General features: G+C 70.7%; 51 protein-coding genes (1 of these 51 only partly in view). 30 read left to right on the top strand and 21 right to left on the bottom strand.

Annotation, left to right across the window (positions count from 1 at the left end; genetic code table 11):
* Positions 1-274, bottom strand: partial view of a RidA family protein gene (locus WJM95_RS07395; RefSeq protein ID WP_339128737.1) — the 5' portion only. It extends 131 nt beyond the left edge of the window; the window shows 274 of its 405 coding nt (coding positions 1-274); its start codon is at positions 272-274; its stop codon lies off the left edge, out of view.
* A gap of 184 nt (positions 275-458) precedes the next feature.
* On the opposite strand from WJM95_RS07395, the gene WJM95_RS07390 reads away from it, so the two are divergent.
* The 3 genes from WJM95_RS07390 (at position 459) to WJM95_RS07380 (ending at position 3927) form a co-directional block, all read left to right on the top strand.
* The gene (locus WJM95_RS07390) at positions 459-1196 is read left to right on the top strand and encodes a hypothetical protein (protein ID WP_339128735.1); all 738 of its coding nucleotides are present in this window, start codon (positions 459-461) and stop codon (positions 1194-1196) included.
* Between the two features lie 572 nt (positions 1197-1768).
* Entirely contained in the window at positions 1769-3643 is a 1875-nt protein-coding gene (locus WJM95_RS07385) for an FUSC family protein (protein ID WP_339128734.1), read from the top strand.
* Positions 3644-3753: 110 nt separating this feature from the next.
* The gene (locus tag WJM95_RS07380) at positions 3754-3927 is read left to right on the top strand and encodes a hypothetical protein (RefSeq protein ID WP_339128732.1); all 174 of its coding nucleotides are present in this window, start codon (positions 3754-3756) and stop codon (positions 3925-3927) included.
* Between the two features lie 40 nt (positions 3928-3967).
* On the opposite strand, the gene WJM95_RS07375 is transcribed toward WJM95_RS07380, so the two are convergent.
* Positions 3968-4414, bottom strand: a complete 447-nt coding sequence (locus WJM95_RS07375; RefSeq protein ID WP_339128731.1) for a hypothetical protein — start codon at positions 4412-4414, stop codon at positions 3968-3970.
* Positions 4411-5268, bottom strand: coding sequence for an ATP-binding protein (locus tag WJM95_RS07370; protein ID WP_339128730.1), 858 nt, complete (start codon positions 5266-5268; stop codon positions 4411-4413). Before WJM95_RS07370 ends, WJM95_RS07375 begins: the two co-directional genes overlap by 4 nt.
* Before the next feature lie 260 nt (positions 5269-5528).
* Here WJM95_RS07370 and WJM95_RS07365 point away from each other — a divergent pair, with 260 nt between their 5' ends.
* Positions 5529-6389, top strand: coding sequence for a helix-turn-helix transcriptional regulator (locus WJM95_RS07365; protein WP_339128729.1), 861 nt, complete (start codon positions 5529-5531; stop codon positions 6387-6389).
* Positions 6390-6668 carry a DUF397 domain-containing protein gene (locus tag WJM95_RS07360; RefSeq protein WP_339128727.1) on the top strand — a complete coding sequence of 93 codons (279 nt, stop codon included), beginning with the start codon at positions 6390-6392 and terminating at the stop codon, positions 6666-6668. It abuts the gene before it with no gap.
* 150 nt (positions 6669-6818) lie between these two features.
* Here WJM95_RS07360 and WJM95_RS07355 read toward each other — a convergent pair whose 3' ends face one another.
* The 3 genes from WJM95_RS07355 to WJM95_RS07345 all read right to left on the bottom strand — a co-directional run bounded on the left by WJM95_RS07355 (position 6819) and on the right by WJM95_RS07345 (position 9904).
* Positions 6819-8312, bottom strand: a complete 1494-nt coding sequence (locus WJM95_RS07355; RefSeq protein ID WP_339128725.1) for a glutamate synthase subunit beta — start codon at positions 8310-8312, stop codon at positions 6819-6821.
* A 242-nt stretch (positions 8313-8554) separates the two neighbouring features.
* On the bottom strand, positions 8555-9034 hold the full coding sequence (locus tag WJM95_RS07350; RefSeq protein WP_339128723.1) for an anthrone oxygenase family protein: 480 nt from the start codon (positions 9032-9034) through the stop codon (positions 8555-8557).
* A gap of 174 nt (positions 9035-9208) precedes the next feature.
* Positions 9209-9904, bottom strand: coding sequence for a DUF2293 domain-containing protein (locus WJM95_RS07345; RefSeq protein WP_339128722.1), 696 nt, complete (start codon positions 9902-9904; stop codon positions 9209-9211).
* A gap of 75 nt (positions 9905-9979) precedes the next feature.
* Here WJM95_RS07345 and WJM95_RS07340 point away from each other — a divergent pair, with 75 nt between their 5' ends.
* Both WJM95_RS07340 and WJM95_RS07335 read left to right on the top strand, forming a co-directional pair.
* The gene (locus tag WJM95_RS07340) at positions 9980-10621 is read left to right on the top strand and encodes a uridine kinase (RefSeq protein ID WP_339128720.1); all 642 of its coding nucleotides are present in this window, start codon (positions 9980-9982) and stop codon (positions 10619-10621) included.
* A 223-nt stretch (positions 10622-10844) separates the two neighbouring features.
* A complete protein-coding gene (locus WJM95_RS07335) occupies positions 10845-11282 on the top strand; it encodes a CBS domain-containing protein (RefSeq protein WP_339128718.1) in 438 nt (145 codons plus the stop codon).
* 69 nt (positions 11283-11351) lie between these two features.
* Here WJM95_RS07335 and WJM95_RS07330 read toward each other — a convergent pair whose 3' ends face one another.
* Positions 11352-12479, bottom strand: a complete 1128-nt coding sequence (locus WJM95_RS07330; RefSeq protein WP_339128716.1) for a magnesium and cobalt transport protein CorA — start codon at positions 12477-12479, stop codon at positions 11352-11354.
* Between the two features lie 331 nt (positions 12480-12810).
* Here WJM95_RS07330 and WJM95_RS07325 point away from each other — a divergent pair, with 331 nt between their 5' ends.
* A complete protein-coding gene (locus tag WJM95_RS07325) occupies positions 12811-13605 on the top strand; it encodes a methyltransferase domain-containing protein (protein WP_339128715.1) in 795 nt (264 codons plus the stop codon).
* A gap of 78 nt (positions 13606-13683) precedes the next feature.
* Here WJM95_RS07325 and WJM95_RS07320 read toward each other — a convergent pair whose 3' ends face one another.
* A complete protein-coding gene (locus WJM95_RS07320) occupies positions 13684-14679 on the bottom strand; it encodes a PfkB family carbohydrate kinase (RefSeq protein WP_339135404.1) in 996 nt (331 codons plus the stop codon).
* 71 nt (positions 14680-14750) lie between these two features.
* Positions 14751-15656 (bottom strand): pseudouridine-5'-phosphate glycosidase, encoded by a 906-nt coding sequence (locus WJM95_RS07315; RefSeq protein ID WP_339128714.1) that lies wholly within the window; start codon positions 15654-15656, stop codon positions 14751-14753.
* Between the two features lie 300 nt (positions 15657-15956).
* Here WJM95_RS07315 and WJM95_RS07310 point away from each other — a divergent pair, with 300 nt between their 5' ends.
* Positions 15957-16319, top strand: coding sequence for a cupin domain-containing protein (locus WJM95_RS07310; RefSeq protein WP_339128713.1), 363 nt, complete (start codon positions 15957-15959; stop codon positions 16317-16319).
* Between the two features lie 111 nt (positions 16320-16430).
* Here WJM95_RS07310 and WJM95_RS07305 read toward each other — a convergent pair whose 3' ends face one another.
* Together WJM95_RS07305 and WJM95_RS07300 are read right to left on the bottom strand one after the other, a co-directional pair.
* Positions 16431-16985, bottom strand: a complete 555-nt coding sequence (locus tag WJM95_RS07305; protein WP_339128712.1) for a methylated-DNA--[protein]-cysteine S-methyltransferase — start codon at positions 16983-16985, stop codon at positions 16431-16433.
* A gap of 77 nt (positions 16986-17062) precedes the next feature.
* Positions 17063-17929, bottom strand: coding sequence for a glycerophosphodiester phosphodiesterase family protein (locus tag WJM95_RS07300; RefSeq protein WP_339128710.1), 867 nt, complete (start codon positions 17927-17929; stop codon positions 17063-17065).
* 278 nt (positions 17930-18207) lie between these two features.
* On the opposite strand from WJM95_RS07300, the gene WJM95_RS07295 reads away from it, so the two are divergent.
* From WJM95_RS07295 to WJM95_RS07270, 6 genes are all read left to right on the top strand, one after another.
* Complete coding sequence (locus WJM95_RS07295; RefSeq protein ID WP_339128709.1) at positions 18208-19080, top strand: MHYT domain-containing protein; 873 nt, start codon at positions 18208-18210, stop codon at positions 19078-19080.
* 39 nt (positions 19081-19119) lie between these two features.
* The gene (gene uvrB, locus WJM95_RS07290) at positions 19120-21252 is read left to right on the top strand and encodes an excinuclease ABC subunit UvrB (RefSeq protein WP_339128708.1); all 2133 of its coding nucleotides are present in this window, start codon (positions 19120-19122) and stop codon (positions 21250-21252) included.
* 159 nt (positions 21253-21411) lie between these two features.
* Complete coding sequence (locus tag WJM95_RS07285; RefSeq protein ID WP_339128707.1) at positions 21412-21990, top strand: TerD family protein; 579 nt, start codon at positions 21412-21414, stop codon at positions 21988-21990.
* Positions 21991-22033: 43 nt separating this feature from the next.
* Positions 22034-24061, top strand: a complete 2028-nt coding sequence (locus WJM95_RS07280) for a TerD family protein (protein WP_339128706.1) — start codon at positions 22034-22036, stop codon at positions 24059-24061.
* A 362-nt stretch (positions 24062-24423) separates the two neighbouring features.
* The gene (locus WJM95_RS07275) at positions 24424-25413 is read left to right on the top strand and encodes a TerC family protein (protein ID WP_339128705.1); all 990 of its coding nucleotides are present in this window, start codon (positions 24424-24426) and stop codon (positions 25411-25413) included.
* A gap of 240 nt (positions 25414-25653) precedes the next feature.
* Entirely contained in the window at positions 25654-26754 is a 1101-nt protein-coding gene (locus WJM95_RS07270) for an ionic transporter y4hA (protein WP_339128704.1), read from the top strand.
* A 25-nt stretch (positions 26755-26779) separates the two neighbouring features.
* On the opposite strand, the gene WJM95_RS07265 is transcribed toward WJM95_RS07270, so the two are convergent.
* Complete coding sequence (locus WJM95_RS07265) at positions 26780-28081, bottom strand: MFS transporter (RefSeq protein ID WP_339128703.1); 1302 nt, start codon at positions 28079-28081, stop codon at positions 26780-26782.
* Between the two features lie 60 nt (positions 28082-28141).
* On the bottom strand, positions 28142-29188 hold the full coding sequence (locus WJM95_RS07260; protein WP_339128702.1) for a S66 peptidase family protein: 1047 nt from the start codon (positions 29186-29188) through the stop codon (positions 28142-28144).
* A gap of 101 nt (positions 29189-29289) precedes the next feature.
* On the opposite strand from WJM95_RS07260, the gene aroQ reads away from it, so the two are divergent.
* Positions 29290-29763: a type II 3-dehydroquinate dehydratase gene (gene aroQ / locus WJM95_RS07255; RefSeq protein WP_339128701.1), complete on the top strand. Its 474-nt coding sequence runs from the start codon at positions 29290-29292 to the stop codon at positions 29761-29763.
* 88 nt (positions 29764-29851) lie between these two features.
* Here aroQ and WJM95_RS07250 read toward each other — a convergent pair whose 3' ends face one another.
* The 5 genes from WJM95_RS07250 to WJM95_RS07230 all read right to left on the bottom strand — a co-directional run bounded on the left by WJM95_RS07250 (position 29852) and on the right by WJM95_RS07230 (position 34186).
* A complete protein-coding gene (locus tag WJM95_RS07250) occupies positions 29852-30619 on the bottom strand; it encodes an amino acid ABC transporter ATP-binding protein (RefSeq protein WP_339128700.1) in 768 nt (255 codons plus the stop codon).
* The gene (locus tag WJM95_RS07245; RefSeq protein WP_339128698.1) at positions 30616-31647 is read right to left on the bottom strand and encodes an amino acid ABC transporter permease; all 1032 of its coding nucleotides are present in this window, start codon (positions 31645-31647) and stop codon (positions 30616-30618) included. Before WJM95_RS07245 ends, WJM95_RS07250 begins: the two co-directional genes overlap by 4 nt.
* The gene (locus WJM95_RS07240; protein ID WP_339128697.1) at positions 31644-32528 is read right to left on the bottom strand and encodes an ABC transporter substrate-binding protein; all 885 of its coding nucleotides are present in this window, start codon (positions 32526-32528) and stop codon (positions 31644-31646) included. The genes WJM95_RS07245 and WJM95_RS07240 overlap by 4 nt, the downstream gene beginning before the upstream one ends.
* A gap of 302 nt (positions 32529-32830) precedes the next feature.
* Entirely contained in the window at positions 32831-33487 is a 657-nt protein-coding gene (locus WJM95_RS07235; protein ID WP_339128695.1) for an MBL fold metallo-hydrolase, read from the bottom strand.
* 9 nt (positions 33488-33496) lie between these two features.
* Complete coding sequence (locus WJM95_RS07230; RefSeq protein ID WP_339128693.1) at positions 33497-34186, bottom strand: maleylpyruvate isomerase family mycothiol-dependent enzyme; 690 nt, start codon at positions 34184-34186, stop codon at positions 33497-33499.
* Between the two features lie 223 nt (positions 34187-34409).
* Between WJM95_RS07230 and uvrA the strand changes: the two genes are divergently transcribed.
* Positions 34410-37475, top strand: a complete 3066-nt coding sequence (gene uvrA / locus WJM95_RS07225) for an excinuclease ABC subunit UvrA (protein ID WP_339128691.1) — start codon at positions 34410-34412, stop codon at positions 37473-37475.
* A 200-nt stretch (positions 37476-37675) separates the two neighbouring features.
* Here uvrA and WJM95_RS07220 read toward each other — a convergent pair whose 3' ends face one another.
* Positions 37676-38587: a carbohydrate kinase gene (locus WJM95_RS07220; RefSeq protein ID WP_339128690.1), complete on the bottom strand. Its 912-nt coding sequence runs from the start codon at positions 38585-38587 to the stop codon at positions 37676-37678.
* Positions 38584-39654: a LacI family DNA-binding transcriptional regulator gene (locus WJM95_RS07215; RefSeq protein ID WP_339128688.1), complete on the bottom strand. Its 1071-nt coding sequence runs from the start codon at positions 39652-39654 to the stop codon at positions 38584-38586. Before WJM95_RS07215 ends, WJM95_RS07220 begins: the two co-directional genes overlap by 4 nt.
* Before the next feature lie 346 nt (positions 39655-40000).
* Here WJM95_RS07215 and WJM95_RS07210 point away from each other — a divergent pair, with 346 nt between their 5' ends.
* Positions 40001-40429: a Rieske (2Fe-2S) protein gene (locus WJM95_RS07210; RefSeq protein WP_339128687.1), complete on the top strand. Its 429-nt coding sequence runs from the start codon at positions 40001-40003 to the stop codon at positions 40427-40429.
* 49 nt (positions 40430-40478) lie between these two features.
* Here WJM95_RS07210 and WJM95_RS07205 read toward each other — a convergent pair whose 3' ends face one another.
* Complete coding sequence (locus WJM95_RS07205) at positions 40479-41426, bottom strand: hypothetical protein (protein ID WP_339128686.1); 948 nt, start codon at positions 41424-41426, stop codon at positions 40479-40481.
* Between the two features lie 239 nt (positions 41427-41665).
* Here WJM95_RS07205 and WJM95_RS07200 point away from each other — a divergent pair, with 239 nt between their 5' ends.
* The 12 genes from WJM95_RS07200 (at position 41666) to pgi (ending at position 57292) form a co-directional block, all read left to right on the top strand.
* Positions 41666-42124, top strand: coding sequence for a hypothetical protein (locus WJM95_RS07200; RefSeq protein WP_339128685.1), 459 nt, complete (start codon positions 41666-41668; stop codon positions 42122-42124).
* Between the two features lie 260 nt (positions 42125-42384).
* Positions 42385-44574, top strand: a complete 2190-nt coding sequence (uvrC, locus tag WJM95_RS07195; RefSeq protein WP_339128683.1) for an excinuclease ABC subunit UvrC — start codon at positions 42385-42387, stop codon at positions 44572-44574.
* Complete coding sequence (rapZ, locus tag WJM95_RS07190; protein WP_339128681.1) at positions 44571-45590, top strand: RNase adapter RapZ; 1020 nt, start codon at positions 44571-44573, stop codon at positions 45588-45590. The genes uvrC and rapZ overlap by 4 nt, the downstream gene beginning before the upstream one ends.
* Positions 45587-46654 carry a uridine diphosphate-N-acetylglucosamine-binding protein YvcK gene (gene yvcK, locus WJM95_RS07185; RefSeq protein ID WP_339128680.1) on the top strand — a complete coding sequence of 356 codons (1068 nt, stop codon included), beginning with the start codon at positions 45587-45589 and terminating at the stop codon, positions 46652-46654. Before rapZ ends, yvcK begins: the two co-directional genes overlap by 4 nt.
* A complete protein-coding gene (gene whiA / locus WJM95_RS07180; RefSeq protein ID WP_037624822.1) occupies positions 46645-47634 on the top strand; it encodes a DNA-binding protein WhiA in 990 nt (329 codons plus the stop codon). The genes yvcK and whiA overlap by 10 nt, the downstream gene beginning before the upstream one ends.
* A gap of 189 nt (positions 47635-47823) precedes the next feature.
* The gene (locus WJM95_RS07175; protein WP_339128679.1) at positions 47824-50781 is read left to right on the top strand and encodes a M14 family zinc carboxypeptidase; all 2958 of its coding nucleotides are present in this window, start codon (positions 47824-47826) and stop codon (positions 50779-50781) included.
* A gap of 191 nt (positions 50782-50972) precedes the next feature.
* Positions 50973-51983 carry a type I glyceraldehyde-3-phosphate dehydrogenase gene (gap, locus tag WJM95_RS07170; RefSeq protein ID WP_339128678.1) on the top strand — a complete coding sequence of 337 codons (1011 nt, stop codon included), beginning with the start codon at positions 50973-50975 and terminating at the stop codon, positions 51981-51983.
* Between the two features lie 129 nt (positions 51984-52112).
* Entirely contained in the window at positions 52113-53324 is a 1212-nt protein-coding gene (locus WJM95_RS07165) for a phosphoglycerate kinase (protein ID WP_339128677.1), read from the top strand.
* A 5-nt stretch (positions 53325-53329) separates the two neighbouring features.
* Complete coding sequence (gene tpiA / locus WJM95_RS07160; RefSeq protein ID WP_339128676.1) at positions 53330-54106, top strand: triose-phosphate isomerase; 777 nt, start codon at positions 53330-53332, stop codon at positions 54104-54106.
* Positions 54107-54204: 98 nt separating this feature from the next.
* Positions 54205-54441, top strand: a complete 237-nt coding sequence (gene secG, locus WJM95_RS07155; protein ID WP_261703385.1) for a preprotein translocase subunit SecG — start codon at positions 54205-54207, stop codon at positions 54439-54441.
* A gap of 236 nt (positions 54442-54677) precedes the next feature.
* Entirely contained in the window at positions 54678-55013 is a 336-nt protein-coding gene (locus tag WJM95_RS07150; protein ID WP_003957010.1) for an RNA polymerase-binding protein RbpA, read from the top strand.
* A gap of 626 nt (positions 55014-55639) precedes the next feature.
* Positions 55640-57292, top strand: coding sequence for a glucose-6-phosphate isomerase (pgi, locus tag WJM95_RS07145; RefSeq protein ID WP_339128675.1), 1653 nt, complete (start codon positions 55640-55642; stop codon positions 57290-57292).
* Positions 57293-57371: the final 79 nt, after the last annotated feature.

Here is a 57371-nt window from a genome sequence, read left to right as displayed (position 1 = left end):
CCGCGGACAGCACCGCGGTCTCAGAGCTGACGACATACACGTCGGTGGACACGACATGGGCCATGTCGCTCCCCACGGCCCGCAACTGCTCGTCGAGGTTGGCCAGTACCTGCTCGGCCTGGCGTACGGGGTCGCCGGGGCCGACCAGCTCTCCGTCGGCGTCGAGGGGCACGGACCCGGCGAGGAAGGCCAGCTTCGTCCCCGCCTCGACGACGGACGCGTGCGCGTAGACGGGCGGAGTGAAGAGAGTGGGAACAGTGACACGCTGGACCATGGGGGCTCCCTGTGGACGGCGCCGACGAGGTGATGGACAACCTCCCGATGATGCGCGCGCGGCCACGACCCGCGCATCCCGATTACCCCCGGGGCACCCGGGCGTCGGCGAGGGTCGTGCGGCAGTCGCCGCCCGGCGAATAATGCCTCGAACGATCGCCACCGCCGCTGCTACGGTCACCGACGTGGCGAAACTCAATCAGATCATCGCAGTGGAGAAGGGCATCAAGTCCAAGTCCCATCAGGACCTGACGGCTGCTCATCACGGTCTCCAGAAGCCCGCGTTGCTCGCGGGCATCTCGCGGACCTACCAGCCGAAGGACGAGGAGGGCGAGCAGCTTCCGCCCGAGTCGACCCGGGTCCAGGTGCAGGCCGAGGACGTGCTGCGGGACACCGCGGCGACCCTCACCCGGCTGTTCGACGTGACCGCCACCAAGGACTGGGCCAACTGCGCGGCACGCGCCGATGTGGTGGTGGACGGGCGGGTGCTCGTCGCCGACGTGCCGGTGTCCTATCTGCTCTTCCTCGAGAAGCAGCTCACCGATCTCAACACCTTCGTACGCAAGCTGCCCGTCCTCGACGCCTCGGAGTCCTGGGTGCGGGACCCGTCCACCGACGCGTGGAAGACCGAGCCGGTGCGCACCCTCCGTACGAAGAAGGTCCCCCGCAACCACGTCAAGGCCGAGGCCACCGAGAAGCACCCGGCCCAGGTCGAGGTGTACTACGAGGACATCCCCGTCGGCTACTGGACGACCGTCAAGTTCTCCGGCGCCCTGCCCGCGCGGCGCGTGAACGAACTCCTCGACCGGGTCGAGAAGGTGCAGCAGGCGGTCAAGTTCGCCCGCGAGGAGGCCAACGGCACGGACGTCGTCGACCAGCGCGTCGGCGACGCGGTTTTCGGCTACCTGTTCGCACAGGGGTAGCCTCTGAACTCCCCGGCCACAACGCACGACGGCCGGGGTGCGCGAGGAGCGCAAGCTGAACCTGAGGCTTGTCGTGAATGCACGGTTCCAGTGGAGGTTCGAGTCCTCCCCGCGGCACCACAGAACACTCCGGACGACGAAGTGTTCACGCGCCGCGGTAGCCCAACCGGCAGAGGCAGACCGTGATCAATCTCAGACTATTGCTCCAGACTCAGTATTCGCCGCCGATCGCCGGATCGAACGGGCCCAGGCCCCAGTACGCCGAGATGCTGGTTCAAGTCCAGTCCGCGCAGCTCGATGCGTGGTGGTCCAAAGGCAGGACGCGGCGACATAACGACTGACCTGGGTTCTCAAGCGTGCCGGCGTGCGACATGGCGGCATCTCAGGGTCCGGGGGCCGGCTACGCCCTCGGACCCGCTCCTCTCCTCCCTCCCGAAGCACCCGGCCCGTGAAATGTCACATCGTGGAAATCCCCGCGTTCGTGGTCCACGGGCAACGACCACTACCCTGGTCACGACACGAGCCCGGCCGACGTCGCCCGAAGGCACCCGCCCTCGCCCGACAGGAGCCCCGTGCGTCCCACCCCCCTCGCCGTACCGCCCTGGCTCGCCCATGCCCTGCGCGCCCAGCGCGGACCGGTCCCCTGGAACGCGGTCCTGCGCGGCGCGCTGGCCGCCGGGCCGCTGCTGCTCGTGGCCGTGCTGAGCGGCCGTACCTCCCTCGGAGTGATCGCCGCGCTCGGCGCCATGCTGGCGGGGATCAACGACAGGCCGGGCAGCCGGCGCGTCGCCGTCGAACGGCTCGGGGTACCGGCCCTCGCCGGAGCCGCCGGTCTGCTCATCGGCTCGTACGCCGGACAACACACCGGCGCCGTGACCCTCACCCTCCTCTTCACCGGCCTCGGACTCCTCGCCGGAGCCGTCAGCGCCGTGGGACCCGTGGCCTCCGGGGCCGGGACCCAGCTGCTGGTCACCTCGGCCATCGGGGCCGGGATGCCGCTGCCCGAACCGGGATGGGTACGCGCACTGTTCTTCCTCGGAGGGGCCGGCTGGCTCCTCGTCCTGCGGCTTGCGCTGCCCACGACCGCGGTGAACACCGGCGACTACCGCTTCGACGGCGAGCGCGACGCCGTCGCCGGTGTGTACGACGCCGTCGCCCGGCTGCTCCTCGCCGTGGGCGGACCCGACGCGAGCCGGCGGCGCGTCGCACTGACCGCCGCCCTCGACCAGGCACAGGACGCGCTCACCGGGCCCCGGCTGCGGCGCTACGCGAGCTCGGCGGCCGAACGGCGGCTGCACGCCCAGTACGCCGCCGCCCTGCCGCTCGCCGAGGCCGCGACCGCCCTCGCCTGGGCCGGCGAAGCGGTGCCCGAACGGGCCGCGGAGGGGCCTGCGCGGCTCGCGGACGCCGTCCGCACCGGCGCGCCCACCGGTCCCCTGCCCGCGCCCGCCGTCCCCGGCGGCCGGTCAGGACCGCTCGGGAGCACACCCGTCGTGCCCGCGCTGCGCGCCCTCCACGACGCCCTGCTGCACGCCGCCGAGACCTTCGACCGCGGCTTCGGGAACGCCCTGCACGACAGGAGGCGAACCGCTGCCTCGCTGGTGCGCACCGCGCTCGGTTCCGCCGGGCGCGAGTACGGCATCCGGGTCGCCCTGTGCTTCGGCGCGAGCGTCGCCGTGGCCCAGGTCCTGCACCACGCGCGCTGGTACGGCGGCCACCCGCACTGGTACTGGCTCCCCGCGACCGCCGTCTTCCTCGTCAAGCCCGATCTGGGACCGCTCGCCTCGCGCGTGCTGTGCCGGGCGGCGGGAACCGTCCTGGGCGCGATCTCCTTCGCGGGGCTCGCGCCGCTGCTGCCGGGGCCGGGTGGCTTCGTCGCCCTGGTCGCGGTCAGCGGTGCCCTGATCCCGGTCGCCACCCGGCACTTCGCCGCGCAGACCGCCGTCGTCACGGTCCTCGTCCTCGCCCTCGTGATGGTCGGCGGCGAGCAGCAGGCCTCCTGGAACCGGATCGTGGAGACACTGCTGGCCTGCGCGATCGTGCTGCTGGTCGGGCATCTGCCGACACTCGGACAGCGCGGCGGGACCGTGCGGGCGCGGCTCACCCGGGCCGGCGAGGCCGCGGACGTCTATCTCGCCCATGTGCTGAACGACGGTACGGCCCGTGACCGTGCGGGCCGCTGGGTCCTGCGCCGGGAGGCCTACCGGGCGCTCGCCGAGGCCCGCGCGGCCATCGACCTGGCCGCGGCCGAACTCCCCGCGCTGGCACGGCACTCCGAGGGGACGGCCGCGGTCGCCGCCACCCTGGAACGGCTCGTCGACACGACCACGGCGTGCGCCGTGCAGCTCGACGACACCGGCCGGCTCACGCCCGTCCACAGCGAGCGGATCACCGAACTCCTCGGTGAACTGGCCGAACGGCGAAGGATCCTGGCTCCGCTCCGCTGACCCCGTTCCGATGCACGGTGTCGACTTCGTCTCAGTACCGTCACTGCCAGAGCCGTTCACCCCATGGCAGGCGTTTAACTCTCCACAGCAGTGCTACTTGGAGGTCAAGGGTGAACGGGCGAATGGTGCTGGAGCGTTTTCCCGCGGGCGGACCACGCGGGTCGTGGCCCGCGGAGGAGTTCGCGCAGGCGCGCCGTCAGGAGGGCCAGGCGGCGGAGGTCGTCATGGATCTCGCCTCCGACGCGTTCCTGGTCGTCGTGGGCGGTGTCGACGGAGTCGAGTGAGGGCCGGGCAGCCGGCGGGGCGTCTCGGTCGCGCCCGGCCTCATGTGCTGATCGGACGCGACCAGGCGGGTGTGGTGCCCGTGACCTGGCACAGGGCCAGATACAGGGGGATCGGCGGGGTGTACGGAAGCATGCCATCCGGTTTGTGGATGAGCCCGGGAATCCGGGGTGAGTCCGGCACGACGGCGCCCGTTGCGTAATGGGCGGGCGCCGGCCACTCCAGGGCGACATCGGAGTCGGAGGGAACGATCCACCACCAGTGCGCCGGGTCGGCGTACACGCAGCCCACGCGAGGCAGCCGCGACAGCAGCTGCGGTCCGAAGCGGGCGGGCACCGACACGGCGTCGCAGCCCAGCGGGACGTTCATGCCCTCGGGTACGGGCAGACGCCTCGGCGGCCCGGACCGTCGCCGTCCGCGGTTCACGCGGACCAGCGTGTCCAGGCTCAGGACCTGTGCCGCAGGCCCCGCCGCAGACGTACGACTCACAGCCTCTCCCGATCCCGATGGTGGTCCCGACTCTGTTCCCAGCGGTGCGGCCCCAGTTCCCGGCGGCGTGGATCCCTGGCCTCGCGGCCGCCCGGGGCGGAGAGCGACTGGGGGTTCCCCACGGTTCCCGCCCCCCAGGATCCCTCCGCCCCCGTGCCCCGACCGTCGTTCGGGGGCTTCTTCGCGCTCCAGCCGAGGTCGGCCCGCGGGGCGGTGTCCGCGGCGGGCGAGCCCGGTTCACGCGGGGCCTCGGCGGGCCGGCCGGCCGGCATCGAGACGACCCGGGCTCTCAACTCGGCTTCGGGTGCGTCCAGTCCGTGAAGGCCATGAAGGCCATGCGGGTCGTGCCGGTGGCCCGGCTCGTGCCGCTCGCTCCGGTCCTCGGGGGCGCCCGGTGCGAGCCGGGTCTCCTCGACGGTGCCGGCCGTGTTTTCGGCCCGGTCTGCCGTGCGTGCGATCTCCGCCCACACCAGCAGACCGGGCCCGGTGTCCTGGGCCCCCCAGGCCCTGGACACTGCCGCGACGAGAAGCAATCCCCTCCCGTGCTCCTCGTCGGGCCGTTGCGGAGAGGGGTGCGGCTCGCCCGGAGCGCACCCCTCGTCACCCACGGCTATGCGCAACCGGTCCCCCGCGTCGTGCAGTTCGCACACGACACGCTGCCCGGCGGCGTGCACGATCGCGTTGGTGACCAGTTCGGAGACCACGAGGGCCGCCGTGTCGCACGTGTCCTCGCACACCGCCCAGCCGGACAGGCGGGACCGGGTCAGGCGTCTCGCCTGAGCCACGGAGCCCGGGTGTGCGGCCAGTTCGAAGCGGAACCGGCGCTCGGCGACGGCACCGGGGTGCTGCCCCATGGCGGCACGGAGACCGAACCGGTCTCCGGCGGCGTCTGTTCCTAACGGCGCGGACGGAATCACGCTTGCCACTATCGCGTCGCCGCGAACACTTGGCAAGACTCACTCTGAAAAATGCAGAGTGCCGTGTGACGCTGTGGGGGCGCGTGGCACACTGCTGGCAACAGCAAGCCGAGCGGCGCCAGTTGGGATCGTCGAGGCGGACGAGGAAGAACCCGGACGGCGCCGAACGGGCTGCCCGGACTCAGTGGAGGTGGGACGTGAGCGAACCGCGGTCCGCGCCGACGGTCGGCCAGGTCGTTCTCGGACGGCGACTGCTGGACCTGCGGGAACGCGCGGGTCTCAAGCGCGAGGAGGCCGCGCGGATCCTGCGTGTCGCCCCCGCGACGGTCCGCCGGATGGAGATGGCCGAGGTCTCCCTCAAGATCCCCTATCTCCAGCTCCTGTTGAAGTCCTACGGCGTCGGGGACCAAGAGGCCGAGGCCTTCGTCCTGCTCGCGGAGGACGCCAACAAGCCCGGCTGGTGGCAGCGGTTCCACGACATCCTGCCCGACTGGTTCTCCATGCACGTCAGCCTGGAGGGCGCCGCCTCCCTGCTGCGCTCGTACGAACCGCACTTCATCCCGGGCCTGTTGCAGACCGAGGACTACGCACGCGGTGTCCTGATGGCGGGCGCCATCGGGCAGACCCGGCCCGAGGACATCGAGCGCCATGTGGCGCTGCGCATGCAGCGCCAGGACCTGCTCACGCGTGAGGACGCGCCCCGGATCTGGGCCGTGATGGACGAGACGGTGCTGCGCCGCACCATCGGCGGCCCCGAGGTGATGCGTGCCCAGATCGACAAGTTGCTTCAGGCCACGAGGCTGCCCCATGTGACGTTGCAGGTGATCCCGTTCTCCTCGGGCCCGCACCCCGGCACGTACGGGCCCTTCGTGCTGTTCCGATTCGCCATGCCGGAACTCCCGGACATGGTCTACAGCGAGTACCTGACCGGCGCCGTCTACCTGGACGCGCGTTCCGAGGTGGCGACCCACCTGGAGGTCATGGACCGCATGGCGGCCCAAGCCGCCACGGCACATCGCACGAAGGAGATCCTCCGGGATCTCCGCAAGGAGCTGTGAATGGAACGCGTCACGCCGGAACGCATTAACCCGCACATAGGCAACGTGCGCATCTACAACGGAATGCCCGCCCGCGAACTCGGCAGCGAGGGCTGGCACAAACCGTGGAGCGGCGGCAACGGCGGCAACTGCCTGGAGGCGATGAAACTCGCCGACGGCCGCATCGCCGTGCGCCAGTCCGCCGACCCGGACGGCCCCGCTCTCATCTACACGCCCGGCGAGATGACCGCTTTCATCGAGGGCGCGAAGGCAGGGGAGGCGGACTTCCTTCTCTCCTGAACGACTTGTTTTGTTGTGCGCACTTTCCTTAATTTGATTCCGAGTTGATCACTTACCGCGCCGCGGGCTCCCCTGGACCGTCATGACGGTCATGACCGTCACTTCCGGTCAGGCCCGCGGTTCGCGGCACTTGTTGAGATCGGGGCCGTCTCAGGCGGTCAGGGGGCGGTCGTACGGTCCGATCGGCGCCGGCAGATGCGAGCGGGCCGCCCCCGTCAGTGCCCGGTCCACGGCCGAGGCGACCGCCCGGCCCTCGGCGATCGCCCACACGACGAGCGACTGCCCGCGCGCCGCGTCCCCGGCGGCGTACACCCCGGGAACGTTCGTGCCGAAGTCCGCGCCCCGGGCGATCGTGCCCCGTGGCTGGAGTTCGAGGCCCAGCTGGTCGATCAGGCCGTCGTGCCGGTCGGGGCCGAGGAAGCCGAGGGCGAGCAGGACGAGGTCGGCGGGCAGGATCCGCCCGGAACCGGGGACCGGGCGGCGCTGCCCGTCGACCTCGACGAGCCGCAGCGAGCGCACCCGGCCGTCCGCGTCACCCTCGAACCGGAGCGTGGACGCGGCGAAGAGCCGGGCGTCCGCGTCCGCGGCGGGTGCCGTGCCCAGCGCGCCGGCCTCCTCGTGCGCGGCCGAGAGCCGGTAGATCTTCGGATACGTCGGCCACGGCTCGGCGTCCTCGTCGCGCTCGGCGTCCGGCTGGGCGTAGATGTCGAGCTGGGTCACGGAAGCGGCACCCTCGCGCACGGCCGTCCCCAGACAGTCGGCGCCCGTGTCACCGCCGCCGACGATCACCACGTGCCTGCCCGCCGCGGACAGCGGCGAGACCTCCAGATCTCCCTCGCAGACCCGGTCGGCCAGCGGAAGGTATTCCATCGCCTGGTGGATGCCGGACAACTGCCGTCCCGGCACGTCCAGTTCACGCCAGGCGGTCGCGCCGAGCGCCAGAACGACCGCGTCGTAGCGGGCTTTGAGCTCGGCGGCCCCGATGTCGGTCCCGATCGCCGTCGACGTGCGGAACTTGGTCCCCTCCGCGCGCATCTGCGCCAGCCGGCGGTCCAGATGCCGTTTCTCCATCTTGAACGCGGGGATCCCGTACCGCAGCAGGCCCCCGATCCGGTCGGCCCGCTCGTACACGGCCACGGTGTGTCCGGCCCGGGTCAACTGCTGAGCCGCGGCGAGCCCGGCGGGCCCCGACCCGACGACCGCGACCGTGCGTCCCGACAGACGGTCCGGCGGCCGTGGCGGCGTGAAGCCGTCCTCCCAGGCGCGGTCGGCGATGGCGACCTCGACGTTCTTGATGGTGACCGCCGGCTGGTTGATCGCCAGCACACAGCCCGCCTCGCAGGGAGCGGGGCACAACCGCCCGGTGAACTCGGGGAAGTTGTTCGTGGCGTGCAGCCGGTCGCTGGCCGCCCGCCAGTCGTCGCGCGAGACCAGGTCGTTCCACTCGGGGATCAGATTGCCCAGGGGACACGCCTCATGGCAGAACGGGATCCCGCAGTCCATGCAGCGGTCGGCCTGTTTCTCGATGATCGGCAGCAGGCCCCCGGGAACGTACACCTCGTCCCAGTCCCGCACCCGCTCCGTCACGGGCCGGCGCGGACACTCCTGGCGAGGTGTGGTCATGAAACCCTTGGGATCGGCCATGGCCGTCTCCCTCATGTACGCGTACGGGGGCCGGAGCCGCACGGCCGTCGGGCCTCGTCGGCCGCGGAACCCGGGCAGCACTCCTTTCCCGCCACGATACGTCGCCCGTGCACCTACCGCCGCCCCGGAGGCCGGCGGGCCGAGGGCTCGGACGGAGACGGTGAAGGGGCGGACGCCCGGCTCATCGGACGGGGTGGACGCCCTGCTGATCGGCCGGGGCGACGGAGGGGTGGACGTCCGGCTCAGGTGAGGGCGAGCGCGTACGACACCGCCGCCGCGGCCGAGGCGACGGTCCGGACGTGGTTCCACATCGTCCACTGGCGCACGAATATGGGCCAGTAGGCGTCGGCCTCCGGTGTCCCGGGGTCCAGCTTCAGCAGCGCGTCGTTGCGGGGGACGTTCGCCGCGATGGTCACCCCGAACGCCCCGAACAGATACAGCGCGCTGCCGAGCAGCAACTCCACCGTCCCGTCGGCCGGCAGCAGCACGAACGTCACCACGGCCAGCACCGAGCACAGCACCGCCGACCCGATGAACACCAGCATGAACGGGGGGCGGACCGCGGCGACGTTGATCGCGTTCATCGCCGCCACCCCCTGCGCCGGAGGCAGCTGCGCGAGCGCTCTCATCACGAAGGTCGAGAACCCGCAGAACACCCCGGCCACCAGCCCGCAGCCCAGCACCCCCAGCAGAGTCAGCACGAAATACGGTCCATCGATCATGTCCACTCCCGTGTCGAACCGGCCGGACCCCAGAGCCTGCACAGCACCGGCCGTCATCTCAAGCGAAATCCCCCGCGCCGCCAAAGGCCATGGCCCAGCGACGCACCCCCATGCGCGACCGTCTCCCCACGCCCCCGGCCGTCTGGCCCCGCCCGCACCTGGGCTCCTGACCACTCACGCCCGCGCGGTGAAATCCTCGCGCCACTCCCAGAGCCTCGCGTCCACCGTGGCCGCGATCCGGCGGCGCGCCTCGTACCGCGGGACGCCGCTCATCAGCAGTTGGTCGTACGGCGTCTCGGTGTGCCGTACCGACGCCCGGACCGCCGCGGTCACCGCCGCCTCGGACAGCGCGCGGCCCGCCGAGCTCCGCCCGACCCGCCCACTGCCGCGCACCGAGGCATGGGCGGCGATCGCATGGGCCCGGTCGGCCGGACAGTGCGGGAACAGCCGGGATATCTCCCGCGCGAACGCCTCCGTGAAGCGGACGTCCTCCGCCTCCCGGCGCCGTGCGTCTCGTGCCCGGCGCCGTCGCCGCGCCTCGGCGTCCGCCAGGCAGCGTGCCTCGGCCAGGGCGAGCGCCGTCTCCTCGACCATGACCCCCTGCCGTTCGTAGCGCCCCCGGCGCCGGTTGAACCGCACCACCACGGCCGACAGCGCGCTGCCCTCGCGCGATCTGCGGGTGAGCGCAGTGTCGCCGCGCGGCAGGAACACCAGGTGTCCGAGATCGGCGCAGTCCAGACAGCGAGGCGACCCCTCCTCCAGCACCAGCAACGAGTGCGGGCCGCTCCGGCACTCGACACAGTGCCGCTTCCTGAGCGGCTGGACGACGAGCGGTCCGTGCCGGGGCGAGGGATGAGAGATCGGTGCCATACGCGGTTCTTTCCCCGGACCGGTGCCACATCTACGTCGTGGGGGCCGCCGGGTCCCCCGACGGCGCGCGGCATCATGGGACCCGTGCGACTCGAAGCGATCACCTGGGAACGGCTCGGCGACCACCTCGCCGATCGTCTGCTCGACCTGAAGCCGCAGGACGGCAGCCCCTGGCCACGGGTCGCCTTCGACGGAGCCCCGGCCGCGCACCCCGGCGAACTCGCCCGGCGCGTCTTCGAGGCACTGCGGGTCCGCGGCCGTCCCGCGCTGGTCGTCGGCACGGAGGACTTCCTGCGTCCCGCCTCGCTCCGGCTGGAACACGGCCACCAGGACGTCGAGGCCTATTACGACGGCTGGTTCGACACCGGTGCCCTGTGGCGCGAGGTCTTCGGCCCGCTGGAACCCGGCGGCGACGGCAGGGTCCTGCCCGACCTCCGTGACCCCGCCACCGACCGGGCCACCCGCAGTCCCTACGTCCAACTCCCGCCCGGCGGAATCCTGTTGCTCCACGGCCCCCTCCTGTTGCGTCACTGGTTCCCGTTCGACCTCAGCGTCCACGTACTCCTTTCCCCGGGTGCGCTCCGCCGCCGTACTCCCGAGCCGCAGCACTGGACCCTCCCCGCGTTCGCCCAGTACGAGAGCGAGGTGGGCCCGGACACGGCGGCCGACGTCCTGGTCCGGGCCGACGACCCCCGTCACCCGGCGTGGAACGGCTGACCGCGGGCCGGGGACGGCCGATCATCGAGCCGGGGCCGGCTGGCCGCGGCCGGGACGGCCCGATCTCGGGACGGGGGACGGCCGACCTCGCGCCCGGAGGACAGCCGACCGTGCCGGCCCTAGATCCAGGTGCGTGGCCGTTGGGGCACGGCGAGAATGAAGGGCGCCGGGACTAGCGGTGTGTTCCGCGCCGCGCCGGCCGTCCGGCACAGGGAGGTACTCCATGACCACCGCCGGAGACATCATGCACCGTGGTGCCCAGTGGATCCCCGCGCACGAGACCCTCGACCGCGCCGCCCAGCTGATGCGCGAGCTCAACGTGGGCGCGCTGCCCATCAGCGACCAGGACGAACGCCTCTGCGGCATCCTCACCGACCGCGACATCGTCGTCGGCTGTGTGGCCATGGGACATGATCCCGCACGGGTCACCGCGGGTGAGATGGCCCACGGCACACCGCGTTGGATCGACGCGGGCGCGGATGTCGGCGACGTGCTCCATGAGATGAAGGAGCACCAGATCCGCCGGCTTCCCGTGATCGACGACAAACGGCTCGTCGGCATGATCAGCGAGGCCGACCTCGCCCAGCACGTCAGTGACGAACAGCTCGCCGCCTGGGTCGAGAGCGTCTACGCGAGGGACACGGCAGGCGCGAGCGGCTGACCGCCGCCCGGTCGCCCCGGAGCCGTCCCACCCGACCCGACCGGACGGCCGTTCCGGGCGCGTGGGGTGTCAGAGCCAGCCGTTGCGCCGGAACCCTCGGTACAGGACGAGACAGCCGACGGATATGACGCCGATGACGATGGGGTAGCCGAACCTCCAGTGCAGTTCGGGCATGTTGTCGAAGTTCATTCCGTAGACGCCGCAGACCATGGTGGGGACGGCGATGACCGCCGCCCATGCCGTGATCTTGCGCATGTCCTCGTTCTGCGCCACCGTCACCTGCGCGAGATGCGCCTGGAGGATCGAGTTCAGCAACTCGTCGAAGGCGGCTATCTGTTCGGTGACCCGCATCAGATGGTCCGAGACGTCACGGAAGTACGCCTGTATCTCGGGGTCGACCACACGGGCCGGTCGTGCCGCCAGCTCCTGGACGGGCCGGGCCAGGGGAACCACGGCCCGCTTCAGTTCGAGGAGTTCACGCTTGAGCTGGTAGATGCGCCCGGCGTCGGCGCGTGCGCCGTTCTCGGCGAACACGTCGGCCTCGACCTGGTCGATGTCCGCCTGGACCGAGTCCGTGACGTTCACGAAGTCGTCGACCACATGGTCCGCGATCGCGTGCAGCACCGCGGCCGGCCCCTTGGACAACTGCCGCGCGTCGGACTCCAGTTCCTCGCGCAGCGGGCCGAGAGAGCCGTGTCGTCCGTGCCGCACGGTGATGACGAAGTCCGGACCGACGAACACCATGATCTCGCCAGTGTTCACCACCTCGCTGGTCGCCGTCAGCTCCTTGTGCTCGACGTAGCAGACGGTTTTGAACACCGCGAACAGCGTGTCGCCGTACCGCTCCAGCTTCGGACGCTGATGCGCCTCCACCGCGTCCTCGACGGCCAGGGGGTGCAGGTCGAAGAGCTCCGCGATGCCCGCGAACTCCATGTCGGTCGGTTCGTGCAGCCCGAGCCAGACGAATCCCTCGTCGCGCTTGCGGATCCGCTGCACGGTGTCGACCAGGTCGCGGCCTTCGGGGATCCGTACACCGTCGCGGTAGGCGACGCAGTTCACCACCGCGGAGCCCAGCGGCGACCGGGCGGGGTGACTCAGGTCGACACGGCGGTGCCGCCGCGTCAGCCGTGCCACTCTGCGGAGGCCGTCGACCGCGCCGAGAGCCGTCACCCTCCGCAAATTCCCTGCCATGGACATCTGGATCTCCTCGCGTGGATCTCCTCGGGCCGCACTTTGCGCCTGGCGCGCCAGTCTGCCAGGCATGGACGCAGACCGGAAAAGGCTGTGGGAACGGAGCATTCCGTTCCGCGTTGCAGATGCTCAGACGGTTGAGGCGGCCGTTGCTGTCGGGGCAGCCGGAGCGGTCGCTGCCGGCAGGACGGCCTGAGCGGACGCTGCCGTCAGGGCGGCCTGAGCGGTCGCGGCCCTCAGGGTGGCCCGAGCGGCCCGGTCACCTCGTATGGCGTCCATGCCGACATCGGGAGCGTCGCCGATCAGCGTGGAGCGGGTCGGCTGGGATGATCTCCCCATGACGCGAGCCGACGGGTATCTCCTCGACAACCAGCAGACGGAGGCGGGCCGGCGTTTCGAGGCCCTCGCCACTCTCTTCGACCCCACGACGTTCCGGCACATGGAGCGCTTCGGCGTGGGATCCGGCTGGCGCTGCTGGGAGGTCGGGGCCGGCGGCACGTCCGTCGTGTCCTGGCTCGCCAAGAAGGTCGGTCCGACGGGGAAGGTCGTCGCCACCGACATCGACACCTCGTGGGCGGCCTCCGTGGCACGCCCGCCGGTCGAGGTCCGCGTCCACGACGTGGGCGCCGAGGAACCGCCGGGGGAGGGCTTCGACCTCGTGCACGCCCGGCTCGTACTGGTCCATGTGCCGGACAGGGAGCGCGCGTTGCGGTCGATGATCAAGGCGCTGCGGCCCGGTGGCCGGCTTCTCGTCGAGGACGCGGACCCCGCCCTTCAGCCGCTGCTCTGCCCCGAGGAGTACGGCCCCGAGCAGCGGCTCGCGAACCGGCTGCGCCAGGGCTTCCGCAAACTGCTCGCCGAACGCGGCGCCGACCTCTCCTACGGACGCAAACTCCCGCGGCTGCTCCGGGAGGCGGGTCTCTCCGGCGTGGAGGCCGACGCGTACTTCCCGGTCACCTCACCCGCCTGCGCCGTACTGGAGGCCGCCACGGTCCGTCAGATCCGCGACCAGCTCGTCACGGCCGGCCTGGCCACCCGGGAGGAGATCGACGAGCACCTCGCGAACGTGGCCGCCGGTTCCATGGATCTGGCGACCGCGCCGATGATCTCGGCCTGGGGGCGCAAGAGCTGAGCGGGGACGAGGGGCGGGGGCCAGGCCGGATACGGCGCCAGGCCGGATAGCAAGGCGCGTTCCCGCCTGCCGAGGTGTTCAGCGGGCCTGACTCTCTCCGTCCTCCCGTCGGGGATCTTCCGTGGGCGGCTGTCCGCGGTCTTCCACAGGCGGTCGTCCGCGATCTTCCGCGGGCGTTCGTCCCTGGCCCTCGGTCGGCGGTCGTCCGCCGATCCGTTCCACCGCCTTCGCCCCGGCCGTGCATCCCGCTGTCGCCGCCGCCTCGGGACCGGCGCCCGCGAGCAGCGCAGCGAGGAACGCGCCCGTGAAGGCGTCACCGGCGCCCGTGGTGTCCCGCGGCCTCGCCCGCGACGCCGGGACACGAGCGCGGACAGAGCCGGAACGGGCGACGAGGGCACCCTCACTCCCCAGCTTGGCGACGACCAGGGGGAAATGGCGGCTCAGCTTGGCGGCCGCGTCGGCCGGATCGGGCAGCCCGGTCAGCAGGCACGCCTCGTCACGGCTGGGCAGCAGGACGTCCACGCCCGCGCAGAGTTCGAGGAAGCGGTCCACGCCCAGCTCGGTGAGGAATCCCGCCGACGCCGGGTCGAGGCTCACCGGAACACCCCGCGCGCGCGTCGACTCCAGTACCACCGACACCAGGGCCCGGCTCGGTTCGGAGAAGAACAGGTAGCCCGACAGATGGAGCCGCGCGACCCCGTCGAGCAGAGCGGGCGACCAGTCCTCCGGTGCCAGCCGCAATGACGCCCCGCTGTCCGTGAGGAACGTACGCTCCGCCGAGGCGCCGCCGTCCACCAGACAGATCACCGTCCCGGTCGGCGCCGTCGGATCGGTCACCAGGAGGGGCCGTACGCCGCCCGCCCTGAGTTCGCCCTCGTGCCACGCCGCTGAGTCGCCGCCCACCCGGCCGAGCAGCCGTACGTCGGCGCAGCCCTCGTGCGCGGCCCAGCACGCGACATTGGCACCCGCGCCGCCCGGTACCGTCCGGATGGCGGCGACCGTGTCGGTGCCGGGCGCCAGCGGTCCGCGATGCCGTGCGACCACATCCGTGACAACGTCCCCGACGACGAGCAGAGCGCCCTCGAAGAGGCCGCCGCTGTCCGCCGATTCGGTACCGCCGACCTGGACGGCCCGGTCCGTTTTGCTCACGCCCCCGCCCATGCCGACGCGATCCGCCCGGCGAGGCGCACGTTGCCGCGTACGGCCGCCAGATTGGCGGCGAGTGAGGCGCCGTCGGTGTGCCGGACCAGATGGGCGAGCAGGAACGGCGTCACCGCCTGCCCGGTCACACCCTCCGACGCGCAGGCCTCCAGTGCCTCGGCCAGTACGCGCGCGTGCAGCGCGGGATCGAGCTGCTCCTCCTCGGGCACGGGGTTGGCGACGACGAGCGACGAGTCGGGGGAGTGCAGGGCGTCCTGGGCGCGCATCACCTCGGCGACCTGCTCGGGGGAGTCGAGGGTCCAGTCGACGGGGTGTCCCGAGTCGGACAGATAGAAGCCGGGGAACCGGTCCGTGCCGTACCCGGCCACCGCCACGCCCAGTGTCTCCAGACGCTGAAGGGTCGCGGGCACGTCCAGGATCGACTTGACGCCGGCGCACACCACCGTGATCCGGGTGCGTGCCAGCAGGCCCAGATCGGCGGACTCGTCCTGCGTCACCGTCCACTCGCGGTGCACACCGCCGAGCCCTCCCGTGGCGAACACCCGAATCCCCGCGCGGGCCGCCAGCAGGGCCGTCGCGGACACGGTCGTCGCCCCGCTCGCCCCCGCGGCCACGGCGAGCGGCAGGTCCCGGTGCCCCAGCTTGCGGATGCCGTCCTCGTTCGCGATCCGCTCCAGCCGGCTCTTGTCCAGGCCGACGTGAGGTCGCCCGTCCAGGACCGCGATCGTCGCCGGTACGGCGCCCTCCGCGCGAACGACGTCCTCCAGTTCGAGGGCGACCTCCAGATTGCGTGGGCGGGGCAGCCCGTGGGCGATGATCGTGGACTCCAGGGCCACCACCGGCCGACGCGCGTCGAGCGCCTCCCGCACCTCTTCGGACGTCACGATCACGCGCTGCCTCCAGTCGTCGGTCGACGTTCCCGTCCCTGGATCTCTGGCGGGCGGCAGGCCCGGCCAAACCCTCGCGGGCCGCGAGGTACGACGGCGGCCCGGCGGCACGGGGGACAACCCGCCACGACTCGGCCATGCCAACCCGCCATGACTGGGCCACGCCACCCCGCTACGACTCGGCCACGCCAATCCGCCACGACCGGGCCATGTCGTCGCGCCTTCTCGAAGCGGCTTCGGCAGGACAGAGGGGGGCGACCCCCGGCGCCTCCGGCGGAGGGAAAGCCCTTAGGGTGTGCGCTCATGAACACGAACTCCCAGGCCACGCCCTCGTTCGCCGTGCACATTCCCGACGCCGAGCTCGACCCCGAGCCGCTGGACCCGGCCCAGATCGTCTCGGGTGACCCTGCCGTCACGGGCAAGGTCCTGTGGGAGTCCGCCGACGGCAAGCAGCTGCGCGGCATCTGGCAGATCACGCCGGGCGTGGTGACCGACACGGAGGCCAACGAACTCTTCGTCGTGGTCAGCGGCCGCGCCACCATCGAGGTGGAGGGCGGCGACGTCATCGAGGTGGGCCCCGGTGACGCCGCGTTCCTGCGCGAGGGCGACCGTACGACGTGGACCGTCCACGAGACGCTGCGCAAGGCGTACCACATCAGCCTCTGACGGCCCCCGAGGATCACGCGGCTGCTTGTAGGCGAACCGGACCGGACCCCTCGCCCGGCGTCCCATGACGGCGGCCACCGCTGGGCGTCCACGGCGGCGGCCGCCGGGACCTCAGAAAAGTGGCTCCGGGAGGACCCCTTCGAGGGCCAGCAGTTTCCGCTTGGTCTCCAGGCCGCCCCCGAAACCGCCGATGCTGCCGTCGCTCTCGACCACGCGGTGGCACGGCGCCACGACCGGCAGCGGGTTCGAGCCCATGGCCACCCCCACGGCCTGGGCCGCTCCGGGGGCTCCGACCCGTCCGGCCAGGTCGCCGTAGGCCACGACGGAGCCGAACGGAACGCCCGAGTTCAGCTCCCGCAGCACCTGGCGGTTGAACCCCGAGATCAGTGACCAGTCGAGCGGCAGGTCGAAGTCGTGCCGCTCGCCCGCGAAGTACGCCTCCACCTGGCGTATCGCCTCGGCCAGCAGCGGTGACCCGGGCGCCTCGACGGGTTCGGCGCCCAATCGGGACGCGAGCCGGTCGAGCGCCGTGTCGCGCACGGTGTCCGAGGCGTGGAAGACGACGTTGACCAGGCCGTTGGGTGTCGCGGCGAGGAGGAGCGGACCGATGTCCGTGCCGATGACGGACCACACGATCCGCTGCTCGTACCGCCCGTGGCTGTCCATGCGCTCCACCGTACGGCCCGGCACTGACAACGCCCGGTGCGCGGCCGGAATCCGTCCGCGCACCGGGCGACGGCGCGCTAACGCAGAGCCGCGCGGATCACGTCGGGCGTGTTCGTGATGACGCCGTCCGTGCCGAACCCCGCCAGACGCCGCGCGGTCGCCGCGTCGTCCACGGTCCAGGCGAAGACCTTCATCCGGCCGTGCGGGCCGTGGAGCGCGTGGACCGCCGAGACGTAGTCCGGCGACAGGGCGTGGTGGTCGGAGTTGATCTGGTCGGTGAACCGCGCGTACCAGGGCAGCCGCGCGACGGGTGGGGTCCCGAGGAAGGCCGTCGTGATGCCGGGCCGCAACCGGTGCACGGTCCGGACACTGTCCGCGCTGAAGCTCTGGACGATCAGCCTGTCCCGAAGGTGGACCGGGTCGAGCCAGCCCTCGTTGCTCAGCAGTTTGACCGTCTGCCGCTCGATGCCCGGATACAGCTCAGGATTCTTGATCTCCAGGACGAGTTTCTGGTGGTTGCGCGAGACGCGTTCCATGTAGTCGCGCAACGTCGGAACCTTCGCGCCCGCGAATCGCGGGCCGAACCAGCTCCCGGCGTCCAGGCGGGCGATCTCCGCCGCCGTGAAGTCCTTGACGTTCCACGGGCTCCGCCCGGGATAGACCCGCTTGACGTCCGTCGTGCGCGCCAGAGAGGCGTCGTGGAGGACGACCAACTGCCCGTCACGGGTGCGCTGGACGTCGTTCTCGACCCAGTGGAAGCCCAGTTCGGCCGCGCGGTCGATGGAGGCCAGAGTGTTCTCCGGAGCGTATGCCGATGCGCCGCGATGGGCGACGACCAGCGGTGCCGTGATCCGACCGCCGGCCTTGGCGTGCGGGCTGGGCAGTATCAGAACGGCTCCCCCAAGAAGCGCGGCGGTCGTGGCGGCGGCAACGCGCGCGTGCATGCGTTCTCCTCGCGTCGGGTGATCACGGACAGCACAAGATTGACAGCAGAGAGTCGACGGAGGGGGGAAGCGAGATGGCCGCGGATTGAATGGAGTTGTCCAAGTCGGGCCACTGCCAGGGCACAACTGGGGAGAGGTCGTGATTGTTTGCAGGATTATCGTTCGACCATTCCGGTGGGGTCGTACTCTCTCCTTCAACCCGGTCCGCTCCGGCGGTCCGGGCCGCGGGGGCGTTTCGGTCGGTTCCAGGAGCAACAGGGCGGGAAAGGCAGCCGCGCATGCAAGGCACGGTCGACGGCTTCACCTACGGACTCGTCACACCGCTGGTGGCGTATTTCATGGCCTGCCTGGGTGGGGCGCTCGGCCTGCGCTGCACCACCAGATCCATGTGCGTCGCCGGCCCCTGGCGGGCCGCCTGGCTCGCCCTCGGCTCGGTCGCGATCGCCTCCGGCATCTGGACGATGCACTTCATCGCGATGATGGGGTTCACGGTCGAGGAGAGCCCCGTCCACTACGACCGGCCGACGACGTTCGCGAGCCTGGGCGTCGCCGTCCTGATGGTCGGTGCCGGGATCTTCATCGTCGGCTACCAGGGCGCCACCGGGCCTGCGCTCTTCACCGGTGGGACCGTCACCGGCCTGGGCATCGCCTCGATGCACTACCTGGGCATGGCCGGCATGCGGCTCAACGGGAACCTCGCCTACAACACCTTCACCGTCGCCGCCTCGGTCGTCATCGCCGTCGTGGCCGCCATCGCCGCTCTCTGGGCCGCCGGGCAGGTGCGCGGTTTCCTCTGGAGCGTGGGGGCGAGTCTCGTCATGGGGCTGGCCGTCAGCGGCATGCACTACACGGGCATGGCCGCGCTCAGCGTCCATCTGCACGGTCCGGCCGGCGGCACCCCCGCAGGGGACTCGGCCGCCGCCCTGCTCGCGCCCATGATGATCGGCCCGCTGGCCCTCCTGTGTCTGGCGGGCGTCGTCGTGATGTTCGATCCGCAGATGATCGTCGGCAAGCCCGACCGGCGCCCCGCCGAGATCCGGCTGCCGGGCGTCCCGGCCCATCCCGGCCCCGCGCACACCGGCCGCCGACCGGCCGTCCACCCCGTGCGGGAACCCTCCTACCGGCGCTCGCGGACCCCGCAGAGCAGGTGATCCGGCCCGGTTGTCAGTGCGGGGTCGTACGGTGGATCCATGCGGCCCGTATCCAAGATTGAACGTTCGGTGGCGCCCTTCGAGGTCGTCAGCCACTTCCAGCCGAGCGGTGACCAGCCCACGGCCATCGCCGACCTGGAGAAGCGCATCCGCGCAGGTGAGAAGGATGTCGTCCTGCTGGGCGCGACCGGCACCGGCAAGTCCGCCACTACCGCGTGGATGATCGAGAAGCTCCAGCGCCCCACGCTCGTCATGGCACCGAACAAGACGCTGGCCGCCCAGCTGGCCAACGAGTTCCGCGAGCTGCTGCCGAACAACGCCGTCGAATACTTCGTCTCGTACTACGACTACTACCAGCCCGAGGCGTACGTCCCGCAGTCGGACACCTACATCGAGAAGGACTCCTCGGTCAACGAGGAGGTGGAGCGCCTGCGCCACTCCGCGACCAACTCCCTGCTGACCCGCCGTGACGTCGTCGTGGTCGCCTCGGTGTCCTGCATCTACGGCCTCGGTACTCCCCAGGAGTACGTGGACCGGATGGTCAGCCTCAAGGTCGGCGACGAGATCGACCGCGACGCCCTGCTGCGCCGCTTCGTCGACATCCAGTACTCCCGCAACGACGTCGCCTTCGCCCGCGGCACCTTCCGGGTCCGCGGCGACACGATCGAGATCTTCCCGGTCTACGAGGAGCTCGCGGTCCGCATCGAGATGTTCGGCGACGAGATCGAGGCCCTGTCCACGCTGCACCCGCTGACCGGCGAGGTCATCAGCGACGACGACCAGATCTACGTCTTCCCCGCGTCCCACTACGTGGCGGGCCCCGAACGCATGGAGCGCGCCGTCAACGACATCGAGAAGGAGCTGGGCGAACGCCTCGCCGAGCTGGAGAAGCAGAGCAAGCTCCTGGAGGCCCAGCGCCTGCGCATGCGGACCACGTACGACATCGAGATGCTCCGCCAGATCGGCTCCTGCTCCGGTGTCGAGAACTACTCGATGCACTTCGACGGCCGTCAGCCGGGCTCCGCGCCGAACACGCTGATCGACTACTTCCCGGAGGACTTCCTCCTCGTCATCGACGAGTCGCACGTCACCGTCCCGCAGATCGGCGCGATGTACGAAGGCGACGCCTCGCGCAAGCGCACCCTCGTCGACCACGGCTTCCGGCTGCCCTCCGCCCTGGACAACCGCCCCCTGAAGTGGGAGGAGTTCCAGCAGCGGATCGGCCAGACCGTCTACCTCTCGGCCACCCCGGGCAACTACGAACTCTCCCGCTCGGACGGCTACGTCGAGCAGATCATCCGTCCCACCGGCCTGATCGACCCCCAGGTGGTCGTCAAGTCCACCGAGGGCCAGATCGACGACCTCGTGCACGAGATCCGGCAGCGCACCGAGAAGGACGAGCGCGTCCTGGTCACCACGCTCACCAAGAAGATGGCCGAGGACCTCACCGACTACTTCCTGGAACTGGGCATCCAGGTGCGCTATCTGCACAGCGACGTCGACACCCTGCGCCGCGTCGAGCTGCTGCGCGAACTGCGCGCCGGCGAGTTCGACGTCCTGGTCGGCATCAACCTGCTGCGCGAGGGCCTCGACCTTCCCGAGGTCTCCCTGGTGGCGATCCTCGACGCCGACAAGGAGGGCTTCCTGCGCTCGGGAACCTCCCTGATCCAGACCATCGGCCGCGCGGCGCGCAATGTCTCCGGCCAGGTCCACATGTACGCGGACCGGATCACCCCGGCGATGGAGAAGGCCATCGAGGAGACCAACCGCCGCCGCGAGAAGCAGATCGCGTACAACAAGGAGCGGGGCATCGACCCGCAGCCGCTGCGCAAGAAGATCAACGACATCGTGGCGCAGATCGCCCGCGAGGACGTCGACACCGAGCAGCTCCTCGGCTCCGGCTACCGCAAGACGAAGGACGGCAAGGGCGCCAAGGCCCCGGTGCCCGCGCTGGGCGCCAAGGCGACCCGAGCCGCCAAGTCCGCCAAGGACAAGGCCGCGGTGCCGACCGACCGCCCCGCGGCCGAACTCGCCCAGCAGATCGAGGACCTGACGGAACGGATGCGCGCCGCGGCGGCCGACCTCCAGTTCGAGATCGCGGCCCGTCTGCGCGACGAGGTGTCCGAGATGAAGAAGGAACTGCGGCAGATGAAGGAGGCGGGAATCGCCTGACGGTCGCCTCGACGGCGCCGGATCCCGGCCGATGCGTGATGTGTTGCAAGACCGACACAAAGTGCGGCCCGGGCTTCGGCGCTGTCAGTGCCGCTGCGTAGGGTTCTGTTCATCCGCGGATTCCGCGGCAACAGGGGACAGTTCGAGAGGGGACAGCGCGTGACGGTCAATATGACCAAGGGTCAGGCCATCAGTCTGCAGAAGAACGACGGGGGCACGCTGACCGCGGTCCGTATGGGACTCGGCTGGCAGGCGGCCCCCCGGCGCGGCCTGTTCGGCTCGCGCACCCGCGAGATCGACCTCGACGCGTCCGCCGTGCTGTTCGCCGACAAGCAGCCCGTCGACGTGGTCTTCTTCCGTCACCTCGTCAGCGACGACGGCTCGGTGCGGCACACCGGTGACAACCTCGTCGGCGGTGCGGGCCAGGGCGGTGACGACGAGTCCATCCTCGTCGACCTCCAGCGCGTCCCGGTCCACATCGACCAGATCATCTTCACCGTGAACTCCTTCACGGGCCAGACCTTCCAGGAAGTGCAGAACGCGTTCTGCCGTCTGGTCGACGAGACCAACGGCCAGGAGCTCGCGCGCTACACCCTGGCCGGCGGCGGCCAGTACACGGCCCAGATCATGGCGAAGGTGCACCGCTCCGGAAGCGGCTGGCAGATGACGGCCCTCGGCACGCCGGCCAACGGCCGCACGTTCCAGGACCTGATGCCCGCCATACTGCCGCACCTCTGAGCGGCCGGCGCAGACGCACGCAGCGACACAGGGGGACAAGGCGATGACGGCCGAGCTGGTCAGGGGACAGAACCACCCGCTCTCCGAGGTCCGTCTCGAGGTCCGGATCTCGGCCGGCAAGCCGATCGTGGCGGGGGCCACGCTCAGCGACGAGCAGGGCAGGGTCCGGGGCGTCGAGTGGGTGATCCACCCGGGCGCGCCCACGCTCCCCGGACTCGAAGTCTCCAAGCAGGCGGCGGCCGACCACCGACTGGCGTTCGACCTGGGCGCCCTGCCGCAGGACGTGCACCGGGTCAGCGTGCTGCTCGCGCTGCCCACCGGCGTCGGCGGACCGGTCCGGTTCGGCGCCGTCGCCGCCCCCTTCGTCGCGGTCACCGGCCTCGACGGTCGCGAAGTCGCCAGCTACACCGTCACCGGACTGGACACCGAGTCCGCCGTCGTGGCCCTGGAGCTCTACCGCAGGCAGGGAGCCTGGAAGGTGCGCGCCGTCGGCCAGGGCTACGCGGGCGGGCTCGCCGACCTCCTCGCCGACCAGGGACTTCCGGAGGCCCGGCAGCTCGCGGCCGGCATCAACGAAGCGGTGGCCCGGGGCATGGCACGGTCGGTGGCGGCGCCCCCGCCCCGCACCCCGGACGCGGACCGGTCACGCCAGACCGCCGCCCCGGCCCAGGGACCGGAACAGCCTTACAGCGGAGCAGGATCCCAGGGCGCCCAAGGGACCGTGCCGCCGCAGCAGAATCCGTACACCCCCGCTCCGCAGGGAGCCACGGCCGACGGGACCGGTCGCGCGGGAGGCCCCGTGCAACCCGGCCTTTCCCCGGCCGCCCCGCCGTCGCCGTCCACCGCCGGTGGTCCGGTCGACTACAGCCACCCCGGACGGCAGACCACAGCTCCGCCACCGCCCCCGCCGACCGCTCCTCCGGCCCAGCCCGGACAGCCCGCGCAGCCGGTCGCGGGAGACGCGACCGGCTGGTCCATGGAAGAGCGGCTCTACAACCAGGTCTGGGGGATGTTCGAGGACCTGGCCCGGACCGTCGCCGCGTACCGCAGCGCCGTCGACTTCGCCGACTCCCGCATGGAGAAGGAGCTCGACCAGGTCCTCTCCGACCCGCGCAACCGGATCGGGGGGCAGGGCGACGCCGCTCGCGAAGCCGCCCGCGCCAAGCACGCGCAACTGGTCGACCAGGCACGAGCCGCCCTCGACCGGGACCTCGCCCAGCTCACGGCCGAGGCCGAGGTCGTGGAGCCCGCGCTGCCCATGGCCTACGCGCGCTGGGACAACCCGGTCTGGCACGGCTACCGCGCCCCCATGGAGATACCCATGGCGCTGAGGCTCGGCGACCTCCGGCTGCCCGAGGCCGAGAACCTGAGCATCCCGATGCTGGTGTGTCTTCCACTGGAGCGCGGCCTGTGGATCGACAGCGGTCGCACCTCCCTGGAGGGCACGCTCGCCGATGCCGACCAGGTGCGCCGCCTCGCCATGGACACCGCCGTGGCACACGCGGCCCGGCTGCTCGCGGTCTATCCCGCGGGCGAGTTCACCGTGCATGTCATCGACCCGGCGGGTACCGGAGCCTCGTCGCTGGCACCGCTGACGCAGTCCGGGGTGCTCGGGAGTCCTCCGGCCGCGGGCGCATCGGGGGTGGCGGACGTACTGAACCGTCTCACCCAGCGGGTCGACCTGGTGCAGATGGCGTTGCGCGGGGGAGCGGCGGACTCGCTGCCGCCGGACCTCGACACCGCCGAGCAGTTGCTGATCGTCAACGACTTCCCGCACGGCTTCGACGACCGGGCCGTCACCCAGCTCCGCTATCTGGCGGACGAAGGACCGGCCGTCGGTGTCCATCTGATGATGGTGGCGGACCGGGAGGACGCCACGGCGTACGGGCCACTGCTCGACCCCCTGTGGCGGTCGCTGCTGCGGATCACACCGGTGCCCGACGACCATCTCGCCGATCCATGGGTCGGGCACGCGTGGACGTACGAGCCCGCACTCGTGCCGGCGAACAGCCAGGTGCTCCAACGGGTTCTCGCGCAGGTGGCGGAAGCCCGCCGGTCGTGGAACCACTGAGCCGACCCCGGTGCGTCCGGCCGCGGCCCCTCCGACCCCGCACGTTCGTCCGCTCGCGGCCCCCGGGACTTGGCGCCCGAACGGCTGACCAAGCAACAGTAAAGCCGTCCTGACCTGCGAACTTGGTCTTTATTTTACTTACTCCTTTACCTTTCCTTGGTGATTCGGGTACTCTTTTTCCATACGGAGGGGAGTACTCCCTACCTGCTGCGACGCACCCGTCAATACGGATCGAATCGGATCCCGGGGCGTCGGCCCGCAGGCTCCCGAGGCGCATCCAGCGCCCCGGCGGCCGCGGGTGGAAGAGACCTCCGGTGGCGAACGACGCTGAAAATCTGCCGTTACGTACTGCCGGAGGCGCAGTGGATGTTTCCCTGACCCTGTGGGTCCTGACCATCGTGGGGCTGGCCGCACTGATCGCGGTCGACTTCTTCATCGGCCGCAAGCCGCACGACGTATCGATCAAGGAAGCCGGAATCTGGACGGTCGTCTGGATCGCCCTCGCCGGGCTGTTCGGACTCGGACTGCTCCTCTTCGCCGGCGGACAGCCCGCCGGAGAGTTCTTCGCCGGCTTCATCACCGAGAAGTCGCTGAGTGTCGACAACCTCTTCGTCTTCGTCCTGATCATGGCGAAGTTCGCGGTGCCCTCGAAGTATCAGCAGCGGGTGCTCCTCGTGGGCGTCCTCATAGCGCTCGTCCTGCGTACGGTGTTCATCGCCGCGGGCGCCGCGATCATCGCGAACTTCGCGTGGGTCTTCTACATCTTCGGCGCGTTCCTCATCTACACCGCCTGGAAGCTGATCCAGGAGGCCCGGGCCGACGAGGACGACGAGGAGTTCGAGGAGAACAAGCTCCTCAAGGCCGCCGAGCGGCGGTTCGGCGTGGCCGACCGCTATCACGGCACCAAGCTGTGGATCCGCCAGAACGGCAAGCGCGTCATGACGCCGATGCTGGTCGTGATGCTGGCGATCGGCACCACCGACGTGCTCTTCGCACTCGACTCGATCCCCGCGATCTTCGGCCTGACCCAGGATCCGTACATCGTCTTCACGGCCAACGCCTTCGCGCTGATGGGCCTGCGGCAGCTGTACTTCCTCATCGGCGGCCTGCTCAAGAAGCTGGTCCACCTGAGCTACGGCCTGTCGGTCATCCTCGGATTCATCGGCATCAAGCTGGTCCTGCACGCGCTGCACGAGTCCGGTGTCCATGTTCCCGAGATATCCATCCCGGTCTCGCTCGGCGTGATCTGCGCGGTCCTCGTGGTCACCACGATCACCAGCCTCATGGCCACCAGGAAGCAGGAGGCGCGCGAGCGGACCGAGAGTGCTTCGAAGGAGAGCGTTGACGTCTGACCGCGTCGCACGCGCCGACCATCACCCCCGGGGGCGGTGCATGGAGCATCGCCGGCCACCGCTCCCGGCTCGGGACGGCACCAGGCCGGCGATCCGGGTGTCAGCCGGCATCTCGCTCCCGGTGCCGAACGGCACCCGGTCACCGCTCCCGGCGTCCGGCGGGGTTCGGCCGTCGCGATTCCGGGGCGGGTGCCGTGCCGCCGGAGTGCGGGGCACGTCCGCGGCTGCGACGATCGCGGCATGATCGTTCGGCTCAGGTCACTCGTGACACAGTGGACCGCCGTGGTCCCCGTGATCGCGGTGGTGTTGCTGGCCTTCACCTGGGGCCGCGACCTGCCGGCCGCTCTCGTCGCACTGGTGACGCTGGTCCTCGCGGGTTCCGTGCTCGCCGCGGTCCATCACGCCGAGGTGGTCGCGCACCGGGTGGGGGAGCCCTTCGGATCCCTCGTCCTCGCCGTCGCGGTCACGATCATCGAAGTCGCCCTCATCGTGACCCTGATGGCGGACGGCGGTGCCAAGAGTTCGACACTGGCCCGCGACACGGTGTTCGCCGCGGTGATGATCACCTGCAACGGGATCGTCGGCGTGTGTCTGCTCGTCGCGTCGCTGCGTCATGGGCTCGCCGTGTTCAACGCCGAAGGAACAGGTGCCGCCCTCGCGACCGTCGCGACGCTCGCGACACTCAGCCTCGTCTTCCCGACCTTCACCACCAGCAAGCCGGGCCCGGAGTTCTCCTCCGCGCAACTCACCTTCGCCGCGGTCGCCTCGCTGGTGCTGTACGGCCTGTTCGTGGCGACCCAGACCGTCCGGCACCGTGACTACTTCCTGCCGATCACCCAGCAGGGCAAGGTCATCGACGTGGACGACCACGCCGACGCGCCCTCCGCCCGTGACGCGCGGGTCAGCCTGGGGCTCCTCGGTCTGGCCCTGGTCGGTGTGGTCGGTCTCGCCAAAGGCGTGTCGCCCACCATCGAGTCCGGGGTCGAGGCCGCCGGCATGCCGCACTCCGTGGTCGGTGTGATCATCGCGCTGCTCGTGCTGCTCCCCGAAACCATCGCGGCACTGCGCGCCGCCCGCCGGGACCGGGTCCAGACCAGCCTCAACCTCGCCCTCGGATCCGCGATGGCCAGCATCGGACTGACCATCCCCGCCGTCGCCCTGGCCTCTCTCTGGCTCTCCGGACCACTCGTTCTCGGCCTCGGCCCCACGGAGATGGTGCTGCTCGCCCTGACCGTGGTCGTGAGCTCCCTGACGGTCGTGCCCGGGCGGGCCACCCCGCTCCAGGGAGGCGTCCATCTGGTCCTGTTCGCCGCCTATCTGGAACTGGCCGTCAACCCCTGACCGGGGCCCGGGGGACCACCGGGGCTCAGTCCGTGACGGGTGCGACCGACAGCCTGGGCACCGGCCGGGTCTCCGGCAGCAGCGCGAAGCACCCGAGGCTCAGCAGGGCGATCCCCGTCAGATAGGCGGCGACACCCCAGGGCACGCGCTCCCCGCTCGCCACCGCCGTCGCCACGACCGGTGTGAGCGCGCCCCCGAGGACGCCGCCCAGGTTGTATCCGACGGCCGCGCCCGTGCAGCGCACCCGGGGCTCGTACAGCTCCGGGAGATAGGCGGCGATCACCGCGAACATCGTGATGAAGGCGATGAGCGCCACCAGGAAGCCGGCGAACATCAGCAGCGGTTCGCCGGTCGACAGCAGGCCGATCATCGGGAACATCCACAGCGCGGCGGCCGCGCAGCCCGCCATGCACAGCGGCCGCCGTCCGTAGCGGTCCCCCAGCAGCGCCGCCAGGGGAGTCAGCGCTCCCTGCACCACCACGGCGGCCATGATGCAGGTCAGCATGACGGTGCGGCTCACGCCGAGCCGTTCGACGCCGTAGGCGAGTGCCCAGGTCGTCACCGTGTAGAAGACGGCGTATCCGACGGCGAGGCCGCCGGCTGTCAGAAGGACGAGCCGCCAGTGGTCGCGCACCACCTCCGCGAACGGCACGCGCGCGGGGTCGTCCATCTCGAGGAACCGTGGGCTCTCGTCGAGCGAACCGCGCAGCCACAGCCCCGCCACCGCGAGCACCCCCGCGCCCCAGAACGGCACCCGCCAGCCCCACTGGGCGAACTGCGCGTCGGAGAGCGCCGACGACAGCGCCAGCATCACGCCGTTGGCCAGAACGAACCCGACGGACGGACCGATCTGGGGGAAGCTCGACCACAGCCCGCGCCGCCCGGCGGGCGCGTGCTCGGTCGTCAGCAGCACCGCACCGCCCCACTCGCCGCCGAGTCCGAGCCCCTGAAGGAAGCGCAGCACCAGCAGCAGTACGGGGGCCGCGGCGCCGATGCGGTCGTAGGTCGGAACACAGCCGACGGCGACGGTCGCCGCGCCGGTCAGCAGCAGCGACGCCAGCAGAACCGGCCGTCTCCCGCGCCGGTCCCCGATGTGCCCGAACAGCACCGAGCCCAGCGGCCGGGCGACGAACCCGACGCCGAACGTCCCGAAGGCGGCCAGTGTCCCCGCGAGCGGTGAGAACGTCGGGAAGAACAGCGGCCCGAGAACGAGCGCCGCCGCGGTCCCGTAGACGAAGAAGTCGTAGAACTCGATGGCCGTCCCGGTGAGCGAGGCGGCCGCGAGCCGGAGCATGGAGGGCGCCCTCACGGTGCGTACGTCGTGCATGCCGGATCAACTACCCACAGTGATCGGCGGTTACGGGGGCGCACGGGAGCGCGGTGTGTGTCAGTAGGTGACGGTGATGCGCCGGGCCGGTCCGTCGACCCGGACAGATCCTCCGTAAGGAAGGACGATCTGTGGATCGGTGTGGCCGAGATCTACATCGAAGACGACCATCATGTTTGGGGCATATACGTCCAGGGCCCTGAGGACCGCTTCGCGCTGGTCGTGGGCGTAGCGGGCCCTGGCATCCGGGTCCAGGGGACGGGCGAACGACCAAGCCTTCGGGCGCCCCATGAGGAGCGCCGGAAAGCGTCCCAGCAGTCCGCGTTCGCCCATGCCGCGCAGGATCCGGAAGACGTCGTCGGCCGCGGGCATCTCCTCCGAGGTCTCCAGGAACAGCACGTGCCCGTCGTACACGGAAAGGTCGTGGGCGATCTCGCGGTCGGCCATCAGCAGCCACGACAGGATCTCGATGTTGCCGCCCCAGGAACGGCCCTCGACCACCCGCTCCGGGCGGACCCAGGTCCAGCCCGCTCCCGGTTCGGTCGGCGGTTCGGACAGGAAGCTCTCCGGCGCCTCCCAGGGCACGTCGACCTCGCGGAAACGGCCGGCGGGGCGCAACTCGTAGGGCCCGGACGTGAACAGGGCGGCCCGCAGCGACTCGGCGGTCAGCGGGTCCATGGCACCGGGCCGGCCGAGCTCGCACATGACCGTCCCTCCGTGGTAGCCGACGATTCCGGCGTTCCACAGGTACGCGAGGAGGTTCGTGTTGTCGCTGTATCCGAAGAACGGCTTCGGGTTCGCCCGGATCAACTCGCGGTCCAGCAGCGGCAGCACGGTGATCTGGTCGTCGCCCCCGATGGACGCGACGACCGCCCCGACCGTCGGATCGGCGAACGCCGCGTGGAGGTCGGCGGCGCGTTCCCGCGCGGTCGATCCCATCTTCCGGGTGGCCGGGTACTCGACCGGTTCCAGCCCGAACTCCTTGCGCAGCCGCTCCAGGCCCAGTTCGTACGGAAGCGGGAAGAGGCCGGGCAGGCCGCTGGACGGCGAGATCACGGCGATCCGGTCGCCGGGTACGGGCTTGGGAGGGTACGCGGGCGTCGTCATGGCCGGAGACTACGAGCCGTCCCGTTGTCGGCGCATCGTGATAAACCGGGTTCGAGCAGCGGTCCTTGACGGACCGGCAGATCCGATGGACCGGAGGAAACGTGCCCCGCACCCTCGCCAGCGCCCCGATCATGATTCTCAACGGGCCCAACCTGAACCTCCTCGGGCAGCGGCAGCCGGAGATCTACGGCTCCGACACGCTGGCGGACGTCGAGGCGCTGTGCGTCAAGGCGGCGGCCGCGCACGGCGCCACGGTGGACTTCCGGCAGTCCAACCACGAGGGCGAGTTGGTGGACTGGATCCAGGAGGCCCGTCTGCACCACTCCGGCATCGTCATCAACCCGGCCGCCTACTCGCACACCTCCGTCGCCATCCTCGATGCGCTCAACACCTGCGACGGGCTTCCTGTGGTGGAGGTCCATATCTCCAACATCCACCAGCGCGAGGAGTTCCGGCACCACTCGTACGTCTCGCTGCGTGCGGACGGGGTGATCGCCGGCTGCGGTGTGCAGGGGTACGCGTTCGCGGTGGAGCGCGTGGCGGCGCTGGCGGGAACGGGGCGGGCGGACACCTGAGCACGGGCTTCCGGTCGACGGCCCGACCGGGTAGGAGAGAGCGGACAGGCGAAGCCGCGGACGGCCGGCCGCGCGTGTCCGCCCGCCGTCAGAGGCGTCCCGCCTCCACGATCCGTCTCAGGAAGCGCCGCGTGCGCTCCTGTTGCGGGTCGCCGAGGACCTGCTCGGGCGTGCCGCGCTCCAGGATCACCCCGTCCTCCAGGAAGCAGACCTGGTCCGAGACCTCGCGCGCGAAGCCCATCTCGTGGGTGGCCAGCACCATGGTCATGCCGTCCCCCTTCAGATCGCGCACGACGTCCAGGACCTCGCCCACGAGCTCGGGGTCCAGGGCCGCGGTGATCTCGTCGAGGAGGAGCAGCCTCGGGCGCACGGCCAGGGCGCGGACGATCGCGGCCCGTTGCTGCTGGCCACCGCTCAACCGGTCCGGGTACTCGCCCGCCTTGGCGCCGAGCCCGAGCCGTTCGAGCAGCTCACGCGCGTGTGCCTCGGCGTCGGCACGGCTCACTTTGTGCACGCGGCGCGGGGCGAGGGTGATGTTCTCCAGGACGGTCATGTGCGGGAACAGGTTGTAGGCCTGGAAGACGACGCCGATGCGCCGGCGCACCGCGTCCTGGTCGGTCCGCGGGTCGGTGATCTCCTCGCCGTCCAGCCAGATCGCTCCGTCGTCCACCTCCTCCAGGAGGTTGGCGCAGCGCAGCAGTGTGGACTTGCCTGAGCCGGACGCGCCGATCAGCGTGGTGACCGTGTGCGGGGCGACCTCCAGATCGACGTCCCGCAGGACGACCGAGTCGCCGAAGGTCTTGCGGACGGACTCCATCCGCAGCAGCGGGCCGTCGGGTACGGGTGCCTTGCTCATACGATCCCTCCCTGGCCGCGGCGGCGGTCCATACGGGCGGTGACCCAGTCCGTGAAGCGTGTCATCGGAATGGTCAGGGCCACGAACAGCAGCGCCGCGACGACGTAGGCCGTGTAGTTGAGGCTGCGGCCGACGATGATGTCCGCGGAACGCATCGCCTCCACAGCGCCGCCGATCGAGACGAGGCTGGTGTCCTTCTGGAGGGACACCATGTCGTTCAGGAGCGGCGGGACCTGACGGCGGACCGCCTGGGGCAGCACCACATGGCGAAGGGTCTGCCGGGCGGTCAGGCCCAGGGAGCGTGCCGCGGCCCGCTGCGAGGGATGCACGGACTCGATGCCGGCGCGGACGACCTCGGCGACGTACGCCGAATACGTCAGCACCAGACCCGCGCCGCCGAGCAGGACGGGGTCGGTGGTGACGCCCTGCAACTGGAGCGCGGGTACGCCGAACACGACGATCGAGAGACAGATGATCAGCGGCAGCCCGCGGAAGAAGTCGGTGTACGCGGTGGCGAGGGCGCGGACGGGCCAGTACACCGGCCCCTTCAGGGTGCGGGCCACGGCCGTCAGGGTGCCCAGCACGAGCACCACGACGCCGCACACCACGAACAGTCGGAGGTTCAGCCAGAGTCCGTCGAGGACCTTGGGGAGGGCCTCGCGCGCGAACGAGGCGTCGAAGAACGTCTCCTTCGTGCGCGGCCAGCCCGGCGCGTTCACCACGACGAGGTAGAGCACGACGGCCGTGGCCAACGTGGAGAGCGCGGCCACGGCGGCCGAACGGCGGGCCCGGCCGCGCTTGTGGCGCTCGCGCTCGATCCGCCGCCGCGACGGGACGTACTCCGCGACCGGCGCGGGCGCCGTTCCACCGGGCAGGTCCCGTTCGGCCGCCCGGCTGCGGGGCAGTTCCCGTCCTGGTGCGTCGTCCTTGGACGTCTCCGCTTCGAGCACGTCCCCGCCGGGCGCGCCCTGCGAGGGCATCTCTCCCTCGGAGGAGTCCTCTCCCGACGGCTCCTTCGTCGCCGTCACTTGAGCACCGGGGCGTCGACGGCCTCGGACAGCCACTGCTTCTCGATCTTCGCGAGCGTGCCGTCCGCGCGCAGCGCGTCCACGGCCCTGGTCACGCACGAGGTCAGCGCGCTGCCCTTGTCGAGGACGAGCCCGAACTGCTCCGGCGTGCCGCCCCTGTTCTCGAACTGTCCGACGATCCTCGCGTCGGTCACCTCGGCGGCTGTGATGTAGAAGGCGGTCGGCAGATCGGTGACGATGGCGTCGACCTGGCCGTTCTTCAGGGCGGACTTGGCCTGGTCGTTCTTTGCGTACGCGGCCGGTTCCCGGGTCGGCTTCACCACGTCGTCGATGTAGTTGAGGCTGGTGGTGCCGACCTGCGCGCCCAGCTTCAGCTTCCTGAGGTCCGCGAGGCTCGTCGCCTTCGCCGCCTTGGAGTTCTTCAGCGCGATGACCGCCTGGCGCACGTCGTAGTAGCCGGACGAGAAGTCGACGGCCTTCTTGCGTTCGGCGCTGATCGACACCTGGTTGATGTCGAAGTCGAAGGTCTTGGCGCCGGGGGCGAAGGCCTTGTTGAAGGGCACGCTCTGCCAGACGACGTCGCCGTCGGCGTAGCCGAGCTGCCGCGCCACGGCGTACGTCACCGCCGACTCGAAGCCCTTGCCGTTGGCGGGCTTGTCGTCCTTGAACCACGGTTCGTACGCCGGCTCGTCGGTGGCGACGGTGAGTTTGCCTGAGGTCCGGGTGCTCAACGAGCCCTTGGCGCAGCTCTCGGCGGTGTTCCCGGAGGCCTTGCCGGACGCCGTGCTCGTGGGCTGCGGGGCACAGCCCACGGCGAGGGCGAGCAGGGCCACGGTGCAGGCGGACACGGCGGGGCGCAGGGCGCGTTGGGGTCGGTACATGGCGGGAGAGTGGCAGCGAAGCAGCTGTTTGTCCAGGTCACAGCGCTATTTGTCCGCATGCTGGGAACAGGTGTTGCAGTCGCGTGAACTCCCGCTGCGCGGCCGCCCGGCACGGACCCCGTGAACACCGGTCAAGAGCACGTCGTTGCGTGGAAGTCGCGGCGCCGTGACGGAGAACGTCGTTGCGTGGAAGTCGCGGCGCCGTGACGCAGAACGTCGTTCCGCGGAAGTCGCCGCGCCGTGACGGAGAAACGGGAAAGCGGGGCCGTCCTGGGAAGGACGGCCCCGCTCGGGTCGACCGGTCACCAGCCCCGGGCTCGCCACTCCGGCAGATGCGGGCGCTCGGCGCCCAGCGTCGTGTCGTCGCCGTGGCCGGGGTAGACCCAGGTCTCGTCCGGCAGTACGTCGAAGATCCTCGTCTCGACGTCGTGGATGAGCCGCGCGAAGGCCTCCGGGTCCTTGCGCGTGTTGCCCACGCCGCCGGGGAAGAGGCAGTCTCCGGTGAACACGTGCGGGTGACCGTGCGGGTCGTCGTAGACGAGGGCGATCGAGCCCGGGGTGTGTCCGACCAGGTGGCGCGCGGTGAGTTCGACGTTCCCCACACGGACCGTGTCGCCGTCCCGGAGGGGGACGTCGGTCGGCACCGGGATGCCCTCGGCATCCTCCCTGCCCGCGTAGGTGCGCGCGCCCGTGGCGGCCACGACCTCGGCGAGCGCCTGCCAGTGGTCGCCGTGCTGATGGGTGGTCACGACGGACGCGATGCCGTCGTCGCCGATCAGGGTGAGCAGCGTCGATGCCTCGTTCGCCGCGTCGATCAGGAGCTGCTCGTCGGTGGCCCGGCAGCGCAGCAGATACGCGTTGTTGTCCATGGGGCCGACCGCGACCTTGGAGATCATCAGGTCCTGCAACTCGTGCACATCGGCCGGGCCGCCGACCGTCACTGCTCCGCTGTACGTCATGACGGCAGCCTATAGCGGAGGCAGGGCCGGAAGAGGGCCGCCGCGGACCGTCAGAGCCGTGCCGTCGCGGCGGCCGCAGAGCCAGCCGAGCAGATCGGCCGCAGGGCCCCGGACCTCGACCGGTCCGCCCTCGGCGCCGCCGCCTGTGCTCCGCGTCCGGCCGTCGCCGGCGTCCAGGGTCGTGGCGGGCACGTCCTTGTGTCCCGCGAACCGCTCCGCGAGGAAGTCGATCTCCCGGGCCACGAACTCCTCCGGCAGGTGCTCCAGCTCGTAGCCGATTCCCAGGTCGACGTGGTGCAGGTCGACCTCGACCCAGCGCCGGAACGGCACCCGGGCCGCGGAGTCGGTGACCCCGTTGCGCAGCTCCACCGTGCGGGACCAGTCCGCGGGAGCGGCTCCCGTGTCCGCGAAGTGGGCCGCGCTCTTCCTCAGGTCCGCCAGCTGTACGTCCAGCGGGCGCGGCGCGTCCCGCTCGATGTCGGCGTCCCGGGCGCTCGCGGAGGCGTACATGGGGCGCCCCTCCAGAACGTTCACCAGGGCGTCCGCGTTGCGGGACAGGTGGGCGAGCACATGACCGCGGCTCCACCCGGGAAGCCGTGACGGCTCGGCCGCGGCGGCGTTGTCCAGTTCGGCGACCGCGGTGAGCAGTCGTTCCGTAGCGTCACGTACAGACGCCAGGTCGCGCACATGATCCATCATGAGGTCGACCCTAGCCCCGCCACACGTTCGGGTGAAGCTGGACGGCCCGGCCCTTAAATCGAATGCACGTGCTATAGGCTCGATGGTGGCGTCGGGCATGCTGGAGGGCCCGGGATTGTTGTGAACGAGCGAAAGCAACCGGCGCTGTCAGTGGCTCGCCCTAGTCTGAGATGACGGGGGCCCGCGGCCCCTGTCACTTCTCTCAAGAAAGGTGCGGACCGGCGTGGCCGACCGTCTCATCGTCCGTGGAGCGCGCGAGCACAACCTGAAGAATGTCTCGCTCGACCTCCCGCGCGACTCGCTCATCGTGTTCACGGGCCTGTCGGGGTCGGGCAAGTCCTCCCTCGCCTTCGACACGATCTTCGCCGAGGGCCAGCGGCGCTACGTGGAGTCCCTCTCCTCGTACGCCCGGCAGTTCCTCGGCCAGATGGACAAGCCGGACGTGGACTTCATCGAAGGTCTCTCCCCGGCCGTCTCCATCGACCAGAAGTCGACCTCGCGCAACCCGCGCTCGACGGTCGGCACCATCACCGAGGTCTACGACTATCTGCGGCTGCTCTTCGCGCGCATCGGCAAGCCGCACTGCCCCGAGTGCCGCCGTCCCATCTCGCGTCAGTCGCCCCAGGCCATCGTCGACAAGGTGCTGGAGCTTCCCGAGGGAAGCCGCTTCCAGGTCCTCTCGCCCCTGGTGCGCGAGCGCAAGGGCGAGTTCGTCGACCTCTTCGCCGACCTCCAGACCAAGGGGTACAGCCGTGCCCGGGTCGACGGCGAGACCATCCAGCTCAGCGAGCCGCCGACGCTGAAGAAGCAGGAGAAGCACACCATCGAGGTGGTCATCGACCGTCTCACGGTGAAGGACTCCGCCAAGCGCCGTCTCACCGACTCCGTGGAGACCGCCCTCGGCCTGGCCGGCGGCATGGTCGTGCTCGACTTCGTCGACCTCCCCGAGGACGACCCCGAGCGCGAGCGCATGTACTCGGAGCACCTGTACTGCCCGTACGACGATCTGTCCTTCGAGGAACTGGAGCCCCGCTCCTTCTCCTTCAACTCGCCGTTCGGCGCCTGCCCCGAGTGCACCGGCATCGGCACGCGCATGGAGGTCGACCCCGAGCTGATCGTCCCGGACGAGGACAAGTCCCTGGACGAGGGCGCCATCCACGCCTGGTCGCACGGCCACACCAAGGACTACTTCGGCCGGCTGATCGGCGCGCTGGCGGACGCGCTGGGCTTCCGGACCGACATCCCCTTCGCCGGACTGCCGCAGCGCGCGAAGAAGGCCCTCCTTTATGGCCACAAGACGCAGATCGAGGTCCGTTACCGCAACCGGTACGGACGCGAGCGCGTGTACACCACGCCCTTCGAGGGGGCCGTCCCCTTCGTCAAGCGGCGCCACAGCGAGTCCGAGAGCGACGCCAGCCGCGAGCGCTTCGAGGGCTACATGCGCGAGGTGCCCTGCCCCACCTGCCAGGGCACGCGCCTGAAGCCGCTGGTCCTCGCCGTCACGGTCATGGAGAAGTCCATCGCCGAGGTCGCCGCCATGTCCATCAGCGACTGCGCGGACTTCCTCGGGGAGCTGAAGCTCAACGCGCGCGACAAGAAGATCGCCGAGCGCGTGCTGAAGGAGGTCAACGAACGGCTGCGCTTCCTGGTCGACGTGGGCCTCGACTATCTGTCGCTGAACCGCGCGGCCGGCACGCTCTCCGGCGGCGAGGCGCAGCGCATCCGCCTGGCCACCCAGATCGGCTCCGGACTCGTCGGCGTCCTGTACGTCCTGGACGAGCCCTCCATCGGTCTGCACCAGCGGGACAACCACCGGCTGATCGAGACCCTCGTCCGCCTGCGGGACATGGGCAACACGCTCATCGTCGTCGAGCACGACGAGGACACGATCAAGGTCGCCGACTGGGTCGTCGACATCGGTCCCGGCGCGGGCGAGCACGGCGGCAAGGTCGTGCACAGCGGTCCCCTGAAGGAGCTCCTCGCCAACACCGAGTCGATGACCGGGCAGTACCTGTCACGCAAGCGGCAGATCCCGACCCCGGACATCCGGCGTCCCTCCGACCCCGGTCGCGTGCTCACCGTGCACGGCGCCCGGGAGAACAATCTCCGGGACATCGACGTGTCCTTCCCGCTGGGCGTCCTCACCGCCGTGACCGGCGTGTCGGGCTCCGGCAAGTCCACTCTGGTCAACGACATCCTGTACACGCACCTGGCCCGCGAGCTGAACGGCGCGAGGAACGTGCCGGGACGCCACACGCGCGTGGACGGGGACGACCTCGTCGACAAGGTCGTGCACGTCGACCAGTCGCCCATCGGCCGTACGCCCCGCTCCAACCCGGCGACGTACACCGGAGTCTTCGACCACGTCCGCAAGCTGTTCGCCGAGACCACCGAGGCGAAGGTGCGGGGCTATCTGCCCGGCCGCTTCTCCTTCAACGTCAAGGGCGGGCGCTGCGAGAACTGCTCGGGCGACGGCACCATCAAGATCGAGATGAACTTCCTGCCGGACGTGTACGTCCCCTGCGAGGTCTGCCACGGGGCGCGCTACAACCGGGAGACGCTGGAGGTCCACTACAAGGGCAAGTCCATCTCCGAGGTCCTGGACATGCCCATCGAGGAGGCGCTGGACTTCTTCGAGGCGGTTCCGGCGATCGCCCGGCACCTCAGGACACTGAACGACGTCGGCCTCGGCTACGTCAGGCTCGGACAGTCCGCGCCGACGCTGTCCGGCGGTGAGGCGCAGCGCGTCAAGCTCGCCAGCGAGCTCCAGAAGCGCTCCACCGGCCGCACCGTGTACGTCCTGGACGAGCCGACCACCGGTCTGCACTTCGAGGACATCAGCAAGCTCATCACGGTCCTGTCCGGTCTCGTCGACAAGGGCAACACGGTCATCGTCATCGAGCACAACCTCGATGTCATCAAGACCGCGGACTGGGTCATCGACATGGGCCCCGAGGGCGGCAACGGCGGCGGTCTCGTGATCGCCGAGGGCACCCCCGAGGAGGTCGCGGGCGTTCCGGCCAGCCACACCGGCAAGTTCCTGCGCGAGATCCTCGGCGCCGACCGGATCAGCGACGCCGCTCCCGTGAAGGCCCCCCGCAAGACGGCCGCCAGGAAGACGGTCGCCGCGGGGACGACGGCACGGAAGACGGCCACGAAGACCGTCGACGGCACGGCGACCAAGAAGGCGGCCGCCACGAAGAAGACGGCCGCGAAGAAGACCGCCACGACAGCGGCGGCCAAGAAGGTGACGCCCGCGAAGAAGACCACGCGGGCCCGGAAGGCCTGACCCGACCGGTTCCGACGCGTCGGACCGGTCGTACAGTCCGACCGGTTCCGGCGGTCCGACCCGACCCGTCCGGTGTGTCGGACCGGCCTTGTCTCGAAGGTGGCGCCCCGTGGGAACTTCCCGCGGGGCGCCGTCCGTTGAGAGGTCGGCGGCCCCGCACGTCATGCTTCGGGCCAGGGGGCGCCCGTCCGGAGTGGTTCCTACAGGTCGCCGAGTTCGTGGGCGTACGGCGGTTCGGCTCCGGCGCGGGAGCAGGTGACGGCCGCCGCGCGGGCCGCGAACCCCAGAAGCTCGGTCCAGCCCCGGGCGCCGAGTTCCGCCACCGCGGAAGGTGACAGGGCGTTCCGGACGGCCAAGCCGTGCAGCAGCGCCGCGTTCACGGTGTCACCCGCGCCGATCGTGTCCACCACGTCCACCGGCTCACCGGGCACGGAGTGCATCGAGCCGTCCCTGGTGAAGGCGGTGAGACCGTCGCCGCCCCGGGTGATCACCACCGCCGAGGGACCGGCGGCCAGCCATTCCAGCGGGGTGCCGCCGAGCCACCGGGCGTCCTCCTCGGACAGCTTGAGCAGGGACACCGACGGCAGCCAGCTCTTGAACCGGGCCCGGTAGGCGTCCGGATCGGGGATCAGACCGGCGCGGATGTTCGGGTCGAGCGTCGTGAAGACGCCCCGCGCGGCGGCGGTCCGCATCAGCTCCTCGTACGCGCTCGCTCCCGGTTCCAGGACGAGGGAACAGGTGCCGAAGGACACCGCCCGCGTCTCGTCGGGGAGCCGGTCCGGGGTCGTGAAGAGACGGTCCGCTGTGCCCTCGACGTAGAAGGAGTACGCGGCCGAGCCGTCCGTCCCGATCGTGGCGACGGCCAGCGTCGTCGGTTCACCGCCACGCCGCACGGACGACACGTCGACACCGGCCTCCACCAGCCCCTCCAGCAGAGCCTCGCCGAACGCGTCCCGGGAGACGCGCGAGCAGAAGGCGGTGGGAGAGCCGAGGCGGCCGAGCGCCACCGCCGTGTTGTACGGGCCGCCGCCCCGGCGAGGCAGCAGTCCCGCCAAGGCGCCGGAGCCCTGCGGCACCAGATCGATCAGGGCCTCACCGGCGACGACGATCACGACTCGGGTCCTTTCCTCGGTGTCTCTGACTCGGTGCCCCCGGCGCGCACGGCGGCGGGGCAGCCGCACGAGGTGCGGTGGACGAACGCGGAGGCGAGCCGGACGGTGCGGCTCTCCCGGTGCGGGGACGCCAGTCGTTCCAGCAGCAGCCGGACGGCCGTGGCACCGATCTCCTTGCTCGGCTGGGCGATCACGGTGAGCCGCGGGGTGAACAGGTCCGCCCAGGAGAAGTCGTCGAAGCAGCACAGCGCCAGGTCGTCGGGGACGGACAGGTCCCGGTCGCGCAGGGCCCGCAGCGCGCCGACGGTCATGGCGTTGTTGGCGGTGACGAGCGCGTCCGGCGGTGCCCCGAGCGACAGCAGCCGGTGGGTGGCCTCCTCCGCCGCCTCCGTCCGGGAGTCGCCGTGCACCACGAGCCGTTCGTCGTAGGGGAGTCCGGCGTGCGCGAGGCCATGCCGGTAGCCGGTGATCCGCTCCGCCGTGGTGCTCAGCCCGGGCCGGCCCGCGACCAGTCCGATACGCCGGTGTCCGCGCTCGGCGAGATGAGTCACCAGGCTCGCCATGGGGGCCGTGTTCTCGGCGCAGACCTGGTCATGACGGAAGCCGGTCGCGGCGGGCGCGTCCACGAGCCGGTCCAGGAAGACGGTCGGTACCTCGTGCTGTGCCAGATAGCGCAGGAGCGCGTCGGGACTCGGTGAAGGGGCGATGATCATTCCGTCGACGCGCCGTTCGTGCAGCAGCTGCGCGACCGTGCGCTCGTGCCCGGGCTCGTCGTGCGGATCGGCGATCAGCAGGCCGTAGCCGTGTTCCAGGGCTACGGCCTCCACGCCCTGGAGGATCTCCGTGAAGTAGGGGTTGGCGATCGCCGACACCGCGAGTCCGATGGACCGCGTACGGGAGGTGACGAGCGAGCGGGCGAGGGTGTTGGGCGTGTAGCCCAGCTCGTCGATCGCGTCGAGGACGGCCTGCCGTGTCCCGGGCAGGACCGGACGGGTGCCGTTGATGACGTGGGAGACCGTCGCGGCGGACACGCCCGCCCGTCGGGCCACATCGGCCATCGTCACCATGGCGCTCCCTCCCTGGAATGCGTCGCTCGCCGGCCTCGAAGACGACGATCGCGGGCTCGGGAGCATGCCGTTCTCGGTCCGGGACGCCCGGGAGCACGTCGTCGTTCTCGGCCCTGGAGAACGTCGTTCCCGGGCGAACGTATCGCAGTCGACGGCAGGCGTAAACGCTTACGCACGCGTTTGCGCAAGCGTTTACGCCCGAGGGCGCCCGGCCCGGCCGCGCGGACCCGCCCCGTGACGGACGGGGTGATCTGTGCCGGTATCGTCGGTGCGCGGCGCCTCGCCGTGCTCAGCCCCGTCGCTGCCGGCGGAGTGTCCGCCCGCGCCCTCGACCAGTGGAGATGCCATGTCCGGCCGACCGTCCGCGAGCCGTCGTACCGTCCTGCGGGGAGCGGCGATCACCCCGGTCGCCGGGCTCGGCCTCGCCGCGTGCTCCGGCGGCGGCAGCGGTGGCGGAACCCCCGCCACGCCGACCGCCCCCGTCGCCCTCGGCGCGACCGGCGAGGTCTCCAAGGGAGGTGCTCAGCTGTACCAGGACCACAACGTCGTGGTCAGCCGCGCCGAGGACGGTTCGCTCAAGGCGTTCAGCTCGATCTGCACCCACGCCGGGTGCGCCATCAACAAGCTCCAGGGCACGACCCTCGTGTGCCCCTGTCACGGCAGCGAGTTCGACGCCGGGACCGGCAAGGTGCTGCGGGCGCCCGCCACCGTGCCGCTGCACCCCCTGCCGGTCGAGGAGAAGAACGGGAAGATCGTCGCCGGACCGGGAGCGTGAGCCCGGTGCGGTCACCGGCCGGGACCGCGGACCGCACCAGGGCGTGAGGTCACTCCCAGTCCCAGCCGATCCCGACGATCCCCGACCGCACCCGCGGCTCGACCAGGTGCACCGAGCGGTGCCGGCCGCTCAGCGCCAGCTCCTGGCGGCCGCTGCGCGGTGCGGCGGCCGAGTGCTGGGTGAAGCGGTGGCAGCGTACGGGGAGCGCGTTCTCGGCGAAGTGCACCTGGAGCGCGTACTGTCCGCCCGCGAAACCGAACCCGCGGACGTACTCGCTGGACGCCCCGGCCGTGCCGTCCTCGAAGGCGTAGCGGAAGAGGAAGGTCTCGCCCGCCCGCAGCCGGGTGTCGAAGAGCAGCTCGGCGACGAGCACACCGGTGTCGCCGTGCCAGCGCACCCGCCCCGTACGGCAGTTCTCCAGGGCACGGACCGTCGTCCGTTCCGGTGCGCATCCGGGGTCGCCGTGATGGATGGCCACATAGCGGTCCACCCCGTCCCTGTGGGCGCGCACTATGTGGTGCGACTCGCGGCCCAGCAGTTCGCGACGGGCGCCTATGTGCACGCGTTCGTGATGGCCGAGTGTGTGCAGTCCGCCGTCGAGAGGGGACTCCAGTTCGGTGAGCAGCCGCTCCAGGACTCCGGAGGCCTCCATGAGAGCGCGGTAGGAACGGCCCGTGGGACGCTCCGGATCCGGGCGTTCCTCGGCCTCGGCGAGCAGCCTGATCAGGGACTCGTCGGGCAGCTGGAGTATCTCCTCCAGCGCGCGGACGGCCCGCAGGGACTCGGGGCGCTGGGGACGGCGGGCGCCCTGCTGCCAGTAACTCAGGCTCGTCACACCGACTTTGACGCCGTGTCGGGAGAGATGGTGCTGGACGCGCTGCAACGGCAGCCCACGGGCGGTGATCGCTGCGCGCAGTGCGACATGGAAGGGGCCGCCCCGCAGGGCCGTTTCCAGTTCCGCCGTGGCGACGTCCGCGTGCTGTATGCCGGTCCGCATGCAGGGGCCTTTCTGTGGATGTTCACAACGGCTGGTCAGACCGTCGGAGAGCGGTTCATCGGCGCAGCCCTGTGGGCGCGCGGGGGCTGTACACGCGCGGGTTTCGCCGTTCACGCCCCGAGTTCCCCCGCATTGAAGCGTGTTGACCAAGCCCCGACAACACCTGATGCTCAACATGGCTCACCGCAGCCCCCCGGACGCGCTCCGTCCTTCCTCGACCCCACTCGGGAGCACACACGATGCGCCGCACCCGACGAGTTGTCGCACTCGTTGTCGTCCTGGCCGCACTGGGCACCGCACCGGCGACGGCGGCCCTCGGGCGCGCGGCCGGCCACGCGGGTACGGCCGTCCACGCGGGCGGAGCCCCCGGATCTCCCTCCGCGCCGTTCGGCACGACGGTCCGGTACGAGCGGCCCCGGGTGGCCGGATCCGGCGCATCCCCGGCGGCACGCGCCGAGCACGGGGACGACCGCGGGCGGGACGGAAAGGGCGGACAGGCCGGCGGACAGGGCGCGAAGGGCGGACAGGGCGTGAAGGGCGGACAGGGCGGGCCGGGTCGTGAGGGCGGCCGGGTCCGGACCCGCGACGCCGGCCCGGCGGACCCCTTCGTGGTCGTGGCGTCCGCGGCGGCCGGCGTGGGAGCCCTCGTCGCACTCGTCCTGAGCGTCTCGCGGGCCCTGCGCAGGCGTCGGGACTGACACCGCGGGCCCGACGCGGTCGCCTTCGCCTACGCCGAGGGCCTGGCGCAGGCCCTCGGCGACACCGTGGGTCTGGCCGCGGGCCCCCTGCGCACCGCGGGTCTGGCCGCAGGCCCCCTGCCGACACACGCGGGTCTGGCCGTGGGCCCCCTGCCGCCACCCCGAGCCCCGCGCGAGCGCCTTTGCCGAGACCGCGAGGTTTTCCACAGGCGATCCGGGAGCCGACCGCGGTGTCGGCCCGCGCCAGTAGGGTGTGTGACATGGCCGACCCCTCCAGCTACCGCCCCAAGCCGGGACAGATCCCGGACTCCCCGGGGGTGTACCGATTCCGCGACGAGCACCGCCGGGTGATCTACGTCGGAAAGGCGAAAAGCCTGCGTCAGCGCCTGGCGAGCTACTTCCAGGACCTGGCGAATCTCCACCCCCGCACCCGCACGATGGTCACCACGGCCGCGTCGGTGGAGTGGACGGTCGTGTCCACGGAGGTCGAGGCCCTTCAGCTGGAGTACTCCTGGATCAAGGAGTACGACCCCCGTTTCAACGTCAAGTACCGCGACGACAAGAGCTACCCCCATCTCGCCGTGACGATGAACGAGGAGTTCCCGCGGGTCCAGGTGATGCGCGGCGCCAAGAAGAAGGGCGTTCGCTACTTCGGTCCCTACGGACACGCGTGGGCCATCCGCGACACCGTCGACCTGCTCCTGCGCGTCTTCCCGGTCCGCACCTGCTCCGCCGGAGTCTTCAAGAACGCCTCCCGCACCGGCCGGCCCTGTCTCCTCGGCTACATCGGCAAGTGCTCCGCCCCTTGCGTCGGCCGGGTCTCGCCCGAGGAGCACCGCGAGCTGGCCGAGGAGTTCTGCGACTTCATGGCGGGCCGCACGGGGACGTACATCCGCCGTCAGGAACAGCAGATGGCCGAAGCCGCCGAGGAGATGGAGTACGAGCGCGCGGCCCGGCTGCGCGACGACATCGAGGCCCTGAAGAAGGCCATGGAGAAGAACGCGGTCGTCCTCGCGGACGCGACCGACGCCGACCTCATCGCCCTCGCCGAGGACGAGCTGGAGGCCGCGGTGCAGATCTTCCACGTGCGCGGCGGACGGGTGCGCGGCCAGCGCGGCTGGGTCACGGACAAGGTGGAGGCGGTCACCACGGGCGACCTCGTCGAGCACGCGCTCCAGCAGCTCTACGGCGAGGAGACCGGTGACTCGGTCCCCAAGGAGGTGCTCGTCCCGGCGCTGCCCGACCCGGTGGAACCGGTTCAGGAGTGGCTCACCGCCCGCCGCGGCTCGAACGTGTCGCTGCGCATACCGCAGCGGGGCGACAAGAAGGCCCTCATGGAGACCGTGCAGCGCAACGCCCTTCAGGCGCTCGCCCTGCACAAGACCCGGCGCGCCTCCGACCTGACCACGCGCTCGCGCGCCCTGGAGGAGATCTCCGAGGCCCTCGGCCTGGACAGCGCCCCCCTGCGGATCGAGTGCTACGACATCTCGCACCTCCAGGGCGACGACGTGGTGGCCTCGATGGTCGTCTTCGAGGACGGGCTCCAGCGCAAGAGCGAGTACCGCCGCTTCCAGATCAAGGGCTTCGCCGGCCAGGACGACGTCCGCTCCATGCACGAGGTGATCACCCGGCGCTTCCGGCGCTATCTCGTGGAGAAGGAGCGGACGGGGGAGTGGACGGACGGAGAGGACGCCGCCGCGGGCATCGCGGAGACCCTGGCTCCTCCCGCCTCGCCCGCCGGGACCGCCGGGACCGCCGGGACCGCCGGGACCGCCGGGACCGCCGGGACCGATGGGACGGACAGCGACGGCTCGGCGGCCCCCCTCGCGCTGAACGCCTTCGCCGAGGACGACGGCCGCCCCAAGCGTTTCGCCTACCCGCCGCAGCTCGTCGTCGTCGACGGCGGGCAGCCGCAGGTCGCCGCCGCGCAGCGGGCCCTGGACGAACTCGGCATCGACGACATCGCCGTGTGCGGACTCGCCAAGCGCCTGGAGGAGGTGTGGCTGCCCGGCGAGAACGACCCCGTCGTCCTGCCGCGCAGCAGCGAGGGCCTGTATCTGCTCCAGCGGGTGCGGGACGAGGCCCACCGCTTCGCGATCACCTACCAGCGGGCCAAGCGGGCCAAGCGCTTCCGGTCGGGCCCCCTGGACGACGTACCGGGCCTGGGCGAGTCCCGCAAACAGGCACTGATCAAACACTTCGGCTCCGTGAAGAAGCTCCGGTCCGCGACGATCGACCAGATCTGCGAGGTTCCCGGCGTGGGACGCAAGACGGCGGAGACCATCGCCGTCGCACTCGCCCAGGCGGCCCCCGCGGCACCCGCCGTGAACACGGCCACCGGAGAGATCATGGAAGACGACGAACACGCGGCGCCCGGGACGACGGCGGGCCCCGTGGAGGAGCCCGTGACCGCGGGCGCCTCGGACGAGCGACGGGGGCAGGAGACATGACCGAGAACGACGCGCGTGAACAGGAACGCCCGGCACAGGGCGAGGAGACACACGGCCAGGCAGGCGAGAATCACGCGGAACGTGAAACGCCGAGGGAAGACGGAGCACAGGTGGGTACGGGCATCGAGACGGCCGGGGCGGGAGCCCCGGACGCCGTCATCCCCGAGCTGGTGATCATCTCCGGCATGTCCGGAGCCGGCCGGTCCACGGCCGCCAAATGTCTGGAGGACCTCGGCTGGTTCGTCGTCGACAACCTGCCGCCCGCCCTGATCCCCACCATGGTGGAGCTCGGCGCCCGCTCCCAGGGCAACGTGGCGCGGATCGCCGTCGTCGTCGACGTACGCGGCCGCCGGTTCTTCGACAACCTCCGTGAATCCCTCGCCGACCTGGAGTCCCGCAACGTCACCCGGCGGATCGTCTTCCTGGAGTCCTCCGACGAGGCCCTGGTGCGGCGCTTCGAGTCGGTGCGCAGACCGCACCCCCTCCAGGGCGACGGCCGCATCGTGGACGGGATCGACGCCGAACGCGAGCTGCTGCGCGAGCTGCGCGGCGACGCCGACCTCGTCATCGACACCTCCAGCCTGAACGTGCACGAACTGCGCGCCAAGATGGACGCCCAGTTCGCGGGCGAGGAGGAGCCCGAGCTGCGGGCCACCGTCATGTCCTTCGGGTTCAAGTACGGCCTGCCGGTCGACGCCGACCTGGTCGTGGACATGCGCTTCCTGCCCAACCCGCACTGGGTTCCGGAGCTGCGCCCCTTCACCGGTCTGAACGAGGAGGTCTCGGCGTACGTCTTCAACCAGCCCGGGGCCAAGGAGTTCCTCGACCGCTACTCCGAGCTGCTCCAGCTCATCGCCGCCGGCTACCGGCGTGAGGGCAAGCGCTACGTGACCATCGCGGTGGGCTGCACCGGCGGCAAGCACCGCTCGGTCGCGACCGCCGAGAAGCTCGCCGCCCGCCTCGCCTCCCAGGGCGTGGAGACCGTGCTCGTCCACCGGGACATGGGGCGCGAGTGACCGGACGTACCACCCTGCGGCTGGGCCGGCTGCGCCGGGAGATCCCCGGGGACCGGGTCCAGCCGGCCGCGGCGCGCGGCGCCAGACCGCGCCGCCGCGGCGCGCAGCCCAAGGTCGTCGCCCTCGGCGGCGGCATGGGGCTGTCCGCCTCGCTCGCCGCGCTGCGCCGGATCACCGGCGACCTCACCGCCGTCGTCACCGTGGCCGACGACGGCGGCTCCAGCGGGCGCCTGCGCGACGAGCTGGGCGTCCTGCCGCCCGGTGACCTGCGCAAGGCGCTGGCGGCGCTGTGCGGCGACGACGACTGGGGCCAGACCTGGGCCCGCGTCATCCAGCACCGCTTCCAGTCCAAGGGCGACCTGCACGAACACGCGGTCGGCAATCTGCTGATCGTCGCCCTGTGGGAACAGCTCGGCGACCATGTGCAGGCGCTCGACCTGGTCGGCAAGCTGCTCGGCGCGCACGGCCGGGTGCTGCCCATGTCCGCCGTGCCCCTGGAGCTCCAGGCCCTGGTCAAGGGGCACGACCCCGAGCGGCCCGAGGAGATCGCCACCGTCCGCGGCCAGGCGAACGTGGCGCTCACCCCGGGCGAGGTCCAGTCGGTGCACGTCGTACCGCACGATCCGCCGGCCGTGCCCGAGGCCGTGGCCGCGGTCCTCGACGCGGACTGGGTGGTTCTCGGCCCCGGATCCTGGTTCTCCTCGGTCATTCCGCACCTTCTGGTGCCCGAACTGCTGGACGCCCTCAGCCAGACCAGGGCGCGCCGGGTACTCTCCCTGAACCTCGCACCGCAGCCCGGAGAAACCGAAGGCTTCTCCCCGCAGCGTCATTTGGAGGTTTTGGGACGACACGCCCCTAAACTCGCCCTGGACGTGGTGCTGGCCGACGAGGCTGCCGTGCCCGACCGCGAATCTCTCGCCGAAGCCGCCCTGCGGTTCGGTGCCGCGGTCGAGCTGGCGCCGGTGGCCAGGACCGACGGATCTCCGCGGCACGATCCGGAGCTGTTGGCCGCCGCGTACGACCGTATTTTTCGGATGCATGGAAGGATCGGCCCATGGCGATGACGGCAGCGGTGAAGGACGAGATTTCCCGGCTCCCCGTCACCCGGACCTGTTGCAGGAAGGCGGAGGTCTCGGCCATCCTGCGGTTCGCCGGCGGCCTTCACCTCGTGAGCGGCCGGATTGTGATCGAGGCGGAGCTGGACACGGCGATGGCGGCGCGCCGGCTGAAGCGGGACATTCTGGAGATCTTCGGCCACAGTTCCGAACTGATCGTGATGGCGCCCGGCGGACTGCGGCGCGGTTCGCGCTATGTGGTGCGCGTGGTCGCGGGCGGTGACCAGCTGGCCCGCCAGACCGGCCTCGTGGACGGGCGGGGACGCCCGATCCGGGGACTGCCGCCGCAGGTGGTCTCGGGGGCCACCTGCGACGCCGAGGCGGCCTGGCGCGGGGCCTTCCTGGCCCACGGCTCGCTCACCGAGCCCGGCCGCTCCTCGTCCCTGGAGGTGACCTGCCCGGGCCCGGAGGCCGCGCTCGCGCTGGTCGGTGCCGCCCGCAGGCTCTCGATCGCGGCGAAGGCCCGCGAGGTGCGTGGTGTGGACCGGGTGGTCGTGCGCGACGGCGACGCGATCGGCGCGCTGCTGACCCGTCTCGGCGCCCACGAGTCGGTGCTGGCCTGGGAGGAGCGGCGGATGCGCCGTGAGGTCCGTGCCACGGCGAACCGGCTCGCCAACTTCGACGACGCCAACCTGCGCAGATCGGCGCGTGCCGCCGTCGCCGCCGGGGCCCGCGTCCAGCGCGCCCTGGAGATCCTCGCGGACGAGGTGCCGGAGCACCTGGCCGCCGCCGGACGGCTGCGCATGGAGCACAAGCAGGCATCCCTGGAGGAGCTGGGCGCGCTCGCCGACCCGCCGCTGACCAAGGACGCCGTCGCGGGGCGTATCCGCCGGCTGCTGGCGATGGCCGACAAGCGGGCGCAGGACCTCGGGATCCCCGGGACGGAGTCGAGCCTGTCCGAGGAGATGGCGGACAACCTCGCGGGCTGACCCGGACCCGCGGGGCACCGTGAACGACGTGCGGGATCATCTGACGGAAAGTCACCATGCCGGTGTCGAAGCCCACTTGGGCAACGGCACCGGCATCCGTCCGTCCGCGAGGCACCCTTGACTTGACCATGAAGTGTCATGAGCCTGGCATCTGTTCGCTGCTGTGGCGAACCCGTGCAAGGGGGGCTCATGAGACGAAGAGCGAGCGCGATCCTCGCCACCGGCGCGCTCCTGCTGGGCGGTGCGGCCGTGGCGCCGGTCGCCCGGGCGCAGGACGGCGGTTCGCCCAGGCCCGACGCGAACGCCGTGAAGGTGTTCCGCGCCGAGATCACGAAGCAGCAGGTACCCCTGCTGCTCGCGGCCGGCCAGGACGGTCACGAACTCGGCGACACGACCTGGAAGAACGGCAGGAGCACGGTCGAGGTCTACGTCACCGACCAGCAGGCCGCGAAGCTGGAGAAGCAGGGCGTCGACCTCACCGAACACACGCTCTCCGCCCGGGCCGAGGGCCGGGTCGCCGCCGCCGACCAGGGGGTGTTCCGCCCGTACAGCGGGAAGGGCAACCTGGAGGAGGAGATCGTCGAGACCGGTCGGGCGCACCCGGACCTGACCACGGTCGTCTCCATCGGCAAGACGCTGAACGGCCAGGACATCCTCGCGCTCAAACTGACCAAGGGCGCCCGGAAGACCAAGGACGGCTCCAGGCCGTCGGTGCTGTACGTGTCCAACCAGCACGCGCGCGAGTGGATCACCCCCGAGATGACGCGGCGGCTGATGCACTACTACCTGGACCACTACGCGACCGACAAGCGCATCAAGAAGATCGTCGACTCCACCGAACTGTGGTTCGTCCTGTCGGCCAACCCCGACGGCTACGACTACACCTTCAAGGACGCCGACACCCGCCAGTGGCGCAAGAACCTGCGGGACGTGAACGGCGACGGCGTCATCTCCACCGGCGACGGCGTCGACCTCAACCGCAACTTCGCCTACAAGTGGGGCTACGACGACGAGGGTTCGTCCCCCAACCCCACCAGCGAGACCTACCGGGGCGCGAGCCCGGAGTCCGAGCCCGAGACCAGGGCGCTCGACACCTTCGAGAAGCGCGTCGGCTTCACGTACGGGATCAACTACCACTCCGCCGCCGAACTGCTGCTCTACGGAGTGGGCTGGCAGGTGGCGACGCCGACACCGGACGACGTGCTCTACAAGGCGCTCGCCGGGACCCCGGAGCACTCCGCGATCCCGGGCTACCACCCGCAGGTCTCCTCGGAGCTGTACACGACCAACGGCGAGGCGGACGGTCACGCGGGCAACGTCAACGGCATGGCGATGTTCACCCCCGAGATGTCGACCTGTCAGACGGCCTCGGACGCCGACCCGAACGACGCCTGGAACGCGGCGGACTGCGCCTCCGTCTTCACCTTCCCGGACGACGAGAATCTGATCGAGCAGGAGTTCGAGAAGAACGTCCCGTTCGCGCTCTCCGTCGCCGAGACCGCCGCGCACCCCGACCGGCCGTCCTCGTCGGTGGGCCTCGACGCGCCCGACTTCACCCCGGCCGCCTTCACCACGTCCTACTCCCGTGGCGCCGGCCAGCAGGTCTCCGCCGTCATCCGCAAGTCCGTGCGCGACAAGCGGCTCAGGTACCGCGTGGACGGCGGCCGTACGCACACCGTCGCGGTCAGGGGCTGGCGGGGCGGCGAGACCTACGGGGGCACCGACAACCTCTACTTCGACGAGTACCGCGCCAGGATCGCGGACGGTGGTCCGGGCGACCGGGTCGAGGTCTGGTTCACCGGTACGACCCGAGCCGGAAAGCCCACCTCCAGCAGCCACTTCACGTACACCGTGGCACAGCGGCCGAGGGCCGACGTGCTCGTGGTCGCCGAGGAGGGCGCCGCGGCCACGCAGGCGCAGACGTACGTCGACGCGCTGAAGGCCGACGGCAGGAAGGCCCTGGTCTGGGACGTCGCCACCCAGGGCGCGCCCGACGCGCTCGGTGTCCTCGACCACTTCCGCACGGTCGTCCACTACACCGGCGCCCTGCGGCCCGGGAACGCCACCCAGCTCCAGCTGCGGGCCTTCCTCAACGAGGGCGGCAAGCTGGTCGAGGCGGGCGAACTCGCCGGCGGCAGCGTCGACCTGGGCGGGGGCACCCTCTCGAACGACTTCAGCCAGTACTACCTGGGCGCCTACTCCCGCACGTCCACACCCGGCGCCAAGGGCTTCACCGGCTCGGGTGGGCTCGACGGCGCCACGGGAACGCTCGGCGACGCGCCCGGCAACCCGCTGAACGCGGCGGGCACCTACGCCGTCACCTCCGACTCGCTCAGCGCGGCGCAGTACCCGCAGTTCGCCTCCGGCGCGGGGGCGGGACAGTTCAGCGGGACCGTCAACCCGTACGGGCCGTACGCGGGCTCGTACATGGCCGCCGCGGTGCACACCGACGACGCCTACAAGCGGCTCACCCGCACGATCGACCTCACCGGGGTCTCCGCCGCCGACACGCCGACGCTGCGTTCCCGGATGCTGTGGGACACCGAGCCCGGCTACGACCACGCGGTCGTCGAGGTCCACACGACCGGCGCCGACGACTGGACCACGCTCCCCGAGGCGGGCGGTGCGACCACCTCGGCCGTCCCCGCCGAGTGCGAGGCCGGCTTCCTGGCCCAGGAACACCCCTGGATCAGGCACTACCTGACCGTGAGCGCGGCCGGGTGCACCGCCACCGGCTCCAGCGGCCGGTGGAACAGCTTCACCGGCGCGTCCAGCGGCTGGCAGCAGGTCTCCTTCGACCTGAGCGCGTACGCCGGCCGGTCCGTCGAGGTCTCGTTCAGCTACATCAGCGACCCGAGCTCGGGCGGTCACGGCCTCCTCGTGGACGACTCCTCGCTCGTGGTCGGCGGGAACTCCGTGGACACGGAGGGATTTGAATCCTCCCTCGGTCCCTGGAGCGTCGCCGGTCCGCCTCCGGGCAGCCCGGCCGTCCTGCGGGACTGGGCGCGCACCGGAGAGCTCTTCAAGACCTACGGGGCGGTCACCACGGACGACACCGTGCTGCTGGGCTTCGGTCTGGAACACGTCGGTACGGCGGCCGACCGCGCGGCCTTGATCGGAAAGGCACTTTCGGCACTCGACAACTGACCGTACGTGACCATCACATGAACAGAACGGGCGATCCGTACCCCTACTGACGGGTACGGATCGCCCTGCCGTGTATGGCCGTGCTCGATGTCACTCAGGGGCCTTGGGGGAGGTAGGGTCGGAGGCGGTCGGGGACATCCCATACAACTCGCCGACACTTGAGTCGGCGTACCTAACGAGGAGATCGGTTCGTGACGATCCGCGTAGGCATCAACGGCTTTGGCCGCATCGGTCGTAACTACTTCCGCGCGCTGCTGGAGCAGGGTGCTGACATCGAGATCGTGGCTGTCAACGACCTGGGTGACACCGCGACCACCGCCCACCTGCTCAAGTACGACACCATTCTGGGCCGCCTCAAGGCCGAGGTGTCGCACACCGCCGACACGATCACCGTCGACGGGCACACGATCAAGGTCCTGTCCGAGCGCAACCCCGCCGACATCCCGTGGGGCCGGCTCGGCGTCGACATCGTCATCGAGTCGACCGGCATCTTCACGAAGAAGGCCGACGCCGAGAAGCACATCGCCGGCGGCGCCAAGAAGGTCCTCATCTCGGCTCCGGCCAAGGACGAGGACATCACCATCGTGATGGGCGTCAACCAGGACCAGTACGACCCGGCGAACCACAACATCATCTCCAACGCCTCCTGCACCACGAACTGTGTGGCGCCGATGGCCAAGGTTCTCGACGAGAACTTCGGCATCGTCAAGGGCCTGATGACGACGGTTCACGCGTACACCAACGACCAGCGCATCCTGGACTTCCCGCACTCGGACCTGCGCCGCGCCCGCGCCGCCGCCGAGAACATCATCCCGACCACGACCGGTGCCGCGAAGGCCACCGCCCTGGTCCTCCCGCAGCTCAAGGGCAAGCTGGACGGCATCGCCATGCGCGTCCCGGTCCCGACCGGCTCGGCCACCGACCTGGTCGTGACGCTCCAGCGCGAGGTCACCAAGGACGAGGTCAACGCCGCGTTCAAGAAGGCGTCCGAGGACGGCGACCTCAAGGGCTTCCTGGCGTACACCGAGGACCCGATCGTCTCCTCGGACATCGTCAGCGACCCGGCCTCCTGCACCTTCGACTCCTCCCTGACCATGGTCCAGGAGGGCAACACGGTGAAGATCCTCGGCTGGTACGACAACGAGTGGGGCTACTCCAACCGCCTCGTGGACCTGACGGTCTTCGTCGGCGGCCAGCTCTAGTCACCCGAGCAGGCACCTCGATGTGAGCCAGGGCTCGGGCAGCGCGACGCCGCGCTGCCCGGGCCCTGCGCCACGTGGTGATCGATCAGCCCCCTCGGATCCCCAGAGCCTTCCCCTAGGAGTCGCTTCATGAAGACGATCGACGAGCTTCTCGCCGAAGGAGTGTCCGGCAAGCGGGTCTTCGTCCGCGCCGACCTCAACGTGCCGCTGGCCGGCGGCCTCATCACCGACGACGGCCGCATCCGCGCCGTCCTGCCCACCGTCAAGGCACTGGCAGAGGCGGGCGCCAAGGTCGTCGTCGCCTCGCACCTGGGCCGCCCCAAGGGCGCCCCGGACCCGGCCTTCTCGCTGCTGCCCGCCGCCGAGCGCCTCGGTGAACTCCTCGGCGCGCCGGTCGCGTTCGCGCAGGACACCGTCGGACCCGCCGCCCACGACGCCGTGGACGGTCTGGAGCCCGGCCAGGTCGCGGTCGTCGAGAACCTCCGCTTCAACGCCGGCGAGACGTCCAAGGACGACACCGAGCGCGGCGAGTTCGCCGACCGGCTCGCCGCCCTCGCGGACGTGTACGTGGGCGACGGCTTCGGCGCCGTGCACCGCAAGCACGCCTCCGTGTACGACCTCCCGGCCCGTCTGCCGCACTACGCCGGTCACCTCATCGCCACCGAGGTCGGCGTCCTGAAGAAGCTCACCGAGGACGTCGCGCGCCCGTACGTCGTCGCGCTCGGCGGCTCCAAGGTCTCCGACAAGCTCGCCGTCATCGACCAGCTGCTCGGCAAGGCCGACCGCATCCTGATCGGCGGCGGCATGGCCTTCACCTTCCTCAAGGCCAAGGGCTGCGAGGTCGGCACCTCGCTGCTCCAGGAGGACCAGATCCCGGCCGTCACCGAGTACATGGCGCGCGCCGAGAAGCTGGGCGTCGAGCTGGTGCTCCCGGTCGACGTCGTGGTCTCCCCCGGATTCCCGGACCTCAAGACCAAGGCGCCCAGCGAGCACACCGCCGTCGAGGCGGACCAGATGCCCGAGGGGCAGCTGGGCCTGGACATCGGTCCGAAGACCGGCGCCCTGTACGCAGCCAAGCTCGCCGACGCCGAGACCGTCTTCTGGAACGGTCCCATGGGCGTCTTCGAGCACCCCGACTACGCCGAGGGCACCAAGGCGGTCGCCCAGGCCCTGGTCGACTCCAAGGGCTTCACCGTCGTCGGCGGCGGAGACTCCGCCGCCGCGGTGCGCACCCTCGGTTTCGACGAGAACGCATTCGGCCACATCTCGACCGGTGGCGGCGCCTCCCTCGAATACCTCGAGGGCAAGACGCTCCCCGGCCTCGCCGCACTGGAGGACTGACCTAGATGAGCACGCGCACGCCGCTGATGGCGGGCAACTGGAAGATGAACCTCAACCACCTCGAGGCCATCGCGCACGTCCAGAAGCTCGCCTTCGCCCTGGCCGACAAGGACTACGAGGCCTGTGAGGTCGCCGTCCTGCCGCCCTTCACCGACCTGCGCTCCGTGCAGACCCTGGTCGACGGCGACAAGCTCAAGATCAAGTACGGCGCCCAGGACCTGTCCGCGCAGGACTCCGGCGCCTACACCGGCGAGATCTCCGGCTCGATGCTGGCGAAGCTGAAGTGCACGTACGTGGCCGTCGGCCACTCCGAGCGCCGTCAGTACCACGACGAGACCGACGACGTCGTGAACGCCAAGGTCAAGGCCGCCTACAAGCACGGTCTGACCCCGATCCTGTGCGTGGGCGAGGAGCTGGACGTCCGCGAGGCCGGCAACCACGTCTCCCACACCCTCGCCCAGGTCGAGGGCGGTCTCAAGGACCTCCCGGCCGAGCAGGCCGAGTCCGTCGTGATCGCGTACGAGCCCGTCTGGGCCATCGGCACCGGCAAGGTCTGCGGCGCCGACGACGCGCAGGAGGTCTGCGCCGCGATCCGCGCCAAGCTCGCCGAGCTGTACTCCCAGGAGCTGGCCGACGCGGTCCGCATCCAGTACGGCGGCTCGGTGAAGTCCGGCAATGTCGCCGAGATCATGGCGAAGCCCGACATCGACGGCGCTCTGGTCGGCGGCGCGTCGCTCGACGCCGACGAGTTCGTCAAGATCGTCCGGTTCCGCGACCAGTAAGTATGCGGTAGCGGCGATTCGTCGTACCCTTGCGGGGGTCTGGTGCCATCGCGCCGGACCCCCGTCGTCCATCCAGTTCCGAGGAAGTTGGTCCAGCCGTGGTTTTGGGGTTCTCGATCGCCCTGATCGTCTTCAGCCTGCTGCTGATGCTGCTGGTGCTGATGCACAAGGGAAAGGGCGGCGGCCTGTCCGACATGTTCGGTGGCGGCATGCAGTCGTCCGTCGGCGGCTCCTCGGTCGCCGAGCGCAACCTCGACCGCATCACGCTGATGATCGGTCTGCTCTGGTTCGCCTGCATTGTCGTCCTCGGTGTGCTGATGAAGATCAACAACTGATCACCGAGCGACATCGGTACGGCAGCACAACTGCACATTACGCAAGCACATTCCGCACGTAAGGCCCCATGTCCGGTACGCGCCTCCAGGCGCCGCCTATCATGGGGCTTGCGTCTAGGGGTGGGGATGTAACTCCAATCACTGGACGTGCGTTGGGCCTTACGTAGACTGAGGCGCTCGCAACGAAGCGACACGCCGACTCGCTTCGCGGCACCATCACGCAGGGAGTTACGACCGTGGCAAGTGGCAACGCGATCCGAGGAAGCCGGGTCGGGGCGGGGCCGATGGGCGAGGCCGAGCGCGGCGAGTCCGCGCCGCGGCTGCGCATCTCCTTCTGGTGCTCGAACGGGCACGAGACGCAGCCCAGCTTCGCCAGCGACGCGCAGGTCCCCGACACCTGGGACTGTCCGCGCTGCGGCTTCCCCGCAGGACAGGACCGGGACAACCCGCCGGACCCGCCGCGCACCGAGCCCTACAAGACGCACCTCGCGTATGTGCGGGAGCGACGCAGCGACGCGGACGGCGAGGCGATCCTCGCCGAGGCGCTCGCCAAACTGCGGGGCGAGATCTAGGAGTTGAGACCGGCCGGGCATCCCGTGGGTGTCTGGCCGGAGGCGTATCGCGGTGACGCCGAGGCCGGTGCCCGCCCGCCGCCGGCTCCGCCACGCCCGGACGCGCGTCCGGGCCCGGCCGTCAGCGCGCCCGCGCCGCGCGCCGGTTCGTCCGCCGTGCCCGGGCACGCGACGACGGCCGGGTCACGCCGATGCAGCAGCGGCCCGGGATTCACCGCCGGCGACCCCGTGCAGCCCTGCCCTGCCGGGCGCGCGTGGCAGCCCGCGATCTCACGCGGATCCGCCCGAAGCCCTGCCGGGCGGTCGCGGTGGCCCGGAAATCCCGCGCCGACTCTTCCCTGCGGCCGTGCCCGGCCGGGCGGGCTCGGCAGCCCGTGATCTCACGCGGACCCGCTCGCGAGACCCTGCCCCGGCCCGAACGGACCGGCACCGTTCGCGCTCGCGTGCCCCTTCCCGCCCGCCTTCCGACGTCATCGTGCTGACACCTGCGGGCCGCCCGGACGTATCTGTTGTTGAGCCGGTGGACGCACTACGACAGCTCGTGTCCAGCTCTGATCAATTAGGTTGGAACCGGCAGCGGGGCAAGGTACGCAGCAGCACAGGCAGGAAGAAGGCGGAAGTCCGAGATGAACGCAGACAGCCGTACCAGGCTCAACCAGACACCCGAATGGACCGCTCTGGCCAAGCACCGCGAGGAGCTCGCCGGCACCCATCTGCGCGAGCTGTTCGCGGCCGAGCCCGGACGCGGCTCCGGCTACTCGCTCCAGGTCGGCGATCTGCACGTCGACTACTCCAAGCACCTGGTCACCGACGAGACGCTGCGGCTGCTGCGCGAGCTGGCCGTCGCCACGGACGTGTTCGGTCTGCGGGACGCGATGTTCCGGGGCGAGAAGATCAACACGACCGAGGACCGGGCGGTGCTGCACACGGCGCTGCGGGCGCCGCGGGACGCGGTGGTCGAGGTCGACGGCGAGAACGTGGTGCCGGCCGTGCACGCGGTCCTGGACAAGATGGCCGGCTTCGCGGAGCGGGTGCGCTCGGGCGAGTGGACCGGGCACACCGGCAAGCGCATCAAGAACGTCGTCAACATCGGCATCGGCGGCTCGGACCTCGGCCCCGCCATGGCCTACGAGGTGCTGCGCTCCTTCACCGACCGCTCGCTGACCCTGCGGTTCGTCTCGAACGTGGACGGCGCGGACCTGCACGAGGCCGTCCGCGACCTGGACCCGGCCGAGACGCTGTTCGTCATCGCCTCCAAGACGTTCACCACTATCGAGACCATCACCAACGCCACCTCCGCGCGCGAGTGGCTGCTGACCGGCCTGAAGGCGGGTCAGGAGGCGGTGGCGAAGCACTTCGTGGCGCTGTCGACGAACGCGGAGAAGGTGTCGGACTTCGGTATCGACACGGCGAACATGTTCGAGTTCTGGGACTGGGTCGGCGGGCGCTACTCGTACGACTCGGCGATCGGCCTGTCGCTGATGATCGCGATCGGTCCGGACCGGTTCCGCGAGATGCTCGACGGCTTCCACCTGGTCGACGAGCACTTCCGCACCGCGCCCGCCGAGGCCAACGCCCCGCTGCTGATGGGCCTGTTGGGCATCTGGTACGGCAACTTCCACGACGCCCAGTCGCACGCGGTGCTGCCGTACTCGCACTACCTGTCGAAGTTCACGGCCTATCTCCAGCAGCTCGACATGGAGTCCAACGGCAAGTCCGTGGACCGTGAGGGCAGCCCGGTGGAGTGGCAGACCGGACCGGTGGTGTGGGGCACGCCCGGCACCAACGGCCAGCACGCGTACTACCAGTTGATCCACCAGGGCACCAAGCTCATCCCCGCCGACTTCATCGGCTTCGCCGAGCCCGTGGCCGATCTGCTGCCGGGCCTGGTCGCCCAGCACGACCTGCTGATGGCGAACTTCTTCGCGCAGACGCAGGCGCTGGCGTTCGGCAAGACCCCGGACGAGGTCCGCGCCGAGGGTGTGCCCGAGGAACTGGTGCCGCACAAGACGTTCCAGGGCAACCACCCGACCACCACGATCCTGGCGAAGGAGCTGACCCCCTCCGTCCTCGGCCAGTTGATCGCGCTCTACGAGCACAAGGTGTTCGTCGAGGGCGCGGTCTGGAACATCGACTCCTTCGACCAGTGGGGCGTCGAACTCGGCAAGGTGCTCGCCAAGCGCGTCGAGCCCGCCCTGACCGAGGGCGCGGATGTGTCGGGACTGGACGCGTCGACCAAGGCGCTGGTCGCCAAGTACCGCACTCTGCGGGGTCGTTGAGCCTGATTGAGGGGAAGCGGGCGGCGGGAGTCCGCCCGCTTCCCGTAACGGAAACGCCGAACGGGGCGGCAGGGTCCGT

The organism is Streptomyces sp. f51, assembly GCF_037940415.1.
In the GTDB taxonomy this organism is placed as follows: domain Bacteria; phylum Actinomycetota; class Actinomycetes; order Streptomycetales; family Streptomycetaceae; genus Streptomyces.
Note: the sequence above shows the minus strand (reverse complement) of the source record. Positions and strands in the feature narration are given on the sequence as shown.

Bases quoted from the DNA above. Each gene is read 5' to 3' on its own strand.
- WJM95_RS07260 (WP_339128702.1), bottom strand. From the start codon at position 29,188: ATGACGACGCCCGCGTACCCTCCCAAGCCCGTACCCGGCGACCGGATC.
- WJM95_RS07240 (WP_339128697.1), bottom strand. From the start codon at position 32,528: ATGTACCGACCCCAACGCGCCCTGCGCCCCGCCGTGTCCGCCTGCACC.
- WJM95_RS07310 (WP_339128713.1), top strand. From the start codon at position 15,957: ATGAACACGAACTCCCAGGCCACGCCCTCGTTCGCCGTGCACATTCCC.
- WJM95_RS07370 (WP_339128730.1), bottom strand. From the start codon at position 5,268: ATGGGGCAGCACCCCGGTGCCGTCGCCGAGCGCCGGTTCCGCTTCGAA.
- WJM95_RS07335 (WP_339128718.1), top strand. From the start codon at position 10,845: ATGACCACCGCCGGAGACATCATGCACCGTGGTGCCCAGTGGATCCCC.
- uvrC (WP_339128683.1), top strand. From the start codon at position 42,385: ATGGCCGACCCCTCCAGCTACCGCCCCAAGCCGGGACAGATCCCGGAC.
- rapZ (WP_339128681.1), top strand. From the start codon at position 44,571: ATGACCGAGAACGACGCGCGTGAACAGGAACGCCCGGCACAGGGCGAG.
- WJM95_RS07280 (WP_339128706.1), top strand. From the start codon at position 22,034: ATGACGGCCGAGCTGGTCAGGGGACAGAACCACCCGCTCTCCGAGGTC.
- WJM95_RS07325 (WP_339128715.1), top strand. From the start codon at position 12,811: ATGACGCGAGCCGACGGGTATCTCCTCGACAACCAGCAGACGGAGGCG.
- whiA (WP_037624822.1), top strand. From the start codon at position 46,645: ATGGCGATGACGGCAGCGGTGAAGGACGAGATTTCCCGGCTCCCCGTC.
- WJM95_RS07210 (WP_339128687.1), top strand. From the start codon at position 40,001: ATGTCCGGCCGACCGTCCGCGAGCCGTCGTACCGTCCTGCGGGGAGCG.
- WJM95_RS07345 (WP_339128722.1), bottom strand. From the start codon at position 9,904: ATGGCACCGATCTCTCATCCCTCGCCCCGGCACGGACCGCTCGTCGTC.
- uvrB (WP_339128708.1), top strand. From the start codon at position 19,120: ATGCGGCCCGTATCCAAGATTGAACGTTCGGTGGCGCCCTTCGAGGTC.
- WJM95_RS07205 (WP_339128686.1), bottom strand. From the start codon at position 41,426: ATGCGGACCGGCATACAGCACGCGGACGTCGCCACGGCGGAACTGGAA.
- WJM95_RS07330 (WP_339128716.1), bottom strand. From the start codon at position 12,479: ATGTCCATGGCAGGGAATTTGCGGAGGGTGACGGCTCTCGGCGCGGTC.
- WJM95_RS07295 (WP_339128709.1), top strand. From the start codon at position 18,208: ATGCAAGGCACGGTCGACGGCTTCACCTACGGACTCGTCACACCGCTG.
- WJM95_RS07230 (WP_339128693.1), bottom strand. From the start codon at position 34,186: ATGATGGATCATGTGCGCGACCTGGCGTCTGTACGTGACGCTACGGAA.
- WJM95_RS07355 (WP_339128725.1), bottom strand. From the start codon at position 8,312: ATGGCCGATCCCAAGGGTTTCATGACCACACCTCGCCAGGAGTGTCCG.
- WJM95_RS07175 (WP_339128679.1), top strand. From the start codon at position 47,824: ATGAGACGAAGAGCGAGCGCGATCCTCGCCACCGGCGCGCTCCTGCTG.
- WJM95_RS07360 (WP_339128727.1), top strand. From the start codon at position 6,390: ATGGAACGCGTCACGCCGGAACGCATTAACCCGCACATAGGCAACGTG.
- WJM95_RS07265 (WP_339128703.1), bottom strand. From the start codon at position 28,081: ATGCACGACGTACGCACCGTGAGGGCGCCCTCCATGCTCCGGCTCGCG.
- WJM95_RS07300 (WP_339128710.1), bottom strand. From the start codon at position 17,929: ATGCACGCGCGCGTTGCCGCCGCCACGACCGCCGCGCTTCTTGGGGGA.
- WJM95_RS07250 (WP_339128700.1), bottom strand. From the start codon at position 30,619: ATGAGCAAGGCACCCGTACCCGACGGCCCGCTGCTGCGGATGGAGTCC.
- WJM95_RS07340 (WP_339128720.1), top strand. From the start codon at position 9,980: ATGGGACCCGTGCGACTCGAAGCGATCACCTGGGAACGGCTCGGCGAC.
- WJM95_RS07235 (WP_339128695.1), bottom strand. From the start codon at position 33,487: ATGACGTACAGCGGAGCAGTGACGGTCGGCGGCCCGGCCGATGTGCAC.
- WJM95_RS07215 (WP_339128688.1), bottom strand. From the start codon at position 39,654: ATGGTGACGATGGCCGATGTGGCCCGACGGGCGGGCGTGTCCGCCGCG.
- WJM95_RS07305 (WP_339128712.1), bottom strand. From the start codon at position 16,985: ATGGACAGCCACGGGCGGTACGAGCAGCGGATCGTGTGGTCCGTCATC.
- WJM95_RS07350 (WP_339128723.1), bottom strand. From the start codon at position 9,034: ATGATCGATGGACCGTATTTCGTGCTGACTCTGCTGGGGGTGCTGGGC.
- WJM95_RS07200 (WP_339128685.1), top strand. From the start codon at position 41,666: ATGCGCCGCACCCGACGAGTTGTCGCACTCGTTGTCGTCCTGGCCGCA.
- pgi (WP_339128675.1), top strand. From the start codon at position 55,640: ATGAACGCAGACAGCCGTACCAGGCTCAACCAGACACCCGAATGGACC.
- WJM95_RS07270 (WP_339128704.1), top strand. From the start codon at position 25,654: ATGATCGTTCGGCTCAGGTCACTCGTGACACAGTGGACCGCCGTGGTC.
- tpiA (WP_339128676.1), top strand. From the start codon at position 53,330: ATGAGCACGCGCACGCCGCTGATGGCGGGCAACTGGAAGATGAACCTC.
- WJM95_RS07165 (WP_339128677.1), top strand. From the start codon at position 52,113: ATGAAGACGATCGACGAGCTTCTCGCCGAAGGAGTGTCCGGCAAGCGG.